The following is a 57,671-nucleotide window of genomic DNA, read 5'->3' on the forward strand; positions in this document are numbered from 1 at the left end:
CTCGTTCCAGGAATGGATCTTGTGACATTGCGGTTCCTCCGTTGTCATCAGCAGGAGGCTGAACAAAATTCATTCAACCAACAATAATTTATAAAGCGGTGGGTTTTCTTTGACCATATCAGCCAGCGTGTATTGATCCAGCTCTTGCAGGAAATTTTGTACCGCCTGTTGAAGCACCTGCTTCAAGCGGCAGGCTGGCGTAATGTGGCAAAAATCATGGCTACAGTTGACCAATGTGAGCGGCTCCAGTTCACGCACAACATCACCAATTCGGATGGTTTCTGCCGGTTTTCCAAGACGGATACCGCCATTCTTGCCGCGCACGGCCATCACCAACCCAGCACGACTAAGTTGATTGATAATTTTGACCATATGATTACGGGACACGCCATACACTTCCGTTACTTCCGAAATGCTGGTCATTTTCCCGCCCGGCAGCGATGCCATGTAAATCAGCGCCCGCAAACCATAATCCGTAAAACTTGTTAACTGCACATAAACCTCGGATACCTCTGGGTATCATTGACTGGCGTATTGAGTACGCCCCTGAAAAACCAACGCTATTAACAGATAATAAACCAGGCGTAAACGCTACGGCTAATTATTTATACCCTCATGTGTTAAGAGAAATATGTGTTGAGAGAAACCTTTGTTCTGAGAAGCCTGGGTTGCGGGAGGCTCTCAACGACATCCTTCTTGCCCAATCCCTTTTACGCCTGCCATATCTTTTTAATTTTATCTCACCACAACACAGATAACGTATTCTCTTGGATTGCACACACCACATCTAATGATGACTGGGTTATCACCCACGAAGGCGGCGTAAGGAAAAGGACACCATGAGGTTGAAAAATATTTCTATCCGTACCGGCTTATTAACGTTATTGCTGCTAACCACCCTGTTACTGCTTATCGTCAGCAGCATGGGCGTAGTCGCCATTAAGAAAGACAGGGAAACCCTGACAGCACAAAACCAGATTCAGGGCATTGAGCTGGGTAACCTGATGAGCGGCTATAACCAGACGCTCAGCGCGCGCGCCTCGGCAACGCTCGCCGTCAGGAAAATCGAAATCGGTCTGCTGGACGACGGTGCTAAGGAAACAGGGAGCGTAGAGAAGCATCTCCGCCAATCGCAGGAAGACATTGAACGCGTGATCAAATCGGCCAAGGCCGATCCCAAACAGCAGGCGCTGGCGCAAGACGTGTTGAAAACCTATCAGGCTTATTTTCAGCAGGGCATGACGCCGATGCTGAGCGCACTGCAAAAACAGTATACCGACGAATATTATGACGTTCTGGAAAAACAGCTCGGCCCACTGAGCGAAGCCTTTGATTTGTCGATCCAGAATTTCCGACAGTATGCTCAGCAACTTTCTGAACAGGGTCTGGCGCAGTCCGAACGTAATGAGAGCATGATGCTATTACTCATTGCCATCGCCTGCCTGCTGTCCATCACACTGGTTGCACTAGCTTGGGTCGCACTGCGGCACATGCTGCTCAAACCGCTGGACTATGCCATTGAGCAATTGGAACAGGTTGCCGCCGGTAACTTGACCCGTCGCCTGATTCAAGGCGGAAATAACGAACTGGGTCGGCTCAATGATGCCATCGGCCGTATGCAAGGGGCACTGCTGGAATCGGTTAGCCAGGTGCGCGATGCCAGCACGCAAATCGATCTCGGTAGCCGCGAACTGTTTGAAGAAAACGCCCAACTTTCCCAACGCACTGAAGAATCCGTTGCCGCACTGGAACAGACAGCCGCAAGCATGGAGCAATTGAGCGCAACAGTGAAACTCAATGCCGATCACGCGGAACTCGCACATCAGCTCGCCAATAATGTCTCAAACACCAGCAGCCGCAGCAACGAGTCCGTCTGTTACGTTATTGAAAAAATGCAGGAGATCGCCACCAGCGCCAAGCGCATCAATGACATTCTCAGCGTCATTGACGGCATCGCGTTCCAGACTAACATTCTGGCACTGAACGCCTCCGTCGAGTCCGCTCGCGCAGGCGAACAAGGCAGGGGCTTTGCCGTCGTCGCCGGAGAAGTCCGTAATCTCGCGCAGCATAGTGCACAGGCGGCGAAAGAGATCCGCTCGTTGATTGTAGATTCCCAGACGCGTGTGTCCGAAGGGCTTGAATTAGCCTCTAAAGCAGGCGAAACCATGGACGAAGTGACCGACGAAATCATCCGAATTACACAACTGATGCGAGACATTTCCACCGCCACGCAAGAACAGCATCGTGGTATTGAGCAGGTTAACGTCGCTTTCACACAGATCGACAAGGTCGCTCAGCACAACGCACAGCTCGTCAAAGCCTCATCTGCGACTACGCAGTCGTTGGAGCAGCAGTCCCAGCAGTTGATGCGATCTATGGCGCTGTTTCAGGTAGAACCTCGCCTTTCCTAATCTACAGAGGTATTACATCGCCTGTGGTCAGCCTCAGCGCTGGCCACAGGCATTCTCCCGCCAATCCCCCCATTTACGTCATCCTCTTTAAAAATCGAATAAATAATCGAACAAGGCAGGAACCCTCTTCACGCTTAACGCACTTATTTATAGGTATATACCCGTCATACTTCTAGCTGCATGTGCGTTGGCTACGTTCATTCACCCGAATCACTTACCTGAGTAAGCTCATCGGGATTCTCTCTCTTGCCGCCTTCCTGCAACTCGAATTATTTAGGGTATAGTTTCAGATAATTTGAGTATTATTTTTTTACCGCTATTCTCTGTTTTTGTACATAGGCGTATAAATAGAGTGACAGCATAAAAGCGGCAAGAATAGCCGCATAAATATATTGAATAAAAAGACAATAAAAACATCTTATTGGTGAATGAAATCATACACTTCAGGTCACTAATTACATATCAATATAATATCCATTAATCTAATTAATAGCAGGCTATTTTATTAATTCATTCCATTGATTTTCGCGTAAAAAAGGGGATTGCCGATCGCCCGATAACACCACAGACGGCATCACGATAAAATGACGCCTCTGACAATAGCGAATCAAGGATAAAGACAGAAAGAATATAGGCAGAGATAAACATGAATAATCAGTCAGTTGATTTGATTACCAGGTTTGACAGTGAAGCCAAACTACACGCGCTTGATTCCATTTATGCCATTGCCGAATTCGATCTGGCAGGAAAACTGGTTGAGGCCAATCCTCTTTTTTGCAAAATGCTGGGCTATAAAAAAGAAGATATTATTCAGAAAAATCATACATTTTTTCTGCCAGAAGCACAGCGCCAAAAACACGATCATTTCTGGCACGATGTGGTGAAAGGAAATATCAACGCAGGCGAATTCCAGCGCAAAACGCAAAAAGGAGAAATTATTTGGCTCCATGCTGCTTATACGCCAATTATCGATGACAAAGGCCGACGTATCGGCATCATAAAGCTGGCAACGGATATTACGCAGGAAAAACGTCTCGTGTCAGAGCATCGCGCACAGTTGGATGCGATTGAGAACGCGCAGGGCGTTATCGAGTTTGATAAAGACGGCTATATCACCCACATCAATAAACATTATCTGGTGCTGACAGGCTATGAGGAAAAGGAATTACTCGGTCAGCATCACAGGTTACTCTGCAACCCCGCAGATACCGAACAAGCAGACTACCAAACGTTTTGGGAAACCTTGCATCGCGGCCACCCGATCAGCGGGCGCTTCCACCGGCTGGGCAAAGACAGCCATTCATACTGGATACAAGCGACCTACAGCCCAATCATGGATAGTGACGGTAATGTAAGAAAAATCATTAAATATGCTCACAACATCACGCAAAACGTCGAAACCGAAAAGAAAGCCCATCAGCAAGGCATCATTCTCGATATCCTGCTGTCAGTCCACGACAGCTTTCTGCTCGACCACAATTTGCCTTCCGCCTGCGATAAAGTCTTTGAGCGGCTACTCAGCGTCACCAATAGCACCTTCGGCTTCATCGCCACATTGCAGGAAGATGAAGACGGCCAGTCGCTCTATCTTCCCGCGATATCCAATCTTGCCTGGGATGAAGAAACCCTGGCATGGTACAGAAACCAGCGTAAAACCCACGGTGGCCTGAGGCTCCGTAAACTGGATAACTTGTTTGGCCATGTGGTTACCCACAATACGGTGGTGTGCACCAATAATCTGCTGAGGCAAAAGGCTGGCCGGGATCTTCCCCCCATCCATCCCGCCCTGTATTCCCTGCTCGGGATTCCTATTACCCACAACGGCAAAGCGATCGGGATGATCGCGCTGGCTAACCGCCGTGAAGGTTACGACCAAACGATGATCGCGTTACTGGCACCGCTGGTGAAAACGCTCGGCATCATTATTCATGCGCGTTCACTTGAGGATGAACGCACACAAATAGAAGCCTCCCTGCGCTTTAACGCGGGACATGATTTTCTTACCGGACTACCGAATCGCAGTAGCTTCTTCGAGCAGGCTAGCGCCTTTTTTCTACTCAAGCAGCAAAGCCAGCACACGGACAAAGGCTGTCTGGTGATTATCGATATCGATTTATTCAAAAACATTAACGATCAATACGGCCATTTGGCTGGCGATGCCGTCCTGAAAGAGCTGGCCATGCTCATGCGCATGTCGCTGCGTCAGGAAGATCTGGTCGCCCGCCTTGGGGGTGAAGAATTCATTATTCTGTTAAAAGATGTCGCTTATCAAACGGCAGTGGTAACGATTGAGCGTATTCGACAAGCCATTGAGCAGCATAGTCTGGAATACGATTGCCAGAATCTGCATTTCACAATTAGCGCAGGCATTGCCGCCTATCGTTCCGGCCTTGCTTCGGTTGAAGACTGGATTCAGTTAGCCGATGAAAACCTCTATGCGGCTAAACGGCAAGGGCGCAACTGCGTGAAATAAGCCCATCCTGACAGCGCTGCTGGTAGCTTTGCTCAAACGTTTGCATTCCCGCAACGGCTCCCGTCTGAATCAGGCCGGGGAGCTGGTGCGTTTTCCCTTCCCGAATCAGGTTGCTGACTGCCGCAGTGGCGGTCAGTACTTCATAAAGCGCGATTCGTCCCCCTCGCGCGGCAGATAACAGTTTTTGCGTCACCACCGCCTGCAAACAGGTAGCTAACTGGCTGCGAACATAGGCTTTCTCTTCACCGGGAAAGACGTCAATTAGACGATCGACTGCCTGCGCCGCGCTACGTGTATGCAGCGTCGACAACACCAGATGGCCGGTTTCTGCCGCCGTCAGCGCCAGCCGAATTGTCTCCGTATCGCGCAGTTCTCCCAGCAGAATGACATCGGGATCTTCCCGCAATGCGGCTCGTAGTGCCTGCGCAAACGACACGCTGTGCGCACCGATCTCCCGCTGTTGAATCAAACAGCGTCGGCTGGCATGGAGAAACTCGCTCGGATCCTCCAGCGTAATCACATGGCGATCGCAGCTGTCGTTTAACGCCCCAAGCATTGCCGCCAGCGTCGTGGATTTGCCGCTCCCCGTCGCACCGGTAATCAGGATCAGTCCGTTCGGTTTTTCCAGCAGCGTAGAGAAAACGAGTGGCGCATGTAATGCATCCAATGACGGTTGAACGGACGGGATAACGCGCAGCGCCGCAGACAGCCCCTCACGCTGGCGAAACACATTCACCCGCAGGCGCTGTCCATCGGGCAACATTAATGCCCCATCCACCTGACCGGCTTGCCGAAGTTGTTCGCTCTGAGCCGGTTCGAGCCAGGCATCGCACCATTGCGCCACTTGATCTGGCGTTAAACGTGGTAAGGTATTTTCAGGCTGTAGCCGCCCATCCACGCGCAACACCGGCGGGTGGCCGCTACAAAGGTGCAGATCCGAGGCATTATGTTTTACACTACGCGCTATCCACTCATCCAATTCCATAGATTAACCTCCTGAACAACCATGATGACAATCCAGCAGAATCTACAGGACATCCGGCAGCAAATCGCCACCGCCGCTGCGCATTGCGCGCGAGCGCCAGAAGAAATTACGCTGCTTGCAGTCAGTAAAACCAAACCTGTGAGCGCGATCGAAGAAGCCATCGCGGCAGGGCAAAGAGCGTTTGGCGAGAACTATGTTCAGGAAGGCGTGGAGAAGATTCATTATTTCCAGGAAAACCATCCGACTACGCCACTGGAATGGCACTTTATCGGCCCGTTACAGTCAAACAAAAGTCGGCTGGTGGCTGAGCATTTTGACTGGTTTCACACCGTGGATCGCCTGCGTATCGCGCAGCGTCTGAGTGAACAGCGCCCAACCGCCTTGCCGCCGTTAAACGTTCTGTTGCAGATTAATATCAGCGGCGAAGCGAGCAAATCCGGCATTATGGTCGATGAACTCGCGGAGCTTGCCGCCAGCGTCGCCGCACTGCCCAACCTGCGACTGCGTGGGCTGATGGCGATTCCAGCACCGGAAACCGATTACGAGAAGCAGTTGGCTGTTTTCAAGCAAATGGCCGCGCTGTTCCAAACGTTGTCTGCAAACCATCCGCAAATTGATACACTTTCTATGGGGATGACGGACGACATGCGCGCGGCAATTACCGCGGGCAGCACGCTGGTGCGCATTGGTACGGCAATTTTTGGCGCGCGCGACTATTCAGCCAAAAGCGTATAACAGTCAGTAAAGGGCGCATAAACAGCAGAGTACGCGCTGAACGGCACGTCATCTTTGACAGAATACAAACGGAACAGGTGATCAGCGATAATGCAGATGCAACAACGTAAAATAGCGTTTATTGGTGCCGGAAATATGGCGCAGGCCATTATCGCCGGATTGGTCAATGGCGGTTATCCCGCTCAACACATCAGCGTCTGCGCGCCCTCGGGTAAAAACCGTGATGCGCTGGCCGCACAGTATGGCATCGTCAGCAGCGCGGACAATGCACGCTGCGCTCAGGAAGCAGACGTCATTGTGCTGGCCGTTAAACCGCAGATGATGGCAACGGTGTGCGAACCACTACGTGAACAGGTCAATTTCAGCGGTAAGCTGGTGCTTTCGATTGCGGCAGGTATCAACATCGCCCGTTTTCAGGCACTGCTGGGTGAACCACTGAATATCGTGCGAATTATGCCAAACACGCCGTCTCTGGTCGGCAAAGGTATGAGCGGGATGTATGCCCCCGCCGCCGTTAGTCAGGCAGATAAAGACTTCACCGCACAGCTGATGCAGAGCGTCGGTAAAATTTGCTGGGTGGATAGCGAACAAGGTATTAACGGCGTGATCGCCGCGGCAGGCAGCGCACCGGCCTATTTCTTCCTGTTTATGGAAGCGATGCAGCAGGAAGCCATCCGTCAGGGGTTCAGCCAGGCAACGGCTCGCCTACTGGTGCAACAGGCCGCGTCCGGCGCTGCCGCACTGGTTGAAGCCAATCCCGATACGCCGCTGTCGATCCTGCGGGAAAATGTCACTTCCAAGGGCGGCACCACGGCAGAAGCGTTGCGGGTATTTAACGAACAGCAGTTGACGCAAACGGTGGCTGAAGCCATGCAGGCGGCAATTGCTCGCGCACAGGAAATGGAATCGCTTTTTTAACCAACGCGAGTTCCCCGATTCTTTATCTTATTAAGGAAAAGACGTACTTATGCTCACCCTGACTTTTCTGGTCAAAACGCTGGTCGACCTCTATGTAATGGTCCTGCTGCTACGCATCTGGATGCAGTGGTCACGCAGCGATTTCTATAACCCGCTGTCGCAGTTTGTCGTCAAAATCACCCAGCCGATTGTCGGGCCGCTGCGCCGCATTCTGCCGTCATTAGGGCCGATTGACAGCGCGTCGCTGCTGCTGGCCTTTATTCTCACAACGATTAAATACCCGTTACTGTTGTTGATTCAGGTTGGCGCGATTTCCCTTAGCCCAATGAACCTGCTGGTCGGGCTCATTTCGCTGATTAAATCCGCGGGCTATCTGGTTTTCTGGGTCATCATCATCCGTTCGATTATGAGCTGGGTCAGCCAGGGTCGTAGCCCTATCGAATATCTGCTGCATCAGTTGACCGAACCGCTGATGGCACCGCTCCGCCGCATTATTCCGGTGATGGGCGGCATCGATTTCTCCGCGATGGCCGTGATTCTGATTCTGTATATGCTCAACTATCTGGGCATGGATCTCTTCCCTGGGCTGTGGTTCCTGCTGTGAGTGCCATTACCCGCCACGGCGATGCGCTGGTGATTCGGCTGTATATTCAGCCGAAAGCCAGCCGGGATCAGATCGTGGGTTTGCATGGCGACGAACTAAAAGTCGCCATCACCGCTCCGCCGGTTGATGGGCAAGCCAATGCCCATCTGACCAAATTCCTCGCCAAACAGTTTCGGGTCGCCAAGAGTCTGGTCGTGATTGAAAAAGGCGAACTCGGACGGCATAAACAGATTAGAATTACCCATCCGCAACACATCCCGGCTGACGTCGCGGGCTTCATTGAATAAACACGATTGAATAAATACGCAGGACAAGACGATGCAAAAAGTGGTTTTGGCTACCGGAAACCCCGGTAAAGTGCGCGAGCTCGCCAGCTTGCTGGCCGATTTCGGTCTCGATATTGTGGCTCAAACCGAACTGGGTGTGGATTCTGCCGAAGAAACTGGCCTGACCTTTATTGAAAACGCCATCCTGAAAGCACGCCATGCAGCACAAATCACAGGATTACCAGCGATTGCCGATGATTCCGGTCTGGCTGTCGATGCGCTGGGCGGTGCACCGGGCATTTACTCGGCACGCTACGCGGGTGTGGATGCCACTGACCAGCAAAATCTCGATAAGCTGCTGCTGACGCTAAAAGACGTACCGGATGAACAGCGCCGCGCCAGCTTTCACTGCGTGCTGGTTTATCTGCGCCACGCTGACGACCCAACGCCAATTGTCTGCCACGGTAGCTGGCAGGGTGTGCTGACGCATGAAGCGGCAGGCAGCGGTGGCTTCGGCTATGACCCGATCTTCTTCGTGCCAGAGCTGGGTAAAACGGCAGCGGAACTCACGCGTGAAGAGAAGAACGCACAGTCTCATCGCGGTCAGGCGTTGCGCCTGCTGCTGGATGCGCTACGCAATGCTTAAGCTTCCCCCGCTCAGCCTGTACATCCATATTCCGTGGTGCGTACAGAAATGCCCGTATTGCGACTTCAACTCTCACGCGCTGAAAGGCGACGTGCCGCATCAGGAATATGTCGATCATCTGCTGGCGGATCTGGATGCCGATTTGCCGCTAGCGAGCGGTCGTGAACTGCACTCGATCTTTATCGGCGGCGGCACGCCCAGCCTGCTGAGCGCGGAAGCGATGCAGGCGCTGCTCGACGGCGTTCGGGCGAGAATTCCGCTAACACCGGATGCCGAAATTACGATGGAAGCCAATCCCGGAACGGTTGAAGCCGACCGTTTCAGCGGCTATCAGCGCGCGGGTATTAACCGTATCTCCATCGGCGTGCAGAGTTTCGATCCGCAAAAGCTGACGCGCCTCGGGCGTATTCATGGCCCGGACGAAGCCAAACGCGCCGCGCACCTGGCAGCCGGTCTGGGATTACGCAGCTTTAATCTGGATCTGATGCACGGCTTACCGGATCAATCGCTGGACGAAGCGCTGGACGATCTGCGTCAGGCCATTGCGCTTAACCCGCCGCACTTATCGTGGTATCAGCTCACCATCGAACCGAATACGCTGTTTAGCTCACGTCCGCCGACACTGCCGGACGACGACGCGCTGTGGGACATCTACGAGCAGGGCCACGCGTTACTGAGTGCCGCGGGCTACCAGCAATATGAAACCTCCGCCTATGCCAAGCCGGGCTACCAGTGTCAGCACAACCTGAACTACTGGCGTTTCGGTGACTATTTGGGGATTGGCTGTGGGGCACACGGTAAGCTGACCTTCAGCGACGGCCGCATTCTGCGCACGGTAAAAGTCCGCCATCCTCGTGGCTATATGCAGGGCACGTATCTGGATAAACAACACGATGTTGCTAACGACGATCGGCCTTTCGAGTTTTTCATGAACCGCTTTCGCTTGCTGGAAGCCGCTCCACGCGAGGATTTCACGGCATATACCGGCCTGGAAGAACACAGCATCCGCCCGCAGTTGGATCAGGCGCTGGCGCAAGGCTACCTGACAGAAACCACCACGCACTGGCAAATCACCGAACACGGCAAACTGTTCCTGAACTCCCTGCTGGAGCTGTTTCTGGCGGAAGAAGAGTAATCATTCCGTGGGCAGGTTTTCTCTGACAAACCTGCCCACAGCTTCCCACCCTATTTCTTCTTTTGCAATGCTTACAAACCTTATTCCGAGCCGTCTCCCTTTTCCATCACGCGCCGCTTGTCCGCCGTGCGGAAATCCTTTTTCCTTGTGCTAGACGACGATGTCATCGTTAAGTACGCTATTCGCTTCTGATAAGAACAAATCTTACATCTGAGTACCGGAGGCATGATGGCCAGAACCATGACAATTGACCTTGGAGATGAACTTCGCCATTACGTGGAATCGCTGGTGGAATCAGGCGATTACCGCACGCAAAGTGAAGTCATTCGGGAAGCGCTGAGAATGCTACGGGAAAAACAGGCGGAGTCAGATCTGCAAACGCTGCGTCATTTACTCGCTGAAGGGATAAACAGCGGAGAGCCACAGGAGTGGAATAAAGATGAGTTCTTGCAAAAAATCAGAAGCAGGACGCGAACAGCCACCCGATAAAATCAAGCTAACACCGCTGGCGCAACGCGATCTGGAAGCGATTTATATCTACGGTTTACAGCATTTTAATGAGGAAAGCGCCAACACCTATCTGGAAACCATCGAACACGCGTTTTCCGCTATCAGGCACAATAAGATAGGGATTGAACGTAAGGAACTTGGGCTAGGCTTGTACTCATTTCCCGTCGCCAGACATACGCTATTTTTTCTGTACGAAACAGATAGCGTCATTGTTGTTCGAATATTTCATCAGTCGCAGGACATTGCGCGGCATCTTAAGTGGCTATGAAACGTTTTCAGCACCCATAAGTAGTATTAGCTTAGGTTTGAACTGATCGTTTTCGCGGACAGAACACTATTAAATCTGACAGGTTGTAATGAGCTAGGAGAAGACATTAACACCGCGCTTTGCAGAAAATTTGTCCGACAGCAGCGCTTTGTTAAATGCTTGATATCAGGAATTTGAGATCAAACCCATTAAACTTATGATTTGGCCAGTGCTCTACAATCAATGCTATTGTTTTACCCTCAACTTTCTCAGAATGTGAATTACAACCTGAAATAGCATGTTTCATCTCTTCAGATAAAGGCAGGCTTAAGCTTGAGATACTCAAAGCTTCTGCCATGGCTTCTAACTTTTCACATGCCTGATAGGTTCTGGAAGAATCATTCACGTTCACTTCAAGCTTCAGTACTTTTGCAACGTCTTCAGAACCTTTAACATAATAAGCGATATTGTCCGGGATAATACCATCGCTAAATTTTTCCATTGGGGATGATGCAAACCATTCTTCTTCGAAAGATCTATTGTAGAATCCAGTACTCAACCCTTCGTTTACGAGAAATTCTTTGGCTTTATAAGGACTCCAACCTTGATTTGGTGGCACTTCCTTTGGATTTTTCTCAGAATATCTCGCTTTAAATATATATTTAAAGGTATCAATCAGATCCGAGTATGATTCTATGTTTGTTTTGGCGACATGAAATGACCATCGCTCTAGCAGGCTGAGCCGGACATTAAACAATATAAACGCATAGAATTTAGCCAAATATCTATGGAACCGGTTCTTTATTGAAAATCTAAGGCGAACAGAGACCTGCTCATATGTTGAATAAACCAACATAAAGAAAACGAATGGTAAGTAACAGAGAGTCAGCAATGGGGGAACAAAGAAGTCGTATGCAGTTTTTTCTTTCCCAAACTCACCAAAATCGGTCATTAACATGTACAAAGTGTAAATGATTAAGACTACCCCGAATGAAGATAGGAAATATTCTAGAAGAATCTTTACCTGATGATTTTTTCTGTTGGTTTCAGCAATAGCTAGCATAGCTCCCAATAATGCTAAAACAGGGACTAATAGGGTTTCGACCCAAAGAGAGAAAGTATATACACCAACGACAAATTGAAGAATCGCTAATAGTTTCAAGTTATCTAAAACTGAGCACTTGAAAAAATCCTTATCTCTTTTAATTTTCTCAAGATTAAATAGCGACATAAAACCAACAGAAATGGACCAAAAAACAGTATTTTTTAGCTGTTCAAAATTCCATAATTTCAACTCATAAAGCCAGTAAATTACAATTGCCATGTAAGCAACCATCAAGCAAAAGACGGAAATTATTTGTCTAACAAATAAAGCCTCTAAGACGCCTTTGAAGGCACTTCTGGCCTCCGCCATTTTTGAGGAAAAAAAAATGTAAACCGAAATTGCTAGAATCCATAACGCAATTGCAATCTCTCGATCATTTAGAATATCCACGAGCTTCCTTGCGCATTTAACGCCTAATTTAGGGTTCGGCGCTGCTTAGCAGCAAAGGCACAGCATAATTGTGGGCGACTACAATTACTGCTATGCGTTTTTCAAAATAGGAATTCTTATTTTTATAAAACTCATACCACACAATCCCTCCAGTTTTCCTTCATGGTGAGTTTTGCATAATTGAACATATTCATTCGCATCAAAACTACACCTTTCTAATTCGCACTTTACCCTAGTTACAATTTCACTATAAGTTCTAGTTTTTCCTAAACACATAACAGTTATTAAGTAGGCATCTCCGTAATATCTGAGAAATCAACTAACAAATCATCATTTGACGTACCTATTTTAAACAACCTACTCACGTTTTTTTCAATAGGATACTTTCGCCGTCCCCCTCAGGGCCATTATGAAGCGGGTAGGCCGTTTCCGGCACTTTCTCTGTCCATATTGCCCAAAAAAGACCGTGATGACTTCTGCGCATCTATAATGGATATGCACGGGATGACTGGCGGGCATTTAGAATAAATATTAAAGCCAGCACAACGTTTTAAGCGCAAATTCAACATGCATTAGTTAACGGGAGATTGGTCGGCTTTTGGCACAAAACTGCCGTCAGATTAGATTTAGCCCCATGCCGTAACCGTACCAACTCAGGCCTGAGCGAATACACATCAGCAGCAACATAATCTCAAACAATATCAGCTGGTTCAGGGCTCTCGAGGATTGAATTTTGACCTGCGGTTATGACACAGTAGAGACCTATCACGCTCTGTATCAACAACCTGCGGGTAACGATGATGAAACGTATAACAACAATCGTAGTAGCGTTGCTGGTCACAGCAACATTGAGCGGCTGTAACACCACGCGTGGTTTTGGCCAAGATGTGCAGAAGCTGGGTAGTAAAATTTCGCACGCTGCTAGCTAACCCTCCGTCAGACAACAAAAAACCGGCAATACGTTAGCCGGTTTTTTCTTTACACCGCTGGCACGATATCCCTCAGAACACCGACAGCATATCAATATGCGGAATGCCGTCTTCGTCGTACTCCTCACCGGTCGCCACAAAGCCGAACGCGCCGTAGAACGCTTGCAGGTGAGCCTGCGCAGACAGGAACAGATGCTTTTGCGGCCAGTGGCGTGCGCAGGCAATCAGCGTGTGTTCCATCAATTGATGCCCCAGATGTTGCCCGCGGGCATGCGGCGCGACAATCACGCGCCCAATCGTCACCACATCGTTGTTCGGATGGGGCGCGAGCAATCGGGCGCATGCGGCCAGCTTGCCGTCACGGTACGCCGTAATATGGCGATTGCCGTCCACCAGATCGCGGCCATCAATATCCAGATAGGGGCAGGTTTGCTCAACCACGAATACCTGATTGCGCAGCGCCAATATGTCATGCAGTGAATACACGTTAAGGTCTGCCACATCCCAGTCATGCCATATCAGACTCATTCACCCATCCCTCTTACACAATACGTTTATTACACCAGACGTTTATTACACCAGACGTTTATTCTTTAGCTGCGCCGATGGAACGATCGCGGCGCTTAGCAAAAATCAGCCATATCCACAGCAACGCAATCGCCAGCGCAAACAATACGCCAAAGCCGATTCCGATGGCGATGACCGACACACCCAGTTTCACCACCAGAGAATAGAGCCCCAGCATTAACAGCATAGCGCCGTTCTCACCCAAATTCTGTACAGCGATCGCATTCCCCGCACCGACGCTGGCCTTACCACGTTCCTGTAACAGCGCATTTAGCGGGACGATAAAGAACCCACCCAGCGCCCCCAGCAGAATTAGCAGCGAGTAGGCGCTCATGAGGTTATGCTGAAGCGTGAAAATCACCACCACCACGCCGATCAGGAAGCCCGCAGGCAGGCAGCGCCGTACGCTATCGAGGGTCACCAGTTTCGCCGCCGCCCCGGCTCCCACCACGATGCCTACCGCGACCATCGCGTTAAGCAGCGTCGGCGTCGCATTGTCGGTAATACCGAGCGCATGCGGCACCCACAGCACCAGAAGAAAGCGCAGCGTGACGCCCGCCCCCCAGAACATACTGGTGCCAATCAGCGACAGCCTGGCATCACCATCGCGCCACAGCACCCGACAGGCAGAAAAGAAGCTGCTCGCCATCTGCACAGGGTGCCACGGCTGCCCTGGTCGTGCCGCGTTGAGACGAGGAATCAGCATATTCGCCCCCAGCGCCACGCCGTACGCCACCGCACAAACCGACAGCGCCCCGTAAATGTTCCAGTCCGCCAGCACGCCCCCTGCCACGGAACCGGTCAGGATCGCCGCAATCGTCGAGGCTTCCATCAGCCCATTGGCCTTGACCAACTGATCGCCGCGCGTGATCTCACCCAGAATGCCGTATTTCGCTGGTGAATAGGCGGCGGCACCGATCCCCACCAGCGTGTATCCCAGAAACGGATTCCCGCCCACGCAAATCAGCAGCGCCCCCGCCAGCTTCAGGGTATTGGCGAACATCATCACCTGCCCTTTGGAGAAGCTATCCGCAATTTGCCCGACAAACGGTGCCAGAATGATGTACGCAGCAACAAACCCCATCTGCAAAAACGGTTGGCTCCAGTCGGGATACACCAGCTGTTTGATCAGCGCTAGCGTGGCAAACAGCAGCGCATTATCGCCAAACGCGGAGAAGAACTGCGCGATAATCACCGCACTCATACTGCGCGACAGCAAAGGCGTCGCGGGTTCAGTCTGTTGACTCATGCATTGTGCTCCGACATGGTAGTTACGGACTCTTCGGCCATCTGGCGCAGCGTGACAAAGTCAGGCTTGCCGCTGCCGAGTAGCGGTAAAGCTTTCACATAGCGAATATCGCGCGGCACCGCCAGTTCCGGTACACCGCTGCTACGCGCCTGTGCCAATAGCACGTCACGAGTGATCTGGTTGTCCGTCGTAAACAGCACCAACGCTTCGCCTTTGCTGCTGTCACTTTTCGCACTGGCCGCATGCTGCGCTTCTGGCGACACCTTCACCGCCAGTTGTTCCACGCTTTCCAGCGAGACCATCTCCCCCGCCAGCTTGGCAAAGCGCTTCACGCGGCCGATGATGGTGCAGAAACCTCTTTCATCCAGCTCGACGATATCGCCCGTGTCATACCAGCCCTGCTGCAACTCGCCTTGTGCGTTTTCTGCCGCAGGCGCTTCGAGCACGCCGGGATTTTCCACCCGCAGATAGCCTTTCATGATATTCGGCCCGCGCAGTTGCAGACGGCCACCGCGCGTGATGCCCGGCACTGTAATCAAACGCGCTTCGATTTCCGGTAATAACAGGCCGACGGAATGGATTTTCGTCGCCATCGGTACGTTGATCGCCACTACTGGCGCGCATTCAGTCACGCCGTATCCTTCCAAAATGCGGATACCAAATTTATCCTGCCAAACCTGACGCGTGGTTTCAGACAGTTTTTCTGCCCCCGCAACCACATAGCGCAGACGAGCAAAATCATACGGATGAGCAAAGCGCGCGTAGTTGCCTAAGAACGTTGACGTCCCGAACAGCACGGTGCAGTTCTGGTCATAAACCAGCTCCGGCACAATGCGATAGTGCAACGGGCTGGGATAAAGGAACACGCGGGCGCCGGTCATTAGCGGCGTTAACAGCCCCACCGTCAGGCCAAACGCATGGAACAGCGGCAGCGCAGACATAAAGCGGTCGCGTGGGGTGAAATCCGCCACAGTGCGAATCTGCTCAACGTTCGCCAGCAGGCTGTCATGGGAATGCACAACGCCTTTCGGATTGCCCTCGGAACCGGAGGTAAACAGCACGATAGCCGCATCGTCAGGTTTCTGCGGCAGCATCGCGCGGGCAGGAAACAGCAGATGAAACAGGATCCATAGTTTATCGGTCAGCGTCACCGTGTCTTTCAAATCCTCCAGATAAACCCAGTTGGCCTCGCCGACCTGCTTTGGCAGATCCGTCAATTTGCCTTTTTCAAGAAACTGACGAGATGTGACGATCGTTTTGATCCCCGCCGCTTTCATCGCGCTTTGCAGCCCTTTGGCACCCGCGGTGTAATTCAGCATGGCAGGAATACGGTTGCGCAGCGATGCGCCCAGGATAGATGCGGCAGTGATCGTCGCATTGGGCAACAGCATGCCAACATGTTCATCGGCGCGGGTGAAGCGCTGCAAAATACGCGACACGCCCAGCGATTTTTTCAATAACCCCTGATAGCTATCTTCGTTGAAGGAGATGTCGGCAATGCTGGGGGTGCGCCGTCCGTAGCGGGTTCTCGCTGCCAGAAAGGCCTGATACAGCGTATGCTGCGGACGTGTTTCCATCCGCGCTTTCATCATAATCTGGTGCAAGTGCTCACCAGCCAATGCGCGGCGAGCTCTGGCGCTGCTGGCTTCCGGCATTGGCAACGTGGTCGGTGGCAAATACGTAATCGTAATCTGCGGGAGACAGCGGCGTTTAAATACACCTGCCAGCCGACCAAACGGCGTGAACTCTGCCCCATCAATCCGTACGGGGATAATCGTTGCACCGGATTTCGCCGCGACAAACGCCGCGCCACTGTAAATCTTCATCAGCGATCCGGTGATGCTGATACGCCCTTCCGGGAAAACCACGACGGGCTGACCGCGCTCGATCACCTTGATTAACCCTTTGATCGCCAGAGGCTTGGTGGGATCTAACGGCACAAAATCGATGTAAGGCTTCAGCCAGCGCATAAACCAGCGATCGGAGATGGAAGAGTACACGGCAAAAACGGGCTTTATCGGTAAGAATAACGCCAGCAAAACGCCATCAAGGAACGAAACGTGATTCGGGGTGATGAGCAATTTGGATTGCTGAAACTGGCTGCTGTCGCCCTCGATCCGGATGCGATACAGACGCTGGAATACCCAACGTAACAGAGTATGAATCATGCCTTCTCCCAATAGACAGATAAATGGATTGATCCTTCGGCCGATCTCTCGTGATATCCGTACATCGCGATCGGCACAGAACAAAGGGTATTATACTATTTCTTTGCATATCATAACCTGCATGTAAAAAATCATGACAATAAAGGTTATATACTCTGAATAAGCATAACCCTTCCCGTCTCATTCTTATTCTGGCTATCTCATTCCTCCACACGCCACATTGACTCGAACACTGAGCCTTCGTTTCACTACCGCACAAAAAGACGAAAAACAGCCTCTGTCTCACATTGACATAGGTTCCAAATGAAATTAAAACTATACCGTACGGTTTAATTTTAAAAACCTATTCGCCCATCATGTCAGGAGAAAAGAAGATGAAAATTCTATTTCTACTTAGCTGTGTCGCGTCGGCATTTATGCTAAGCGGCTGTGTTTCTTTGTTTTAGTTCAAGCATACAAGAGCGTTTATGTTACGTGGAGAAAGTATGAAAAACCTATTTCTTGCCAGTTGCATCGCCGCAACGTTCCTGCTGAGCGGTTGCCTTTCTATCGGTAGCCACCTCAACTAACCTTTCGCGCTATGGTACTCCCCATCATAGCGCGATATTCTTTCCTTTCCTCAGACCGATCTTTTACGTCATCAGCCACCAACGACAAATGACAGGCAAAAAAAAACCTACGCATCCGCGTAGGTTGGTGTAATCAAATGGTTTCAATGTACAGAGCACATCGATATATCACCAATCAATACCTCTGGGACTTGTTACTCTAAGGATCGCCACCCATCTTCACCAGCGATGAATCGAAAGAGTTATTCTATAAGTGCAACCAACTGTAAGATTCTGGCGAATCATGTAAGCCCGCCGCCTTTTAGCGCATTTTCTCGCTTGATAACGACTGGTGATACAGCCGCACAGCTTTGTCCGGGTAGTCCACCCCATCACCGATATAACGCCAGCCGTGTTTTTCGTAATAGCCGCTAAACGTGGCGTACAGATAGAGATCGTCAAAGCCCTGACGGCGGCAGAAATCCAGTACGTGCTGTTGCAACGTAATACCCAGCCCTTTGTCGCGCTGGTTTTCTTCCACGTACAGCGATGCCAGCCAGGGCGTCAGATCCTGTCGGCTGATTAAATCGCAGCGCCAGAGCCCCACCGTCCCGACTAAGCGTTCCCCCTCCAGCGCGATAAACGTCAGCGGCATCGACTTAGGGTTCAGGCTATTGCGCACCACGCTGGCAAAGAATTCACGGCTGTTCTGGCTGCCGAACGCCTGCCATATCCAGTCAATCACCTGTTCCTGATGCTGGGGATGATCCGCCAGATAACCAATCTTCACCCGAGTCATGCCCGCCATAACTACACCAGTTTTCCTTGAAAAATCGGTACAGAATCAAATAAATAGCCGTCAAACTCCGGCGCATCAGCGTCAGAGATTTCCATCAGCGTATTTTTAACATTTTCAAGGTGCTGCCACATGGCCTGATAAGAACCAGACACATCGCGACGCCGCAGCGCCGCCAGAATAGCCTGATGATCCGCCAGCCACTTCAGGCGATAGCCCTGCGTGCCAACGTGAGTGTAAAGCTGCTGCCAGAGCGCGTTATCGTCACGGCACGCCCAGATATTGCTGACCGTTTCCAGCAGCATTTGGTTTTGCGTCGCTCCCGCAATTTGCAGGTGAAACAGACGGTCGAAATCGCCACGGTAATCTTTTCCGGCAATCGCCGCCTGCTCTTGTTCCAGCGTCTTACGCAGGTTTTCGATATCCGCCCGCGTTGCCATACGTGCCGCAAATGCCGCGATGTTGCTTTCCAGCAACTGGCGAGCCTGTAGCATTTCAAACGCGCCGATATGGTTTTTAGTGCCGTCTGCCGCCTCATCTTCATCGGGAATGCGCAGGACATAAACCCCGGAGCCCTGACGAATATCGACCGTGCCTTCCAGTTCAAGCATCAGCAGCGCTTCACGCACTATCGTCCGGCTAACGCCATAGGTTTCCGCAATATTTCGTTCAGGAGGAAGGCGCGATCCGACGGGATAATCCCCTGACTGAATCTTCTGACGCAAATCACAGCCGATTTCCTGATATTGCTTCTTCTCTTGCAGAACCACATCCTTCGCCACGCTTTCACCCTACATGCACTGTCACCCTGAGTGCGGGCGTCAGGCCCGCTCTGATTTTTCCCGCCATACTTCGAGCTGCAACTCGAATATTTAGGGCACGTCTCCAGCCACGTACTGACATGGCAGTGGGGCATTAGTTTACCAAACTCAGCGCCTGATCCAGTACTTTTGCGCCATTTAATGTGCCGTAGGCGACAGGGTCGATCACCGCGATAGGAATCTGGTAGCTGTCCGTCAGCTTTTTATTTTCGTTAAGCTTGAAGCGCACCTGCGGCCCCAGCAGAACCGCAATAATGTCGCCGCCGAACTCCTGTAACTCATCCCGCAAGTTTTGCTCTGGGATGGCGTAAATTTTCAATTCCATTCCTCGCGTCTCCGCTTCCTTCTCCATTTTGGTGACCACCAGTGAGGTCGACATTCCTGCTGAGCAGGCCAGTACGATTCTTTTCATATTCCGTTCCTCATTTTGGTTATCTGCCCCTATTTCTCTTCATCATCCAGCGTCAATTCAAGCCGACGCGTGTCGTGCAGTTGGCGAAACCAGGCGGCAGATTTTTTCGGCCGCCGTTGCCGATCCTGTTCCAGATCGATTTCAATTAATCCGTAACGGTTTTTAAACGCGTTCATCGGCGAGACGTTGTCGGTAAACGCCCACAGCATGTAGCCGCGACAGTTTGCCCCCTCCTCCTTCGCCTTGAGCGTCCAGTAAAGGTGCTCGGCAATAAACGCGATGCGGTAATCGTCCTGAATCACGCCCGCGTCGTCTTTAAAACGCGCCTCGTTCTCGATTCCGATACCGTTTTCCGCCACAAACCACGGCGCGTTGCCGTAGTCGCGCTGGATGCGTTTTGCCATGTCGTAAATAATTTTGGGATTGATCTCCCAGCCACGCGAGGTGTTCATTCGACGCCCCGGTAGCTCAAAATGCTCGTAGTAATAGGCCGGGTGGAACGGTGTGTCCTTGTTCCATTCGCGGCTGGGCGCTTTTACCCGATGTGGGTAATACAGGTTGATCCCCACCTCATCGACCGTATTATCCCGAATGATCGCCAGCTCTTCTTCCGTGTAATCCCACTTCACCTGATGCTGTGCCAGTAGCGCCATCAGTTCTGCCGGATATTCACCTTTTAACGCCGGATCGAGAAAAACCCGGTTATAGAACAAATCGTAAAGGTGTGCCGCTTTCACATCATGCGCCGCACGGGATCGCGGATACGTGACTTCAGGATTGAGGATCACACCGATCGAGCCGCCCTCCTGGTGATAGCCCTGCTGCCTAAACCGCTGCACCACTTTTGCCGTCGCCAGATTCTTATGGTGATTCCACTGCATCCAGGTGTGCGTGTTCTGCTCATAAGGGTAGCGTAGCGCGTCCAGATAAACGCGCGTCTGCACCACAATCGGTTCATTGAAGGTAAACCAGCGCTTCACTTTCCCGGCATAGCGGGCGAAAACCGCATCGGCGTACAGCACAAACCACTCCACCACCTGCTTGGATGACCAGCCCTGGTACTTATCCAACAGGCAGGCGGGCAGCTCATAATGTTCAAGGCAGATCATTGGTTCGATCCCCTGCCGGTGCATTTCATCCAGCAGGTTATCGATATAGGCTGCATACTCCTCATCGACGATGCCTTGCTCATAGTCCAGCATAAAGCGTGACCAGTTGATCGACGTGCGATAGTTCGTCAGCCCCGCCAGTTTCATCAGCGCCACGTCTTCCCGATAGCGATTAAAAAAGTCCGTCGCTTTTGCCGGGCCATAGCCGTTGTGCCAGACCTGACGATCCTGCTTGTACCAGAGATCCAAATAGGAATCCTGCCCTGCCTTTTTGCCGCTCCATCCTTCCGTTTGCCACGCTGATGCCGCCGCGCCCAGAATAAAATCCGGTGGAATAGTCAGTGCAACCTTACTCATGCGTTACCTCTCTTCTCGTCCGTTTCAGGCTTTTTCCGCTGCGGCCTGCTTTTCTGCTTCCAACTGCGCCAGTTCAGCACGACGGGACGCCACTTTGACAAACGGCAGATAGATCAGCATCGCGACGATGATGCATACGATCTGTGTAGCAACCGCTCCCATCGACCCCGCCGTCGACAGCCAGGCGTTAATGATCGGCGGTGTCGTCCACGGCACCATCACCACGGCTTTGCCCGCAAATCCCATGCTGGTGGCGAAATAACCAATCGTGCCCGTCACTAACGGTGTGATAATGAAGGGAATCGCCAGAATCGGGTTGAGCATAATCGGCATACCAAAAATTACCGGCTCATTAATATTGAACACGCTAGGGCCGAAAGAAATTTTGGCGATCTCTTTCATCTCTTTGCGCTTGGAAGCAATCATCACCGCCAGCAGCAGGCCAATCGTCAGGCCGGAACCCCCGATGCTCATGTACACATCCCAGAACGGCATAGTGATAATGTTCGGTATTTCCTGCCCTTGTTCGAACGCGGTCATGTTGACGGCAATCGCCCCCAGCAGCAGCGGTTCACGAATTGGCTTAATCATCTGGTTGCCGTGAATCCCGATCACCCAGAACAACTGAGCGACAAACATCAGCACCAGTAAACCGGGCAGGCTTTGCACCACAGATTCCAGCGGCTGCTGCACGACTTTATAGACGGCGTCATACAGATACATGCCCGTCACGCGGTGGAACACAAACCCAAAGGTGGCAATCGCAACGACCGTGATAATGGAGGGAAACAGCGCCGAAAAAGAGGCCGCGACGTTGGGCGGCACGCTGTCTGGCATTTTAATCTGCAACCGATCGACATTTTGCAGCTTGGTATACATCTCGACAGACAGGATGGCGATGAACATCCCCAGAAACAGGCTTTTGGTATCAGAGAACTGTTTCGCCAGCACGTCTTTTACCACCATCATCTGCCCGTTGACGGCCATTTCGATGGTGGTTGGCGTAACGGCAATAAAGCAAATCACCGCCAGCAGGCCGGGAAACAGCCCGCGTGAACCGTTAATCTTCCCAAGCTCGATACCAATCAGGAAGACGGCACCGATCGTCAGAAAGCTGAGCGTAGCGTAGTTAATGCCGCTCATAATCGGTTTAAGTTCCGCCAGGAACGAAAACATAGAAAAACTGGCCAGACCATTTTTGGGGTCCATCACCATGTTGGAAATCAGAACGGAAAACGCCCCGACGATAATGACTGGCATCAGCGTAATAAAGGATGCCTTAATCGCCATAATGTAACGCAGACTGTTAAATTTATTGGCAAAGGAGCCCAATGAATCAATCAGTTGGTCCTTAAATGACATAACACCACCTCTTTCATCATCATATTGTTATATCGCGTGTGACACGCGGGATGGCCGTTACGCGCAGGGTAAATGCAGGTACCGCGCTTTCGCGTTTGGCATACCAAAAATCAACCATAATGAATTATTTTTCTGTGACATGATTCTCACAAGGCGATATTGGAATTCCAATATGATGAAAATGTGATTTTTGGCATACCATAAGTTGTCAGCCGACTTAGGCTGCGTTCCTGACCGCGATAAGGACACCTACGATGAAAGATACAGAAAACGTTCCTGCATTCGATATGGAACAAACCGTGATGGAACTGCTGATTAATGCAGGTGAAGCGCGCTCAAACGCCATGATGGCCATTCAGGCCGCGCGTCAACGGGAGTGGCAACAGGCTGACGAGCTGCTCGCTGCGTCACAGGAGGCGGCACGCGCGGCTCACCGCGTTCAAACTCAGCTGATCGGTCTGGACGAAGGGCAAGGAAAGGTGCCCGTCAACCTGATCATGGTGCATGCACAAGATCATCTGATGACCGCCATGCTATGCCGGGATTTGGCGGAAGAGATTGTCTTGCTACGCCGAGAAATGGCTGCATCACAAAACTGACAAAAATCTGATTGAGAAACGAACATCAGGCGTTAAACCCAGCAATATGCCTATGGTAATATATTATATACTCTTAATAATTCGAGTTTCAGGAAGGCGGCAAGAGAAGGACAAATTCGTTGGGAACGAATTTGACCAGCCAAAGGCTGTCCTCTGGTGAGAGACAGGATGTCTCTCATTTAATCCCGATGAGCTTTTTTAAGTAAGTGATTCGGGTGACAAATCTGCCTGGAGCAGATTTGAACGCTGCTTGCAGCGGCCCCAACGGGGCGAGGCTCATGGATGAGCCGAGTAACGAACGCTGCCAACGCACATGCAACTTGAAGTATGACGAGTGTAGGGTGTTCGTAACAGGGATGGATAGGCGTTTAGCCCGTCATCATACTCAATTAAGGTGCAGCGATGAAAACCATGCTTGAGGTGGCAAGACGTGCAGGAGTGTCTAAAGCGACCGTTTCCAGAGTGCTAAACGGCACGGGTCAGGTCAAACAGGCAACACGCGACGCGGTATTTCGGGCAATGGATGAGCTAGGCTACCGTCCTAATTTTCTGGCACGTTCGCTGGCTCGCCGTACATCAAACAGCATTGGTCTCGTTATTTCCAATTTTGACGGCCCCTACTTTGGCCGCCTGTTGCGCCGTGCTACGGATATCGCGGAAAGCCACGGTAAACACCTGATCGTGACCGACGGACACGATACGCCGGAAGACGAACAGCGTGCGGTGCAGCTTCTGTCTGACAGGCAGTGCGACGCCATCATTCTCTATACCCGCTATATGTCCGAAACGGACCTCATGGCACTGCTCAACACGCTGACTATTCCGATGATCGTGATGAATCGCGATCTGCCGCAGGCGCGAGAGCGCTGTATTTTCTTCCGCCAGCAGCAGGCCGCGTTTGACGTGGTGAATTACCTGATCGAACAGGGTCATCGCGAGATTGCCTGCATCACCGCGCCGATGCAGACGCCGACGGCACAGGCACGGCTCGCGGGCTATCAGCAGGCATTAACTACCCATCAGATTGCGCTTGAACCGCGCCGGGTAGCGCACGGAACCAGTATGGTAGCCAGCGGCTATCAGGCCACACGCCAGTTGCTGAATAGCGGCATCAGCTTTAGCGCACTGTTTGCCAGTAACGATCATATGGCAATTGGCGCGATGAAAGCGCTGTATGAAGCGGGGAAAAAATTACCGCAGGATGTCTCCGTCTTCGGCTTTGACGACGAACCCTGCGCGACCTATCTGCACCCTTCGCTTTCCACCGTCTACATGCCGATTGAAGAGATGGCCGCCACCGCGATTACGCAAGTGCTGGATTTAATCGCAGGCAAAGAGGTCCAGACGCTGCAACCTTTTACCGGCGAACTTAAACTGCGCGAGTCGGTTCAAGAAGGGCCGTATTACACGACGTAAAACTCACTCCGTGCAAACAGCCTGCACGGGGTCATCTCTTTAGCCATGTTCAATCAACATCACCGCGCTCGTATCCGCTTCCAGTGCGTCAAACAGATGCGGGACATCCGCCGAATAGCTGATGTAATCCCCTGCGCTCAGTTCAACGGGCTGTGCGACAGGCCCGATCCTGGCACGACCGCGACTCAGAATCACATGTTCTATCGTTCCCGGCATATGTGGTTGCGAGATTCTGGCCTCGCCCGGCTGCACCTTAAGCCGATAGATATCACGCTGTACGCCTGCCGGACACGCTGCCAGCAGCGTCGCGGCATAGTTTGCCTGCTCCGAATAGGTGGCCGCGCCTTCATTAGCCCGAATAACCTGTACATGCTGACGAGACTGACCAATTAACTGGCTGACCTGCACATCAAGCGCCATCGCCAGCGCCCAGAGCGTTTCCAGGCTCGGGTTACCGATCCCAGTCTCCAACTGTGAAAGCGTTGATTTAGCCAGCCCCGCACGCTTTGCCAGCTCGGTCACTGACAGATTTAGCCGCTCACGCTCGCGCCGAATAGAGACAGCCAGCCGTGCGATAGGCGTAGCAACCTGCATCCCCTCTTGTGCGCCATTTCCCTGATTATCGTTCTTCATATTGTTCACCATAACAATCAATCGTTCGACTTGACGAACAATCGATTCATGTTCATTATTTCGCTCTATTGTTCATTATAAAAAATATTGTTCGATATAAAAGTACGTTCACACAGATTTTTTCACACTGACAGGCAGGAAAAAGATGACACCCCAGACGCGCGGCACGATAGAAATGGCTATCGCGATGATCATTTCCGGTACGGTTGGCTGGTTCGTCCTGACGACAGAGCAATCCCCTATGACGGTAGTTTTCTGGCGTTGCGCGTTCGGCGCATTGACGATGCTGATCGTCTGCGGGCTATTGGGCTTGCTGCGACACGGCATCATGAACAGGAAGCAGGTTGGCATTGCCATACTCGGCGGTCTGGCGCTGGTGCTCAACTGGACGCTGCTGTTCGGCGCTTACTCGCACGCCTCTATTGCCGTCGCCACCGTGGTTTATCACACGCAGCCCTTTATGCTCGTGGGGCTAGGCGCGCTCTTTTTCAGGGAAGTGCTGACCTTCAACAAAGTCTGCTGGTTACTGTGTGCCTTTAGCGGCATCGTCCTGATCGTCAGTGCTCAAACAGGAACCGCCAGCGATAGTAACGGCTACCTCTCTGGCGTACTGATGGCGTTGGGTGCTGCATTCTTTTATGCCGTGGCGGCCGCGATAACGAAAAAGCTGTCAGGAATTCCGCCGCATCTACTCGTGCTGATACAGCTACTCGTTGGTGTCGTGGTTCTTGCGCCCTTTGCGGCAATCCCCGCTTCTCCTACGGCTTCACAGTGGGGAATGCTTATAGCGATTGGTGTGATCCATACCGGCCTGATGTCGACGCTATTGTACAGCGCAATCCAGAAAATCCCGACCACACTGGTTGGCGCACTGTCGTTCATCTATCCCGTCATCGCGGCGCTGGTAGACTGGGCGGCTTTTGGGCATGGGTTGGATGCCATGCAGCTTGCCGGGGCGGTGGCGATTCTGCTGTCTGCCGCCGGAATGACGTTCGGCTGGCGCATCACGCTCAGGGGAAAAGCAGAGCGCATCTCCCCTGATACCACCGAATAAAACCGATTAAAGCGCTTCCAGCGTCAGCAGCTCGTCCAGCGTCTGGCGACGGCGAATCAGGCGCGGTTCGCCGTTTTCAAACAGCACTTCCGGCAGCAGCGGGCGGCTGTTGTAGTTCGAGGACATGGATGCACCGTACGCACCGGTGTCATGGAATACCAGATAGTCGCCAACCTGCGCCTCCGGCAGCGCGAACGTTTCCACGCCGCCGCCCGCCTGTTGGGTAAACACATCGCCGGATTCACACAGCGGCCCGGCAATCACGCTGTCGCGCAGCATGGACTGGCTGATATCACGGCCATCGCCCGACAGCAGAGAAACATGGTGATAGCTGCCGTACATCGCCGGACGCATCAGATCGTTAAATCCGGCATCAACCAGCACAAAGTGACGGCTTCCCATCGATTTTATCGCCCGCACTTCCGCTACCAGCACGCCGGATTCTGCGACCAGAAAACGTCCCGGCTCGATTTCCAACGTCACCGGATGGCCGAGGTGCGCAGCAATTTTCTCGCGCGCCGCGTTCCACAGCCCGTAGTAGTGTTCAGTATCAATCGCTTCTTCGCCGTGGCGATACGGAATCGACAGCCCGCCGCCCGCTGAAATCGCCTCGATATCCTGACCCAGCTCAACGACCTGCTGCACCATCGCCTCGCACACCTGTTCCAGATGGCCGTAATCGACGCCGGAACCAATGTGCATGTGGATCCCCACCAGCTTCAACTGATAACGCTGAATGTGGGCCAGCGCCAGCGGCAAATCGCCGTACCAGATACCGTGCTTGCTGTTCTCGCCGCCGGTGTTAGTTTTCTGGCTGTGACCATGACCAAAACCTGGATTCACACGCAGCCACACCGGATGCCCCGGAGACTGCCGCCCGAGCTGTTCCAACATATCGACTGAACCGGCGTTCACCGGAATGTTCAGTTCGGAAACGCGTTGCAGCGTCGGGCGATCCAGCAAATCGGCAGTAAACACGATCTCATGCGCATCAGTACCCGGTACAAATCCAGCAATCAGCGCACGCTCGATCTCACCCAGCGAGACCGAATCCACTTTCACCCCTTGCTCACGCATCAGGCGCAAAATATGCGTGTTGGAACACGCCTTCTGCGCGAAGCGAATGGTGTCGAACTGGCGCAGTTGGGCGATGCGGTTAACGATGGTCTGTGCATCATAGGCCCAAACCGGGCAACCAAAGCGGGCAGGCAGTTCACGCAGGCTTTGGGCATTTAGAGCATGGGTTACATCATTCAGGTCGTGTGGCATAAAAAGTTACCGATTTACAGGTTAAACGGAATTGAGAAACACTATAAAAATCCCCCAACGGGTAAACAAATATCGTTTTAAGCATACTCTATTCATTTCTGATATGGTTTATGAACATAAATGAAGGAGGCGACATGGCGGCAATATCTTTGCGGCACATAGAGATTTTCCATGCGGTCATGACCACCGGGAATCTGACGGAGGCGGCGGATCTGCTGAACACCTCGCAGCCGACCGTCAGCCGCGAGCTGGCACGTTTTGAGAAACTGATTCAGATGACGCTGTTCGAGCGGCTGCGCGGCAGGCTTTACCCCACCGCACAGGGGCTACAGCTGTTTGAAGAAGTGCAGCGCTCTTACTATGGACTGGATCGGATTATCAACGCCGCCAGCGATATTCGCCGTTTCCAGCAGGCGCAGCTTTCTATTACCTGTCTGCCCGTGTTCTCACAGTCGCTGCTGCCCGACGTCTGCAAGCCGCTGCTGACGCGTTATCCGCTGCTGAACCTGCACATCATTCCGCAAGAATCGCCGCTGCTGGAAGAGTGGCTGTCTGCCCAGCGCCACGATTTGGGTCTAACGGAAAATAGCCTCACGCCAGCCGGAACCGAGCGGCAAACGCTGATGTTACTCAATGAAGTGTGCGTGCTGCCTGCCGGGCATCCGCTGGCGCAAAAAACGGTGCTCACACCGCAGGATTTTGCCGATGAGCCCTTTATCAGCCTGTCGAGCGCCGACAGCTATCGCCAGTTGCTGGACAAACTGTTTCAGGAACAGAGCGTGTCGCGCAGGATGGTGCTGGAAACCCACAGCGCGGCGTCGGTGTGTACGATGGTCAGGGCGGGCGTAGGGTTGTCCATCGTCAACCCGCTCACTGCGTTGGATTATGCCGCCTCCGGCGTGGTCGTGCGGCCTTTCAGCATAGACGTCCCCTTTACGGTCAGCCTGATTCGTCCGCTGCACCGCCCTGCTTCGGCGCTGGTCGATACCGTAATTGATCAACTCAAGCAGTACGCCGCCGGCGTACCTTCACGTCTGGAGCAGGTCTTGCAGCGCTCATAACGTCATTCGCTGGTGATTAGCGCCGTCACTGCGCAGAGGGTTGTGTCAGCGCCCGCCAGCGAGGATCGTGAGCAAACCAGTCCACCAGAAAATCCAGCAGGGTACGCAGCGCAGCGGGCATCTGGCGACGCGAGGTGTAAATACCATAAATCCCCATCGCCTGCGGACGGTATTCTGGCAACAGCGCGACCAGCTGTCCGTTAGCGAGATAAGGTGCAACAGAATAGCGCGGTTGCAGCGAGATACCAGCCCCTTCCAGCGCGCCGGCCAGCAGCACCAGCGACTCATTGCCGCTCAGGTTACCGCTAACGGGAATCGTAAACTTTTCACCATCGCGGGAAAAATGCCACAGGCTTTTGCCAAAATAGGTGTAGGTGAGGCAATTATGAATCGAGAGATCGGTTAGCTGTCGCGGAATTCCGTGCTCATTCAGATAAGAAGGCGACGCACACAACACTGACTCACAGCTCGCCAGTGGACGCGCGATCAGATTAGGATCCAGCTCATTGGTAATGCGCAGCGCCAGATCGATACGTTCCTCAACCAGATTCACCGTCCGGTTATTCATTTGCAGATCGATAGCGACCCGAGGATGCCGCCGCAGGAAGGCCGTTATCGCCATTCCGAGCGCCCCCTGTGCCAGCGACTGTGAACAGCTAAGGCGCAGCAGGCCACTTAACGTGGCATCGTCAGTATCGGCCTCGACGCGCATATCCGCCGTCAGAGCCAGCATCTCCCGACAGCGCGCCAGCGTTTTTTCTCCCGCATCCGTCAGGCTCAGCTTGCGCGTGGTGCGGTGCAATAACCGCGCCCCCGCCCACGTTTCCATCTCCGCCAGATAGCGCGTCACCATCGCACGGGACATATCCAGCGTATCCGCCGCCGCGATCATGCTACCGCGGTCTATAATCGTCACAAATACTTCGGCTGCCGTAATACGATCCATAAATTAGTCCGTTTTATGCAACAAACAATTGCCCGTTTTGCGGTTTTTCGTACGATTAATGCAACATAACATGAACCCACTTTCTGTCATACCTGTGGAGTATCACCATGTCTAAATCTATCGCTTTTACCGTCTCTTTACTCGCGGCATCGCTAGGCCTGGCTTCTGCTGCTAACGCCGCCGAGTTAAAAATCGATGTGTTTAATCCAGGTGAAGCCAGTGTATTCCCGGTTTCCTCTGAAATTATCAGCGGCGATAAAGAAGTCGCCCTGATCGATGCACAGTTCCAGCGTAACGATGCTCAAACGCTGGTTGATCGCATCAAAGCCACCGGAAAAAAACTGACCACCGTTTATATCAGCCACTCCGATCCTGACTACTATTTCGGTCTGGACGTGATTAAAGCCGCGTTCCCAGACGCTAAAATCGTTGCGACCCAAGCCACCATCGATGCGATTAACGCCAGCAAAGACGGCAAAGTGGCACACTGGGGCCCGGTTCTGAAAGAAAATGCACCGAAAGAAATCGTCGTTCCTCAAGCGCTGGAAGGTGATAGCTTTACCGTTGACGGCAAAAAACTGGAAGTGAAAGGTCTGAAAGGGCCAACGCCGGATCGCACGTACGTCTGGATCCCTTCGCTGAAAGCCGTGGTCGGCGGTATTCCGGTGTCTGCCAACATTCACGTCTGGCTTGCCGATACCCAAACGCCAGAATCTCGCGTTCACTGGCGTGAAACGCTGAAATCCATTGAAGCGCTGAAGCCAACCACCGTCGTGCCGGGTCACTTTATCGCACCAACGGATTACACCTTGAAAAACGTGACCTTTACCCTGCAATATCTGGAAACGGTGGAAAAAGAGCTGGCAAAAGCGAAAGATTCTGCCGCATTGATCGCAGCAATGAAAAAACACTACCCGACGCTGAAAGAAGAGTCAGGTCTTGAATTGAGCGCCAAAGTCCTGAAAGGTGAAATGAAGTGGCCACAGTAAGACTGCATTACATTTACGATCCGTTGTGCGGCTGGTGCTACGGCGCCGCCCCACTCGCACTGGCCGCGCAGGAGATTGACGGGCTGGATCTGATCCTCCACGGCGGCGGTATGATGACCGGCAGCAATAGCCGTACCATCACCTCAGAGTGGCACGATTATGTGATCCCCCACGATCGCCGTATTGCGCAAATGACCGGGCAAACTTTCGGAGAAGCGTATTACGAAGGGCTGCTGCGCGACACCAGCGTCGTGCTGGATTCCGCGCCGCCGACGGCTGCCGTACTCGCTGCGGAAACAATGGATGACAAAGGCATGGTGATGTTGCACCAAATCGAGCGTGCGCATTACGTTTCCGGGCTCAAAATCGCCGACGTCGCCGTGCTACGTCAGTGTGCGGAAGCAATCGGGCTGGATGGCGACGCCTTCAGCACCGAGTTCGCCTTTATTCAGGCAGAAACGCTGTCAAAACACATCAGCGCTAGCCGGGAATTACTGGCGAAAGTGCGTGGACAAGGCTTCCCCACGTTTGCGCTGGAAGACGCCAACGGGAATTTCCAGCAAATCCCGGCGGCAAACTACCTCGGTCAGGTAGACGCATGGCGCAAAGTGCTGACACAGATGGTCAGCCGCGCAGCAGCATAATCGTCCTCATCAACCTTCATCAAGGAGCAGAGCAAACAGCCTGCTCCTTTTTTCGTTCCCGATGCCGTTTGTATCTCATCCCCTTAAACCGCTACAGTATCGCCAACGAACGAGTTACAGAGTCAAAGCTAACAATAATGTGGGAGATTGGCGATGAAGTTAAGCCATAGCTTTAGCAGTGCATTAAGAACCTTTGCCTATTTCATGGCCAGCGGCACCCAAAATACGCTTAAAGGCATTGATTACCTTTCATTGTACGGTGAAGAGCCCAGCGCGTTTGAACAGGTTTTTGCTATTTACGCCAATGTGCTAGAACTGGATGAAGACGGCAACGTATTGAACGCCAAATATGCCGAAAAACGCGCTACAGACTATTTACGACACTACTGCGACCCCAGTTTCACCGTCGAACCGCCTTATGAAGACTGGGAAGTTGAGCTGCATTAATTTCCCGAGATAATTCAACATGCTCAAATGAAAATAGCTGTTGACCACTGGCAGAATAAGCAGTTTGATACATTATTTTAAATTTCAATGTCACCCTTTCTCATTTGAGATAATTTATATGAATATAATTTACCCTAGTGATTACTTTGATGATTCCAAAGTGGATGAGATTTTTGAAGCGGAATACCACTCCGCGCAAGAAAGTGGTTTATCGTGCCTATTACTCTCGACACAGCATGCATCCAGTGGGAAATACAGGTTTTCAGGAAAGTTTGAATCTGGTATGCCTGTCATTTGGCGAGGCTGGATGCTCAAATATGATGAATATAAAAAATTGAGCAATGCCGTGACTCAGAATAGCAGTAACATGCTCGTTTCTTTAGAGGATTATATCTCAAGCCATCATATTACGGGATGGTATAACTCATGCGAGAAATACACGCCAGAGACCGTTTTCTTAAAAGAAGATGATGATATCGATCAGATTACTTGCCAGCTAAAATGGCCCGCCTATTTTGTTAAAGACTATGTGAAGTCGCTTACCACATCCAGAGGTTCTATCGCTACAAATGCTGAAGAGATCCGAGAAATAATAGCCTCTATTAAGCAATTTCGTGGCGACATTGAAGGCGGAATTAGTCTGAGAAAAGTTGAAGAGATTATAAAAACCAGCGAAAGGCGCTATTTTTCCTTTAGAAATAACGTTTACTCTTCTGACGGTATTCTTCCAGAACGTGTTATTGAAATAGCACAACATATCCGCTCACCCTTTTTCTCGATTGATATGGCTGAAAACACTTCTGGTGAACTTCGCCTGATAGAAATTGGTGATGGACAAGTCTCTGATACAAAAGAATGGAATGTCGACAAGTTTGTTCAAATATTTATTAATACACAGTAGCTCAGATTTGGGCTGCCGCTTTTGTGAGCCAAAGCAATACTTACTCTGACGGACGGCTACCGGAGCAGCTTCTTAAGGCATACTCCGGTATATTTCACGAATTTAGCGTGTATCTTTCTTTCATGCAAGAAGCATCAAAGAAGCTTGAAGTTTTTCAATGTGGTTTTTACTTCTTCTCTCAGACCAATTTCGTCAAATTCGTAATTTTCACGATCCGGTTCTGGATTATAGCAATCGGCCAAGCAAAAAATACCAGATGATGCTTCGTCTACTTCTTTTCCATCGATTGACAGCCTATTGCTATCTCTCTCCTCTTTCCACATGAGAATGTATGAGTCTGAAAATTTATCAGCATTAATTTTAGATTCAACAAAACTTCTCGCAAAATCAATAAGTTTATTGCTCATCTTAAAACCCCATTATTAACGTAATTTTTATACTGCTGAGAACCAACGTCCAACTTCCACCCAGAAATAAATTTGTTATTTTCACTCATGACAACAACATTCTTCGTATTCGGGTTAAAAAAAACCTTTTAACCTTTAATAAGTAGATACGTTCCTTTTTCAAAAGTTTCTTTTTCCTCTAAGTGTAGAATAACTGCATCTCTGAATTTAGTCAGTGTTTCACTATTTTTTTAGTATCAGTGACACCAAAATCCTTGGCATGCTTAAGATACTTTTTGTCCAATTGTTTACGAGTAAACCGCTCTGAGTCCAGAGGTTCATTAAACACCACATAAATCGGTTCAACCCCGGTGCCATTAGCCGCTGGCATCTTGGTCGAGTCGCTTAAAATAATACGGACAATGTAGATTTATTATTATATAAAAGTAAAAAGCCCGTTATTTAAGACGAGGCCTAGTATTTTGAAGTGCAATAATTACTTCACGTGAATAAAAATTAATCATTAGCCTACTTTAAATCCAAACTTGCCATTTTTAGCGCGCCACTCCTTAATCTCTTTGATAATGGCTTCAGGACTTCCATTATTATTGTCTTCTGGATAATAAATTAGATCTGAACCACTAGGATGCTCAGTAACACTGACAAAGTGCTCAAGATTATTATCCTGAACTTTCTCATCACCTTCACAATTGATGATCGCCTCAATAATTTTTTTGAATTCGGCTTCAGTGTAATCACTAATACTTCTTTTCAGTTCCATTACTATTTACCTCTGTGAATATCAATATGGCGCTTAGGTGTAGTCACACGAACATTGTCCATATCATAGACTCCACCGTCCTGACTGATTAGTTTGTCATGATGAAGCTCGAATGAACGGCGTCCCCCACAATATCTTTATTACTAGCCCGCGGAGCCAATCCTTGACTCAAGCGTTTTTTATTAGCCTGAATGAATTGTCTACTCAGTTCAGGATCTTTACTCACTTCCAACTAAAACGCCTTACGAAACGCATCAAAGTTCGCAAACTCTCAACAATAATAGGCCCCCCAGTAAACAAACGAATGGGTTTGTTATTTTTATTTCCGCCATTATCTGAAGTCCCTCTATCTCCACCATTTCCACCGCCACTCCATGCGGAACCGCGATCAACATCACCACTAAATCCACCACCGCCACTAACTGTCATGGTATCTCCGTCATTAGGAGAAAATAAAACATATTTCATTATTTCCTTTAAGCATTCACTCAAAACAAAGCGAATGTAAAAAGTATTAATATTGATAATGAATAAATGTTAAAGCTAATTAAAAACATGGCACAAAACGCACTTAATCCCCCCGAGCTAAAACCTATATTCCCAGATGCAGGGTAAGATAACTATCCGTCACGACCCGTTCCCTGTGCTATAGTCGCCCCGCAAAAGTAACCTCAGACCACACCGCCAGACACACGAAACGATAACTGACAAACCATGACCGACGTAAAATCAGGTACACACCACACGGTATCAGCCGACTCTCGCGCTTCTCGCCTTAACCGCTTCTCCATCGCGCCAATGCTCGACTGGACCGATCGTCATTGCCGTTACTTTCTTCGCCAGTTAAGCAGCCAGACGCTGCTGTATACCGAAATGGTAACGACAGGTGCAATTCTTCACGGTAAAGGCGACTATCTCGCTTATAGCGAAGAAGAACATCCGCTGGCGCTACAGCTCGGCGGTAGCGATCCGCAAGCGCTGGCGCAGTGTGCCAAACTGGCAGAACAGCGCGGCTATGATGAAGTCAACCTGAACGTCGGCTGCCCGTCTGACCGCGTGCAGAATGGCCGTTTCGGTGCCTGCCTGATGGGAGAAGCCGCGCTGGTAGCAGACTGCATTAAAGCGATGAAAGACAGCACTTCCATTCCGATTACGGTGAAAACTCGCATCGGTATTGACGATCAAGACAGCTATGAATTCCTGTGCGAATTTATTCAAACCGTCGCTGAACGCGGAGAGTGCGATACCTTTATCGTTCACGCGCGCAAAGCCTGGCTTTCGGGTCTTAGCCCGAAAGAGAATCGGGAGATTCCACCGCTAGATTATCCGCGCGTTTACCAGCTCAAACGTGATTTCCCAATGCTCACCCTCGCCATCAACGGCGGCGTCAAAACGCTGGAAGAAGCCAAAACGCATTTACAGCATCTGGACGGCGTGATGATGGGTCGTGAGGCTTACCAGAATCCCGGTATTCTGGCGCAGGTTGACCGTGAACTATTTGGTATCGACGCCGCCACGCCGGATTTGGCTGGCGTGGTACGAACCATGTATCCCTATATCGAGCGCGAACTCTCTGGCGGCGCGTCTTTAGGCCACATTACGCGCCACATGCTCGGCATGTTTCAGGGCATCCCCGGTGCACGTCAGTGGCGACGCTATCTGAGTGAAAACGCCCACAAACCCGGTGCCGATGCTGCGGTGGTAGAGCGTGCGCTAGCGCTGGTTAACTTGGTTTAAAAAACACTAATAGTTAGTGTTTTTCATCAACACTCTTTCATGTCTCATCCTCGTGCCGCTGGTAAATCAATCACTTACCAGCGGCACATCTTGGCACGATTCTTGTTATAGCTTATGTATACCCTAAATAATTCGAGTTTCAGGACAAAACGAGAACGTTTTGAATAACGCGAAGCGTTAGCCCTTTAGGGCGATGCTCAATCATGAGCATCGTAACGCGGCAAGAGAGCGAATCTCGATGAGCTTACTCAGGTAAGTGATTCGGGTGACAAATCTGCCTGGAGCAGATTTGAACGCTGCTTGCAGCGGCCCCAACGGGGCGAGGCTCATGGATGAGCCGAGTAACGAACGCAGCCAACGCACATGCAACTTGAAGTATGACGGGTGTAGCATGCAGAACTTTTTTCTGCGGTTTAACCGCTACAGGAGCGCACCATGTTGGAAATTTTCTTCGTTATTGGCTTTTTTATCATGCTGATGTTAACGGGCGTGTCACTGCTGGGCGTGATTGCAGCACTGTTTGTGGCGTCCCTTTTTATGTTGATTGGTGGGCTGTTTAGCCTCGCGATTAAGGTGCTGCCATGGCTGATTTTAGCTGTTGTGGCGGTGTGGCTGTGGCGCAAATTTAGCGGGCGACCCGTCTACAACTCGCACCGTTATACCTATCGGAAATACACTTATCGTCAGCGCAATGGGAATGAGTGGTAATGTCACGACAATAACGGGCAAGGCCGTATTTAACACCGACTTATTTAATACGGCCTATTTTAGTACGGTCTGTTTTAGTACAAAAATGTGCGCCAGCAGATATTTTTTCCCTGATGTGGCTGCTAGGATGACGCCACAGTTTGACACCTGATTGTCGTTTAAAAGGCGAGCAAACTAAACCAGGTAAACAAAATAGGGTGGCGAAGAAGCCACACGATTTCATCGTCGTCAGGGAAATAATAGCCGCACAGTGGCACTTTCGTGACGATCACCACGCTGTACCCTACATACAGTCTGATGAAATTAGCGTAACGGCCAAGGCCTCCTAATCGGAGGCCTTCTGCTTTTCAGAAACAGGGATTAGGGAATCAATAGGCAGGAGCCTTGCGTACTGCGGCTTTCCAGCGATCGATGAGCAGCTTGCGCATCCGCCAGCGCAAATTTTTGGTGCTGCGGTACATCTACCGTAATCGCCCCGCTGGCGATCAATGAAAAGAGTTCATTGCTGGCCTGTTCCAGTTCGGCACGATTGGTCACGTAACCAAACAGCGACGGACGCGTGACGTACAGTGAGCCTTTCTGGTTCAGAATCCCCAGATTGACGCCAGTGACCGGCCCAGACGCATTGCCGAAGCTGACCATCAATCCGCGGCGACGCAGGCTATCGAGCGAGGCTTCCCAGGTGTCTTTCCCAACCGAGTCATACACGACATCCACCTTCTGACCCTCAGTCAGTTCCGCGACGCGCTGCGCAATATTCTCAGTACGGTAATTAATCGTCGCCCAGGCACCCGCCTGTTTTGCCCGCTCCGCTTTCTCATCAGAACCCACCGTTCCGATCAGCTTCGCCCCCAGCGCCTTTGCCCACTGGCAGGCAATCAAACCAACGCCCCCCGCCGCCGCATGGAACAGGAAGACTTCACTGGGCTTGATCTCGTACGTCTGGCGCAGCAGGTAGTAAACCGTCAGCCCTTTCAGGAAAGAGGCCGCCGCCTGCTCAAAGCTGATAGCGTCCGGCAGCAGCGCCACCTTCTCCGCGACCACGTTATGTACCTCGCTATACGCGCCCAGCCCGGACTGCGCATACACCACGCGATCGCCAACTTTCAGCGCGCTAACCCCTGCCCCGACTTTCGTTACAACGCCCGCCGCTTCGGTTCCCAGACCAGATGGCAGATCGGGCACCGGATACAGGCCGCTGCGAATATAGGTATCGATAAAATTAATGCCGATGGCGCGGTTCTCAACCTGAACCTCTCCCGCAGCGGGATCGGCAGGCGTGAAATCCACATATTGCAGAACTTCTGGGCCACCATAAGCCCGGAACTGAACGCGTTTTGCCATGTTATCTCCTTAATCGTGACAGGTTCGTTGTTTCTCTATAATACGTATACCCTAAATAATTCGAGTTTCAGGCTGGCGGCAAGCGAAGGAGTCCGATGAGCTTACTTGAGTAAGTGATTCGGGTGACAAATCTGCCTGGAGCAGATTTGAACGCTGCTTGCAGCGGCCCCAACGGGGCGAGGCTCATGGATGAGCCGAGTAACGAACGTAGCCAACGCACATGCAACTTGAAGTATGACGGGTATATTGTGTTATTTCGGACGTGTGGCATATACAATGCCCCCTAATCCAATGGCAAATCAACCGGTAAAGAACCCGTTTCATGGCAGAGAAAAGACCCACCAATAAATCGAATGAACCCCGTGACCGCCAGATGGAAGGTCTAAAACTTCCGCCACATTCGCTGGAAGCGGAGCAATCGGTATTGGGTGGCCTGATGCTCGACAATGAACGCTGGGATAATGTCGCCGAGCGTGTTGTCGCGAACGACTTCTATAATCGCGCCCATCGCCTGATCTTCACCGAGATGCAGCGCCTGCTCGAAATGAGCAAACCGATCGACCTGATTACACTGTCCGAATCGCTTGAACTGCAAGGTTCATTAGAATCCGCCGGTGGCTTCGCCTATCTGGCCGAAATGGCAAAGAATACCCCCAGTGCGGCTAACATCGGTGCCTACGCCGACATCGTGCGCGAACGCGCAGTGGTACGTGAGATGATCTCTGTCGCCAATGAGATCGCCGACGCGGGCTACGATCCGCAGGGGCGCAGCAGCGAGGATCTACTCGATCTGGCGGAATCCCGCGTCTTCCAGATCGCCGAAAACCGCGCCAGCAAAGATGAAGGCCCGAAAAGCATCGACCGCATTCTGGAAGACACCGTTTCCCGTATTGAGCAGCTGTATCAGCGCCCGCACGACGGCGTAACCGGCGTCTCTACCGGCTATCAGGATCTGGATAAAAAGACCGCGGGCTTGCAGAAATCTGACCTGATCATCGTCGCGGCGCGTCCATCGATGGGTAAAACCACTTTCGCCATGAACCTGTGTGAAAACGCCGCAATGATGCAGGACAAACCGGTCTTGATCTTTAGTCTGGAGATGCCCGGTGAACAGATCATGATGCGTATGCTTGCGTCTCTATCCCGCGTGGATCAGACCCGCATTCGTACCGGACAGTTAGACGATGAAGACTGGGCGCGCATATCCAGCACCATGGGGATCCTGCTGGAAAAGCGCAACATGTACATCGATGATTCCTCTGGCCTGACGCCAACCGAAGTGCGATCCCGCGCCCGTCGCGTGTTCCGTGAACATGACGGCCTGAGCCTGATCATGATCGACTACCTGCAATTGATGCGCGTGCCGTCGTTATCAGACAACCGTACGCTGGAAATTGCGGAAATCTCCCGCTCGCTCAAAGCATTGGCAAAAGAATTGCAGGTTCCGGTTGTCGCCCTGTCGCAGCTTAACCGTAGTCTGGAACAACGCGCCGATAAGCGCCCGGTTAACTCGGATCTGCGTGAATCCGGCTCCATCGAGCAGGATGCCGACCTGATTATGTTTATCTATCGTGATGAGGTTTATCACGAAAACAGCGATCTGAAAGGTATCGCTGAAATCATTTTGGGGAAACAGCGTAACGGCCCGATAGGTTCCGTTCGTTTGACCTTTAACGGGCAGTGGTCGCGCTTTGATAACTATGCCGGCCCACAATATGACGATGAATAACGCAGCGCTCAGCAATGACAACACTGCACTAAGGAACAAGAATGAAAACGGCAACGGCCGTCATTAACCGGCGTGCTTTGCGCCACAACCTGCAACGTATCCGTCAGTTAGCGCCTGGCTGTCAGGTCGTTGCCGTCGTGAAAGCCAATGCCTACGGCCACGGCATGATCGAAGCTGCCCATACCTTTTGCGACGCTGACTGCTACGGCGTCGCGCGGATCGAAGAAGCGCTGGCCCTGCGCGCCGCGGGCATCACCAAGCCCATCATCCTGCTGGAAGGCTTTTTCTCCGCCGACGACCTCCCGCTTTTGGTAGAGCACCAGTTAGAAACCGCCGTTCACAGCCCTGAACAGCTTGCCGCACTGGAACAGGCCACGCTGCCACAGCCGATCCCCGTGTGGATGAAGCTGGATAGCGGCATGCACCGCCTTGGCATTCTGCCGGAACACGCCGACGCGTTTTGGCAACGCCTGACCGAATGCCGCAATGTGGTGCAACCCGTCAATATGATGAGCCACTTTTGCCGCGCGGATGAACCCGAAGCGGGAACCACCGAACGCCAGTTGGCCTGCTTCGATGCCTTTACGCAAGGTAAGCCCGGCGCACAATCCATCGCGGCCTCTGGCGGCATTCTGCTATGGCCACAAGCACACCGCGATCGCGTCCGTCCCGGCATCATTCTCTATGGCGTGTCGCCGCTGGATAACGAAGACGCCGCACATTTCGGCTTCCAGCCAGCCATGACCTTTACCTCTCACCTGATCGCCGTTCGCGAACACAAAGCGGGCGAAGCCGTCGGTTACGGCGGAACCTGGACGAGCCCGCGCGATACACGGCTGGGTGTTGTGGCCGTTGGCTACGGCGATGGCTACCCGCGCTGCGCACCAGCCGGTACCCCCGTGCTCGTCAACGGCCGCGAAGTGCCGCTTTCCGGCCGCGTATCGATGGATATGATTACGGTAGATTTAGGGCCAGATGCACAGGATAAGGTCGGCGATGAGGTGATTCTCTGGGGGGCAACGCTACCGGTTGAACGCATTGCTGCACATACAGGTGCCAGTGCCTACGAGCTGATTACCCGATTAACACAGCGCACCGCGTTGGAATACGTCGACGGTGAGTAAAAACGGACTGGATGGTTTTTATCGGCAGGCTCACAGCCTGCCAGCTTTCAGGCGCGTTATCTACTATACGGCAAGCTGGCTTGCCGTATCCGCCATCCTGATGCTATTTGCCCTCGTTAATTTCTATACCCTGAAACCGACGGATGTCGGCGGCACGCTGTTTGGCGGCATGTTTAGCGCGATGTTCGATCTGATTTACTGGTCTTGCTCGGCATCGGGATTCTGCTTTCTGGCGCTCTTTCGGCTCTCAGGATGGCGTGTTGCCTGGATACTCGCGGGGCTGGTGCAAATCGGCATCAGCGCCCTGTGGCGCATTCAATATTGGCAGGCGTATGAAAGCGAGGAGCTAATACTCTCCCCCATGCCTGGTGAATTGTACGTTTCCATGCTGGTGGGCGCAGGCATGGCCGCTATTGGCATCGTGAAATATCGACACGCTCGGCTCAACCCTGTCGCTCAACGACCAACCTATGCGAAAGCCGTCGCTGCATTGCTGTTGATTGCGCTGTATCTCGCGCTCCCGCTGCATCTCTACCTGCGTGAACCTCTCCCTTACTGCGCTTTTAGCCCTGACGGACAGCAGTTAAGTGTCTGTCTGGGAGACAATGACGAGCGGATTATTGTTGCTGAATAAGCCTAATGCCGAGCATTTAGCGCGGCATTAGGTGCCAGCATTCACTGCCGCCGTTTGCTGGCGAGATATCGCCTCTTACGGTGCCACCGCCAACCACTCACCGACGATCTTTTGATATTCTCCCGTCGCTTTAGTCAGATGTAGCCACTGATCGACATAAGATTTCCAGCTCATATCATCACGTGGCAACATGTAGGCTTTTTCACCGTATTGCAGCGGCTGGGTAGGGTTAACCGCACACAGTTCAGGATGCTGCTTCTGCTGAAATAAAGCCTCGGATGCCTCTGTGATCATCACATCCGCTTTTTTATCCACCAGTTGCTGAAAAATCGTCACGTTGTCATGCAGTGTTAATGTGGCTTGCGGTAAAAAGGCATGGGCAAAAGCTTCATTAGTGCCACCTGCGGGTTCGATTAATCGCACCGTCTGGCGATTGAGCTGCTCGATAGTTTGGTAACGATCCTTGTTCTCACAGCGAACCAGCGGTATCTTGCCGTCCACGTCTAGCGGCTGGGTAAAGAACACATTTTTTTGTCGCGCTAAGGTAACGGAAATCCCCCCCATCGCGATGTCACATTTCCCCGCCTGAAAGTCCGTCATCAGCGTTTTCCAGGTGGTTTGTACCCAGTTAAGTTTTACGCCCAGACTTTTTGCCAGTGACTCTGCCATGGAGATATCAATACCTTCATAGCCACCGTCTGAGCGTAAGAACGAATAGGGTTTGTAATCCCCTGTCGTACAGACAGTTAACACCCCTTGCTGCTGAACGGAATCCAAATGCGACTGAGCACTCGCTCCCCCAGCGACCAGTAGTAACGCCAACCAACACTTTTTCATTACTTTCCCCTGTCAATGTATACCGATAAAACACCTGATATTAGGTATCTGCTTTTATTAGCGGTGAATTCGACGCACTGCCTTTCTTTTTCATTCTATAACTCACGCCCAGCGCCAACAGCCAAAAGGGGATCAACAGCACCGAGATCTGGATGCCGGGCGTCATCGCCATGATGACCAAAATCCCCGCCAGAAACAGCAGGCAAATAACGTTTGTCACAGGGTAGCCGAGGCTTTTAAAACGCGTTTCCTGCTGTGCCTGCTTTTTCGCTGCACGGAATTTCAGGTGGGTAATACAAATCATCGCCCAGTTGATGACCAATGCAGACACCACCAGCGCCATCAGTAGTTCAAAGGCTTTTCCCGGCATCAGATAGTTGATCACGACACACCCTGCCGTCGCTAAAGCCGAAACGCCAAGTGCCGCCAGCGGGATACCGCGCTGATTCACCTTCAGCAGCGCACGCGGGGCATTTCCTTGCTTCGCCAACCCGAACAGCATCCTGCTGTTGCAATAAACACAACTGTTATAAACAGATAACGCGGCAGACAGCACCACCAAATTCAGCACGGTCGCGACAGCGTTGCTATCCAACGCGTGAAAAATCATGACGAATGGGCTACCGCCCTCTACCACTTTCCCCCATGGGTACAGCGATAACAGCACCGCCAGCGCCCCCACATAAAACAGCAGAATGCGATAAATAACCTGATTCGTCGCACGCGGAATGCTGTTTTGCGGGTCATCAGCTTCGGCTGCCGTGATCCCTACCAGTTCCAGTCCGCCGAAAGAGAACATGATCACCGCCATCGCCATGACCATGCCGCTCACGCCGTTCGGGAAGAAACCACCGTGCTGCCACAGATTCGCTACGCTGGCTTCCGGACCGCCCGCCCCGCTGAACAGCAAATAGCATCCAAAAACGATCATACCCATGATCGCCGCCACTTTTATGATCGAAAACCAGAATTCCATTTCACCATACACCTTGACGCTAGTCAGATTGATAGCGTTGATCAGCACGAAGAATAGTCCCGCAGAGACCCAGGTTGGCACATCCGGCCACCAATATTGAATGTAAATCCCGACGGCAGTTAATTCAGCCATACTCACCAAAACATACAGTACCCAGTAATTCCAGCCAGACATAAACCCAGCAAAACTGCCCCAGTATTTGTGCGCAAAGTGGCTAAATGAGCCAGCTACAGGCTCTTCCACCACCATTTCACCCAGTTGACGCATAATAAAGAACGCGATCACGCCCGCAATGGCATAGCCGAGCAGCACTGACGGCCCAGCCATTTTGATAGTCTGCGCAATCCCTAAAAACAGCCCGGTTCCGACTGCGCCACCCAGTGCTATCAGTTGAATATGACGATTCTTCAATCCTCTTTTCAACTGCCCTTCTACCTGTTCTGTATCCATGATTTTCCCCGTCAGTAATAAAATTCGAACCGACAGGATTTAGCAACTATCAGGCCAGATAATCGTATGCAATCAGGAGAAGTCCCCACCATTGCTGGTAACACAATGAAAATTTTCATAATTTATTTACGGTGAAAATTTCACACATCACGCACAAAACCTCAATCAACCCACACTTAGTGCATAAACAAGGAAATAATGCACACAATGACGGCATGCTTCCCTGTTCCATGCATGAATGTGACCTATCGTGGTGCACATTGCGGAAGCCGCTCCTGGCTACGATAAAAAACTCATAGGCAACGCAGCCTAAAAAGCTGGTAGTCTGTTTGGCTCACTGCCTGACACTGCTTAGGAAACGCGATGTACACCATTGATGATTTCGATCTGAAAATCCTGACGCTACTACAGACTAACGGCCGCCTGACCAATCAGGAATTGAGCGATCTGGTTGGGCTTTCCGCTTCACAGTGTTCCCGGCGTCGCATTGCGCTGGAACAGGCACAGTTAATTCTCGGGTATCATGCTCGCCTGTCACCGAACGCGGTCGGGCTGGAATGCCTGGGGTTGATTGAAGTGCGGTTGATCAACCACACCAATGAATATGTTGAACGCTTTCATCAGATGCTGGGAGAAGTGGACGCCATCATTGACGCCTATAAAACCACGGGCGATGCGGATTATCTATTGAAAGTCGCCGTAGCGGATCTGCCCGGTCTCAGCGCGCTGATTAGTCAGATTCTGTCGCAGAACAAGAGCGTTGCACACCTGAAAACGTCCGTGGTATTGAACCGCCTCAAAGAAAACGGTTTGATGACGCCAGAGCCACCTGCATTGCCCTAAATTGGGGCAGTCTCCTTTATTTGGTGCAGAACAATAATCAAATCACGCAAAAAAAATAAAAAAAACGCACAAACCAACCGAATTAATAATAATTAACGCACAAATTGCGCATAATTTTTCATTCATATAATTCAATACGTTGCTATGATTATTGCTGATCTTTCGCGCAAACTTGCCGCTGCGTGGTACTATCTGGTGCGATTCTTGCTTTGGTAAGCACATGTTTTTCCGATAATCCGTTGAGTGCTCACCATGGATAACGTTATTCCCACACAAAAAATATCACACACGCTGCTGGAAGATATTCTGGCGATCCTGATCGGCACGCTGATGGTGTCATTTGGCATCATTTTGCTGCGTCAGGCTGGCGCACTCACCGGTGGCACCGCAGGCATCGCTTTCCTTATCCACTATCTGACCAACGTCTCATTTGGCGTCGCGTTCTTTCTGCTAAATTTGCCTTTCTATTATCTGGCGGTACGGCGCATGGGGTGGGAATTCACCATAAAAACCTTCAGCGCGGTCGGGCTGGTTTCCCTGTTTTCCGACCTGCACCCGATGTTCGTTCATTTCGATCAGCTCAATCCGTTCTACGCCACGCTGTTCGGCAATATCATCACCGGAATCGGCTTCGTTGTGCTGTTCCGTCATAAGGCCAGCCTCGGCGGAATGAATATTCTGGCACTGTATCTTCAGGATAAATACGGCCTGCGGGCAGGAAAACTCCAGATGGGCGTTGACGTTGTGATTGTGCTGACTTCCCTGTTCGTGGTAAGCATACCGATGTTGATTGCTTCGATTCTGGGGGCAACCATTCTGAACCTGATTATCGCGATGAACCATCGCCCCGGCCGTTACGCGGCCTGATTGTCCCCCACCATCGTCGGGGTTGCGGTACCCATAAAATGACACACTCAGGAGAGCTACACTGTGTTTCAAAACGTTGATACCTATGCCGGAGATCCTATCCTGTCTCTGATGGAAAAATTCAAACAGGATCCAAGAGCGGATAAGATCAATTTGAGTATCGGGCTCTACTACAACGAGCAAAATATTATCCCGCAGTTGCGCTCCGTCAGCGCAGCAGAAAGCAGCCTGAAACAGCCAGCACAGAGCGCAAGCTCTTATCTGCCGATGGAAGGGTTACAGCCTTACCGTACCGCGATCCAACACTTGCTGTTTGGTGCAAACCACGCGGCGCTGGAAGCCGGTCGCATCGCGACTATCCAGACGCTAGGCGGTTCCGGTGCGCTGAAAGTGGGTGCGGATTTCCTGAAGCGCTACTTCCCGAACTCAGAAGTGTGGGTCAGCGATCCAACATGGGAAAACCATATTGCAATCTTTGAGGGCGCGGGCTTTAACGTTCACACCTACCCGTATTTCGATGGCGAAAGCCTGGGCGTGAAATTTGACGCCATGCTTGCCACCCTGCAAACGTTGCCAGCGCGCAGCATCGTGCTGCTACACCCGTGCTGCCACAACCCGACCGGTTCCGACCTCACCACCGAACAGTGGGATCGCGTTATTGAAGTTATCATTCAGCGTGAGCTCATTCCGTTTATGGATATCGCCTATCAGGGCTTTGGCCTCGGGATTGAGCAGGATGCCTACGCGATTCGCGCCGTTGCCAGCGCGGGCGTTCCGGCACTCATCGCCAACTCGTTCTCCAAAATTTTCTCACTGTATAGCGAGCGCGTTGGCGGCCTTTCCGTGGTGTGTGACGATGCCGACAGCGCACAACGCGTGCTGGGCCAGTTAAAAGCAACCGTCCGCCGCAACTACTCTTCCCCACCGAATTTCGGCGCACAGGTCGTTTCTAAGGTTCTGAATGACGCGCAGTTGAACGCCGACTGGAAAGCGGAAGTCGAAGAGATGCGCACCCGCATTTTGAGCATGCGTCAGGAGCTGGTTTCCGCATTGAAAAACGCGCTGCCGAACCGCAACGTTGACTACCTGCTCACTCAGCGTGGCATGTTCAGCTATACCGGTTTCAGCCCGGAGCAGGTTGATCGTCTGCGTGAAGAATTCGGCGTCTACCTGATCGCCAGCGGCCGTATGTGTATGGCGGGACTGAACCACAGCAACGTCCAGCGCGTCGCCGCCGCTTTCGCCGCGATCCAGTAAATCGTAAAATGACAACGCCACTGATTTAACCGATGCGATAGTGTACAACTCGGTTAAATTGGTGGCCTGTGTGATAAAAATTCCATGACCCAACTACGCTATCTGAACGGCTATCCTCCAGCGATTGTTGCACAAGTACAAACTCTCCTCGATCAAGGCAAACTTGGCTTGTGGCTGGAAAAAAAATACCCTGACCGCCATCCGATCCAGAGTGACAAGTCGCTCTATCAATTTGTCGCCGAGCTGAAACAGCGTTATCTAAAAAACGCCCCCGCAATATCAAAGGTGCTCTACGACAACAAACAGAATCCGATAAAAGGAACGCTGGGAACCAATACCTTTGTGGCACGCGTGCAGGGGGGAAAATTAAAGTCCAATAACGAAATCCGAATAGCGACGCTATTCCGTGACGGGCCGGAAGATTTCCTACGGATGATCGTGATACACGAACTCGCCCATCTCAAAGAAAAAGACCACAACAAGGCCTTCTACCAACTTTGTTGTCATATGGATCCTGATTATCACCAGTTGGAATTTGATATGCGAATCTGGCTGAACTGGCGAGAACAACATCTTTGTGAGTAAACATCGCAATTATCGCTGTTTACCTTCCCCGTAAGCGCCAGATTAACCAGACCATACCGGCTAATACACCGCTACCACTGATAACTGGCAGAAGAGGAATCCCAGCTAAATGGAGATCGGTCAGGATCATCCACGCTCCCAGTACTAACGCTAAAACAGCGGTAATAATCGCAATCGCCAGCGTAACCGCCGCCCTTTCCAAGGCCACACCTAGCTTATCCAAATTCGTAAGCGAGATATCGGCTTTTACCCGACCATGCTGCAAACGTTTTAGAACCAAATGTAGAGTTTGTGGTAGGTCTGAAGCTGAATGCCCCAATTGATGACCGAGTTTGATCAAACTGCGTTGACTGAAAAATGTCTTTCCCCTTTTAAACATATGCTTGCGCAGCATTGGGCGCAACGTTCTTATAATGTCAAACTCGGGGTCCAGCCGCTGTAATACGCCATCTGCCGTTATCAAGGCCTTAAATAACAAGACGAGGTCTGGCGGTAAGGTTAACTGGAATTCGCGTGCGGTTGTGAATATATCCGTCAGTGCTTTTCCCAACTGCAATGGGAAACATCCTTGGCGATCGAGGAAAAACGCCGCCGCAAGTTCTAATTCCTCAATATCTAATTCTGATGCATGACTCCAACCAATTAGCGCATCAACAATACCACGACTGTCGCTTTCACTGATGGCATAGAGAAATGAGAGCAATTCATCACGGCGAGCTTCACTGAGTCGCCCCACCATACCAAAATCAATAAAACCGACTTTATTCTCCGGCAAAATCATGACATTTCCAGGATGAGGGTCCGCATGATAAAAACGGTACTCAAATACCATTTTCATAAATGCTTTTGCCCCAATCTGTGCCAAATGAGGGCCATCGTACTCATTTGACCTAGCAGCCACCGCGAGCGTCGGAGACACGCCCTCCAGAAAATCCTGGATCAACAATGTTGAAGAACTCCAGTCTTTATAAACCATGGGAATCACAACATCAGGATCAGTCTTGAACTGGGCTATGGCCGTTTCGTAGTTCGCCGCTTCATAGCAAAAATCAAGCTCTTGCGTGAGGGCAGTATCGAGAAATAACACAAGCTGTACCGGACGAAAACGCGCTAACCGATGATTCTGTTCTTCAATCGATTCCGCCAGGAAACGTAATAACCGAAGATCCGCCCGTAATTTTTCGTCCAAACCGGGCCGTTGCACTTTGACCACAACCTCTTTACCATTTTTGAGTCGGGCGCGATGAACCTGCCCTATCGAAGCGGCTGCAAGTGGCGTGGTGTCCCACCAAGAAAAAACATGCTCAAGTTCGGTACCCAGAGAATCCTGCATAATACGTTCAACGACATCCCAGGGAAGCGCGGTCGCACTGCTGTGTAATTTGCTCAGTGCCTTTGTCCATTCAGGCCCAAGCAAATCACTGCGTGAAGCTAATATCTGGCCTAATTTCACAAACGTAGGCCCTAATTCTTCAAGCGCGGCACATAAACGCTCTGGCAGGGGAATATCGGAGCAAAAGGATGGTGATGAAGGCTTCACCACCAGTTCAGATAAGCCAAGAAAACGGATAATGTCCTGCGAACCATGACGAACCAAAATAGACGATATTTCAGTAAGACGTTTTCTATCTCTGGCCGTGACAAAAATAAGTTTTAGCATGCGCTTCTCTTTCCTTTCTTCCTCTACCTTCTGCAAGTATGGTGGAAATTTTTATTTTAGGAATAAGAAACAGAAGAAATTGATTAACAAGAGGTTCAGTCGAACAAGCGTGTTATTCAAAGCCAGCATCTGAACTGCCTGTGCGCAGTAAACCTAGCGGCCAACATGACACCGTAGTCAAGATACCTCTCGATATAGCGAATGAATCCATACTTTTTCGAGAGATGTCACAAGAGATCACTTTACTTTGATATTCCGTCCCTCGTATTATTTCCACTCGAATAATTGATATAAATCATCCCCGTTATTAGGAATGGCAATCTCTTATAATGGAAAGGTCGATGTGACATTTTATTTTTACCGCGTCAATTCTGCTGGGCAGTTAGAGCTTTATTATGAAGTCACCTTAACAGATGCGAGCATTGTCGATGTCTCCTGTGTCTATCCACACGTCATCGATAACAACGACATCATGCCGTATGAAAAGTCCAGCTAAAATATAAAACTATAGCATGGAACCATAAGATCGCAGGCACCTCGGGTTACAGTATTTGGGAGGAAATGAGTCTCTAAGATTTATGACCTTTGATAACAAGCGCATCTTATCAGGTGTGCTTGTTACTCACTACTCATCACAAAGAACGATATTTTTCACATATTTATTAGGAGCCATCCAGGAGTTCTTAGGACAGGTTTCATAGCCTTGGTGGCTAAGGCTATGTGACATATATATCGACAAGAACAAGCTCAGCACTGCGCCAATTATAGCGATTACTGCTAGTCTATCCGCTAACTTATTATTCATTCTTGGCAGTTCATTTTTCATTGCTGAATAAAATGCCAAATATGAAAAGTAGAATAATAGCGGCGCTGCAAATACTAGAACACCAACTTTCCAGGAGAACGTGATTACATCACTTAATGTAAATAAAGCTAAATACCCACTTAAAGAAAACCAACATCCCCAGCAGGAAATAATAGAAATGAACACTGCAAAAGCGCCAACTAATGGCCTATTTATCTTAACCACGACTGGCTATCCCCCTATGCATGAACAAGCATTACCTCATACCATTTTTAGTCTTTACAAAGAGAAATGTCTTTCACATACTTATTGGGATCCATCCAAGATATTTTAGGGCATATTTCATAACCATAATCTCTAAAATTATAAGACATGTAGAAAGATGAGAATGAGCTAATTACAGCACCAACGATCATTATTATAAACAACCTCCCTCCAAATTTATTATTAATTTTAGCCACTTTATTATTTATTGCGGAATAAAAAAATAAATATGAAAAATAGAATAGCAAAGGAGAACCAAATACCATCAACCCAACTTTCCATGAAAACACTATCACATCATTTAACTGTAAAATATCCAAATATGAATTAAAAGAAAACCAACCAGTAAAGCATGTCAATAGAAAAATAAAAACTGCAAATGCGCCAGCTAATGGTCTATTTACCTTAACCACGACTGTACCTCCCCCAGGCATGAAAGAATTGATCGGGATGATATGGCGTATACTGTTTTTTATGTGATTTTAAATTTTTTATTATCGTCTCACTTATTTTATATTTATTATCTAGCCAAAGTAATGAAAAACTGACAATAACCCCAAGTAAAAATATACCACCAGCAATAATAATAACACTACCTCCTGTGGCCACCATTACCGAGGTAGCTGCCATTTTCGCCCCCCATGCAATCCCAACCGATACAGCCAGTTTTGCCGCATCCATCGTTAAATTAACAAAGAAATCGGTTAGTGCGTATTCGTCTTTCACCATCAACTCAATGGCTCGATAAGCGCCTGAAAATACAATACAGAACCTTGCTCCAGTCGCAATACCACTTTCAATGCCTTTTGTACCTATCCCTATGTCGAGTATTTTTTGATTACCGACTAAATATCGGGTGCCATCTAAATACTTTCTTACTCCCGGATAGCCAGACAGTTTTATGTATTTGCTACCATTTTTCCCGACATATTCCGTTGCCGTGACGCCGAACCCTTTCATCTCCATCACGATTCTGCTCACAGACACCGCTTCTGCAATATTTCCGGCAAACGACGAGATGGGATCGGTACAGGAAAAAATGGCCGTTTTCCACGACTCATTAGGGTTTGGTGTACATAACGTCTTTAGAAAATACGTCGCTTCCTGCGCAGTCAATATGGCATGAATATTATCGTTATTGATTTCATTTAGTTGAGCATGTAATTTCTGATAGTTAATATCTGCATGCTGCTTTTTAAAATCAAGATGATCCTCTAACCGATAGTCATCATCCACAAGCGTTTTTAAAACGGGATCGTATTTCACAGTCACTCACTCCCTTGAATTTGACTTAAGTCAACGTACTATTTCCCTGTAAGAACACTTTAACGGAAAAATTATGGTTTTTAAATGTGAATAACGCTTAATACGCAATTTTTAATTCCCCGAAAAATAACACATTAATTAAAAACGTTACGGAAGAAGGGCATCAACATGTGTTATTTAAGGGTTAAACGTATTCAGTACTTGGTGCAGCGCGACCTCGATAATAGCCAGACAGCAGCGCTTAAGGTCGTAGGTGAACTGCCGTATAGGCAGTGAAATCGCAGTGGGATAACTTTCTAAGCTGCCTATACGGCAGTGAACTTTGCCGAGCTGGATTACACGCGAGGGCTTGATTTCTAAGCTGCCTATACGGCAGTGAACCAAGTAAATGGGGGAAACGGGAGTTTGAAGTTTTTCTAAGCTGCCTATACGGCAGTGAACTAATGCACGGTCCATACGACTCGGATTCGGCCTTTCTAAGCTGCCTATACGGCAGTGAACAGTATGAGCCAACAGCAGTCCCAGCCTTCACATTTCTAAGCTGCCTATACGGCAGTGAACGATCTGACGGTTACGCTGTACGTGAACAATCTTTTCTAAGCTGCCTATACGGCAGTGAACCGCCACGTTGACGTGATGCCGGAATCTATCCCTTTCTAAGCTGCCTATACGGCAGTGAACCCCTCACTGAACAGACTGAGCCTTGCGTTCGCTTTCTAAGCTGCCTATACGGCAGTGAACAACGCGCACAGCGAATTCGCGGCCTTCTTCCATTTCTAAGCTGCCTATACGGCAGTGAACTTCTGGTAGAGGATGATGAGCGGATTATTCCATTTCTAAGCTGCCTATACGGCAGTGAACCTGGCAACGCCTTTTCGCGCTGTAAATGTGTTTTTCTAAGCTGCCTATACGGCAGTGAACGCCATTGCCCGAGCCATATCCGCATCGTCATATTTCTAAGCTGCCTATACGGCAGTGAACTCATCCGTGATACCCGTTCATCAATTATCACCTTTCTAAGCTGCCTATACGGCAGTGAACATTTTCATGCTGCACCATCCTTACCGGACAACTTTTCTAAGCTGCCTATACGGCAGTGAACGGTTTGATCGAATCACCCGCATGATGCATTACTTTCTAAGCTGCCTATACGGCAGTGAACGCAGTCGCTGCCGTGTCGAAAGACAACTGTGGTTTCTAAGCTGCCTATACGGCAGTGAACACTGTCTGCTGTGTAGTTACGACGCAGTACCGTTTCTAAGCTGCCTATACGGCAGTGAACCGCATCATCGAACTCGAGTCAATTCTGTTGGTTTTCTAAGCTGCCTATACGGCAGTGAACAGCGAGCTTGTTACCGTGGTCATCACGGTGCTTTTCTAAGCTGCCTATACGGCAGTGAACTTTCCTGCTATGAGTTGATTTATTAGCTGATTTTTCTAAGCTGCCTATACGGCAGTGAACCTTCGGTTGCCGTCCCGATGGCGAAAATGTTTTTTCTAAGCTGCCTATACGGCAGTGAACATGCGGCGTAGAGCGGCGTGATCTGATACTCATTTCTAAGCTGCCTATACGGCAGTGAACCCTCGTTTCGTGCCGCGATAGCTTCTGGTGTTTTTCTAAGCTGCCTATACGGCAGTGAACCCTGAAAGTGCCTCGTTTCGTGCCGCGATGTTTTTCTAAGCTGCCTATACGGCAGTGAACATGGATGCACCAAAGTGGGTGAAATGGCTGTTCTTTCTAAGCTGCCTATACGGCAGTGAACTAATTCGCGGGGTTGGCTGGCGGTGTTGGACTTTTCTAAGCTGCCTATACGGCAGTGAACCTGGTCATGCAATATCACCCGGTCGGCAGGATTTTCTAAGCTGCCTATACGGCAGTGAACTTTTTCGCCTTTAGCGCGTTGTATGCGCTGGTTTTCTAAGCTGCCTATACGGCAGTGAACGCGGTACTGCTAACCCGCAGGATGCGCGAGTGTTTCTAAGCTGCCTATACGGCAGTGAACAATTGCCTAAGCAGATTTACCAGGCTCCACGCTTTCTAAGCTGCCTATACGGCAGTGAACTGTCCCGAATAGCTGGAGTTACACCTCAGGCGTTTCTAAGCTGCCTATACGGCAGTGAACGTAAAATTGGCCGTATCGCTGACCGGCAGATATTTCTAAGCTGCCTATACGGCAGTGAACATAGCTAATGAGAAACCGATCACCAAATTGTCTTTCTAAGCTGCCTATACGGCAGTGAACCAGGCCAGAAAGTTGCGAGCGCTGGGATATAATTTCTAAGCTGCCTATACGGCAGTGAACTTGAGCGCCGTTCCCGCATCGCTGAACGTGCGCTTTCTAAGCTGCCTATACGGCAGTGAACAATGAACGCGGCCGGGAAGTCGCGATTGTTAGTTTCTAAGCTGCCTATACGGCAGTGAACTGTAGCCCGCTCACTCTAACGATTTGTTTTATTAGCAGCAATTGCCGTTTTCGCCGCAAAAACCCTTTTTTTCAGCTCAGCTGTAACTTATTGATTTTTAATCCTGTGAAATAGGCCAAATAAAAAGGGTCTGCGTCTGGGTAATATTTTTTGCAGCCACCATTTTCCCAGAATATTTGTGATAGTCTGATTTTCGTTAGTTTTCTGAGGATTATATTTCTTCTTATCAAATAGTTAGCCTGCGATTTATTCGCTGGTATCACAGCTATTATCGATTGCGGCAGAAAATACATTATGGATAACACCTTTAGCCCTTCGGACTTAAAAACCATTCTGCATTCCAAACGCGCCAATGTTTATTACCTCCAGCATTGCCGCATTCTCGTTAACGGTGGCCGTGTCGAATATGTCACGGAAGAAGGAAACCAGTCTCTGTACTGGAATATCCCCATCGCCAATACCAGCGTTGTGATGCTGGGGACCGGCACCTCCGTCACGCAGGCGGCGATGCGGGAGTTCGCCAGAGCCGGTGTCATGGTCGGCTTTTGTGGCGGCGGCGGTACACCGCTGTTTGCGGCCAACGAGGCGGAAGTGGCGGTATCCTGGCTATCGCCGCAGAGCGAATATCGACCAACCGAGTATTTGCAGGACTGGGTCAGTTTTTGGTTCGATGATGAGAAAAGGCTGGCCGCCGCCATTGCTTTCCAACAGGTGCGGATAATGCAAATTCGTCAGCACTGGCTGGGCTCGCGCCTATCCCGCGAATCCCGCTTTACCTTTAAGGCCGACCATCTTCAGGCGCTTCTTGATCGCTATGAAAAAGGGCTAGCCTACTGCCAAACCAGCAATGACGTGCTGGTGCAGGAAGCGATGATGACCAAAGCCCTATACAAACTGGCCGCCACTGCCGTGAGCTATGGCGACTTTACCCGCGCCAAACGAGGCGGCGGCACCGATCTGGCTAACCGCTTTCTCGATCACGGTAATTATCTGGCTTACGGGCTGGCCGCCGTCTCGACGTGGGTGCTGGGTCTACCCCACGGGTTAGCCGTGTTGCATGGTAAAACTCGCCGTGGCGGACTGGTATTCGACGTTGCCGATTTAATTAAAGATGCACTTGTGCTGCCGCAGGCATTTATTGCCGCAATGGAAGGCGAAGATGAGCAAGAATTTCGTCAGCGCTGCCTGACCGCATTTCAACAATCCGAGGCGCTGGATGTGATGATCGGCAGCTTACAGGATGTCGCTAGCACGCTGAGTCGGGTGGGTCGATGAACATTCTGCTGATTTCAGAATGCAATAAGCGCGCGCTGGTTGAAACCCGCCGGATACTGGATCAGTTTGCCGAACGCAAGGGCGAGCGCACGTGGCAAACCGCTATTACGCAGGAAGGGTTGAACACGCTACGCAAGCTGCTGCGCAAAACGGCACGTCGCAATACGGCCGTCGCCTGTCACTGGGTTCGTAGTGCGAATCATACGGAACTGCTGTGGATCGTCGGTAATTTACGGCGTTTTAATGCACAGGGGAGCGTACCGACCAACACCACCAGCCGCGATATTCTGCGCGCGCAAGATGAAAACCCGTGGCACAGCGCCGAGGTGTTTAGCCTGCTTGCGGCCATTGCTGGGTTATTTCACGATGTCGGTAAGGCCAATGCGCTATTTCAGGCGGGGTTGAGCAGCACAGGTCCACGCAGCCAACCGTATCGGCATGAATGGGTGTCGCTGCGGCTGTTTCAGGCATTCGTAGGGGAGCAAGATGACAAAGGCTGGCTAACCGCGCTCAGTAGCATCACTTCGGAAGCCGAAGTCGATTTGCTCGCCAGCCTAAAGCAAGATACGCCAGCAGTTAACGACACGCCATTTCTGACCCTGCCGCCGCTAGCGCAAGTTATCGCCTGGCTGATTGTGTCGCACCATCGGCTGCCGGTGTTTAACGTCCCTAAAACACCCGACCCAAACAGCAACGCGCCAGATTTGGGACATTCGGATACCTGGTTGACCGAACACCTTTCCCCACGCTGGAACGCGCTTAACCATCGCAAGACTGATGTCACACCGTCCGATCTTGAGCGAAACTGGCAGTTTCCGCATGGCACACCGCTACGCAGCAGCGTCTGGCGTGAGAAGGCGCGCAAGTTTGCGGGTCGAGCGCTAAAACTCCCCTCGTTCATGCATTTCGCTCAGTTAGATCAACGGTTGACCGTGCATCTGGCGCGTCTCGCACTCATGCTGGCTGACCACCACTATTCGGCTGGTGCGGCAACGGTTGGCTGGCAGGACATGGCTTATTCCGTCTGGGCTAACACCGATCGTAAAACGAGGGAATATAAACAGAAGCTGGACGAGCACTGCGTCGGCGTCGGGCAAAACGCGCTGCTTCTAGGGCGCAGCCTGCCACACCTGCGCGACACGCTACCCGCGATTACTCGCCACAAAGGATTCCGTCAACGCAGCACGCACCCGCGCTTTCGCTGGCAGGATCGCGCATTCGATCTCGCCGGTTCCATTCGTGAATCCAGCAAGCAGCATGGGTTTTTCGGCGTCAATATGGCCTCTACAGGCCGGGGGAAAACCTTCGCCAACGCCCGAATTATGTATGGCTTGTCGGACGAATCACTCGGCTGTCGTTTCTCTGTCGCGCTGGGGTTGCGCACGCTGACGCTACAAACGGGTGATGCACTACGGCAGCGCTTAACGCTGGATGAAGACGACTTAGCGGTGCTGATTGGCTCACAGGCCGTGCAAGATCTCCATGAAATGCAGTTGGAAAATGAAGCGCGCCAGCAGAACACGCCGCAGACGGGTAGTGAATCCGCCGATCCGCTGTTCTCTGAACATCAGTATGTTCGTTACGATGGCTCGCTGGACGATGGCAGGTTAAAGACGTGGCTGGAACGTAGCCCCACCCTGCATCAATTATTGAGTGCACCAGTGCTGATCACCACCATCGATCACCTGATGCCCGCAACGGAAAGTCTGCGCGGCGGCCACCAAATTGCCCCGATGCTACGGCTATTGACCTCCGATCTGGTGCTAGATGAACCGGATGATTTTGGGCTGGAAGATCTTCCCGCGCTCTGCCGACTGGTGAACTGGGCAGGAATGCTGGGATCGCGTGTTCTACTTTCCTCGGCCACGTTGCCACCCGCGTTAATTCGCGCGTTGTTCGGTGCCTATCTTGATGGCCGTGCTGCCTGGCAACAGGCTTACGGCACACCGAATACGCCGCTTAACGTGTGCTGCGGCTGGTTTGATGAATTTGATTGTCAGCATGAGCAGTACGGCGACGTGAAAGGCTTTATGACCCAGCATGATGCGTTCGTTCAGCAGCGGCTGAAGAATCTGACCAAAGAGGAGCTTCCGCTCCGGCTGGCTTCTATTGTGCCCGTCAGTAGCCCCAGTAAAAATAAAGATGATGTTCATCTGGCCGTCGCGCAGGCGATCCACCCACTGCTGCGCGATTTACACTTACAGCACCATCAGAAACACAAGAACGGCAAAGCCGTTTCCCTGGGGCTGGTCAGAATGGCGAATATCAATCCGCTGGTTGCCGTCGCCCATCAGCTACTTGCTATGCCCTCGCCGCAGGACACCTGTATTCATTACTGCATTTATCACAGCCAACACCCACTGGCGATGCGTTCCTATATTGAGCAGCGGCTCGATGCCGCACTGATACGTCACGACGCCGATACGCTGTGGCAGGTGGCGGAGATTCGTCAGGCGATAGAAAACGCGCCGCAACAGCATCATATCTTCGTCGTATTAGCGACCTCGGTCGCCGAAGTCGGTAGAGACCATGATTACGATTGGGCGATTGTCGAACCCAGCTCAATGCGTTCGTTTATTCAGCTTGCCGGACGAATATTACGTCATCGGCAGGATGAACAACATGTGCCTAAAACGCCGAATATCACCCTACTTAGCCACAATATTCGTGCGCTGAGAGATAAAGACGTCGCGTACTGTAAACCTGGGTTTGAATCTGACGATGAGCCGCTAACCACACATGATCTTCGTCAGCTATTGCAGGAGGAGGACTACCGTCATCTCAACGCCGCACCGCGCATTGTGCAACCGGCGCCTCTCAACAAGCCGTTTTCACTGGTGGCGTTAGAACATGCTGTTTTAGGAAAAACGCTGCTTGGCCTCAAAAATCAAAAGCTCGATGACCTGAAACGCCCACCCGCTGCGTTTTGGTGGCGCGCACATCCGCACTGGAACGGTGAATTACAGCGGCGCACGCCGTTTCGTCAATCGACAAAAGATGAACCGTACATCCTGTGG

At 51.0% G+C, this 57,671-nt stretch carries 55 protein-coding genes, 2 pseudogenes and 1 CRISPR repeat array (2 of these 58 running past the window's edge); of the genes and pseudogenes, 31 read left to right on the forward strand and 26 right to left on the reverse strand.

Going from position 1 to position 57,671, the window contains the following annotated elements; genetic code table 11:
* Together rnr and nsrR are read right to left on the reverse strand one after the other, a co-directional pair.
* On the reverse strand, nt 1–28 hold the beginning of the coding sequence (gene rnr / locus KKH3_RS15885; RefSeq protein ID WP_039361341.1) for a ribonuclease R. 2,429 nt of this gene lie to the left of the window's left edge; the window shows 28 of its 2,457 coding nt (coding positions 1–28); it begins with the start codon at nt 26–28; its stop codon lies beyond the left edge, outside the window.
* Between the two features lie 41 nt (nt 29–69).
* The gene (nsrR, locus tag KKH3_RS15890) at nt 70–495 is read right to left on the reverse strand and encodes a nitric oxide-sensing transcriptional repressor NsrR (RefSeq protein WP_039361343.1); all 426 of its coding nucleotides are present in this window, start codon (nt 493–495) and stop codon (nt 70–72) included.
* A 344-nt stretch (nt 496–839) separates the two neighbouring features.
* Here nsrR and KKH3_RS15895 point away from each other — a divergent pair, with 344 nt between their 5' ends.
* On the forward strand, nt 840–2,411 hold the full coding sequence (locus tag KKH3_RS15895) for a methyl-accepting chemotaxis protein (protein WP_039361345.1): 1,572 nt from the start codon (nt 840–842) through the stop codon (nt 2,409–2,411).
* A gap of 646 nt (nt 2,412–3,057) precedes the next feature.
* Entirely contained in the window at nt 3,058–4,884 is a 1,827-nt protein-coding gene (locus KKH3_RS15900; protein ID WP_039361347.1) for a sensor domain-containing diguanylate cyclase, read from the forward strand.
* Here the strand turns inward: KKH3_RS15900 and KKH3_RS15905 are convergent.
* Nucleotides 4,853–5,869 carry a type IV pilus twitching motility protein PilT gene (locus tag KKH3_RS15905; protein WP_039361349.1) on the reverse strand — a complete coding sequence of 339 codons (1,017 nt, stop codon included), beginning with the start codon at nt 5,867–5,869 and terminating at the stop codon, nt 4,853–4,855. The genes KKH3_RS15900 and KKH3_RS15905 overlap by 32 nt on opposite strands.
* Before the next feature lie 21 nt (nt 5,870–5,890).
* Between KKH3_RS15905 and KKH3_RS15910 the strand changes: the two genes are divergently transcribed.
* The 8 genes from KKH3_RS15910 (at nt 5,891) to KKH3_RS15940 (ending at nt 10,951) form a co-directional block, all read left to right on the forward strand.
* On the forward strand, nt 5,891–6,604 hold the full coding sequence (locus KKH3_RS15910) for a YggS family pyridoxal phosphate-dependent enzyme (protein ID WP_039361351.1): 714 nt from the start codon (nt 5,891–5,893) through the stop codon (nt 6,602–6,604).
* A gap of 96 nt (nt 6,605–6,700) precedes the next feature.
* Nucleotides 6,701–7,522, forward strand: a complete 822-nt coding sequence (proC, locus tag KKH3_RS15915) for a pyrroline-5-carboxylate reductase (protein WP_039362521.1) — start codon at nt 6,701–6,703, stop codon at nt 7,520–7,522.
* 49 nt (nt 7,523–7,571) lie between these two features.
* On the forward strand, nt 7,572–8,126 hold the full coding sequence (locus KKH3_RS15920; protein WP_010295003.1) for a YggT family protein: 555 nt from the start codon (nt 7,572–7,574) through the stop codon (nt 8,124–8,126).
* Complete coding sequence (yggU, locus tag KKH3_RS15925) at nt 8,123–8,413, forward strand: DUF167 family protein YggU (protein WP_010295005.1); 291 nt, start codon at nt 8,123–8,125, stop codon at nt 8,411–8,413. Before KKH3_RS15920 ends, yggU begins: the two co-directional genes overlap by 4 nt.
* A 31-nt stretch (nt 8,414–8,444) precedes the next feature.
* The gene (locus KKH3_RS15930) at nt 8,445–9,038 is read left to right on the forward strand and encodes an XTP/dITP diphosphatase (protein WP_039361368.1); all 594 of its coding nucleotides are present in this window, start codon (nt 8,445–8,447) and stop codon (nt 9,036–9,038) included.
* On the forward strand, nt 9,031–10,173 hold the full coding sequence (gene hemW / locus KKH3_RS15935) for a radical SAM family heme chaperone HemW (RefSeq protein ID WP_039361375.1): 1,143 nt from the start codon (nt 9,031–9,033) through the stop codon (nt 10,171–10,173). The genes KKH3_RS15930 and hemW overlap by 8 nt, the downstream gene beginning before the upstream one ends.
* Before the next feature lie 225 nt (nt 10,174–10,398).
* The gene (locus KKH3_RS21895; RefSeq protein WP_226293727.1) at nt 10,399–10,662 is read left to right on the forward strand and encodes a type II toxin-antitoxin system ParD family antitoxin; all 264 of its coding nucleotides are present in this window, start codon (nt 10,399–10,401) and stop codon (nt 10,660–10,662) included.
* A complete protein-coding gene (locus KKH3_RS15940) occupies nt 10,613–10,951 on the forward strand; it encodes a type II toxin-antitoxin system RelE/ParE family toxin (RefSeq protein ID WP_052201355.1) in 339 nt (112 codons plus the stop codon). The genes KKH3_RS21895 and KKH3_RS15940 overlap by 50 nt, the downstream gene beginning before the upstream one ends.
* Nucleotides 10,952–11,102: 151 nt before the next feature.
* Here the strand turns inward: KKH3_RS15940 and KKH3_RS15945 are convergent, their stop codons facing one another.
* Nucleotides 11,103–12,425, reverse strand: a complete 1,323-nt coding sequence (locus KKH3_RS15945; protein ID WP_039361376.1) for a hypothetical protein — start codon at nt 12,423–12,425, stop codon at nt 11,103–11,105.
* Between the two features lie 800 nt (nt 12,426–13,225).
* Between KKH3_RS15945 and KKH3_RS21900 the strand changes: the two genes are divergently transcribed.
* Nucleotides 13,226–13,354, forward strand: coding sequence for an entericidin A/B family lipoprotein (locus KKH3_RS21900; RefSeq protein WP_039347108.1), 129 nt, complete (start codon nt 13,226–13,228; stop codon nt 13,352–13,354).
* Nucleotides 13,355–13,426: 72 nt separating this feature from the next.
* Here KKH3_RS21900 and KKH3_RS15950 read toward each other — a convergent pair whose 3' ends face one another.
* The 8 genes from KKH3_RS15950 to KKH3_RS15985 all read right to left on the reverse strand — a co-directional run bounded on the left by KKH3_RS15950 (nt 13,427) and on the right by KKH3_RS15985 (nt 22,743).
* A complete protein-coding gene (locus tag KKH3_RS15950) occupies nt 13,427–13,882 on the reverse strand; it encodes a GNAT family N-acetyltransferase (RefSeq protein ID WP_039361377.1) in 456 nt (151 codons plus the stop codon).
* Between the two features lie 58 nt (nt 13,883–13,940).
* A complete protein-coding gene (lplT, locus tag KKH3_RS15955) occupies nt 13,941–15,170 on the reverse strand; it encodes a lysophospholipid transporter LplT (RefSeq protein WP_039361378.1) in 1,230 nt (409 codons plus the stop codon).
* Nucleotides 15,167–17,338, reverse strand: a complete 2,172-nt coding sequence (aas, locus tag KKH3_RS15960; RefSeq protein WP_039361379.1) for a bifunctional acyl-ACP--phospholipid O-acyltransferase/long-chain-fatty-acid--ACP ligase — start codon at nt 17,336–17,338, stop codon at nt 15,167–15,169. The genes lplT and aas overlap by 4 nt, the downstream gene beginning before the upstream one ends.
* Before the next feature lie 870 nt (nt 17,339–18,208).
* Nucleotides 18,209–18,694, reverse strand: a complete 486-nt coding sequence (locus KKH3_RS15965) for a GNAT family N-acetyltransferase (protein ID WP_039361382.1) — start codon at nt 18,692–18,694, stop codon at nt 18,209–18,211.
* 2 nt (nt 18,695–18,696) lie between these two features.
* The gene (locus KKH3_RS15970; RefSeq protein WP_039361384.1) at nt 18,697–19,464 is read right to left on the reverse strand and encodes an FCD domain-containing protein; all 768 of its coding nucleotides are present in this window, start codon (nt 19,462–19,464) and stop codon (nt 18,697–18,699) included.
* A gap of 133 nt (nt 19,465–19,597) precedes the next feature.
* Nucleotides 19,598–19,915 carry a PTS sugar transporter subunit IIB gene (locus KKH3_RS15975; protein WP_010279152.1) on the reverse strand — a complete coding sequence of 106 codons (318 nt, stop codon included), beginning with the start codon at nt 19,913–19,915 and terminating at the stop codon, nt 19,598–19,600.
* A 29-nt stretch (nt 19,916–19,944) separates the two neighbouring features.
* Nucleotides 19,945–21,381, reverse strand: a complete 1,437-nt coding sequence (locus tag KKH3_RS15980; RefSeq protein WP_039361385.1) for a glycoside hydrolase family 1 protein — start codon at nt 21,379–21,381, stop codon at nt 19,945–19,947.
* A 24-nt stretch (nt 21,382–21,405) separates the two neighbouring features.
* Entirely contained in the window at nt 21,406–22,743 is a 1,338-nt protein-coding gene (locus KKH3_RS15985; RefSeq protein WP_039361387.1) for a PTS sugar transporter subunit IIC, read from the reverse strand.
* A 254-nt stretch (nt 22,744–22,997) separates the two neighbouring features.
* On the opposite strand from KKH3_RS15985, the gene KKH3_RS15990 reads away from it, so the two are divergent.
* Together KKH3_RS15990 and KKH3_RS15995 are read left to right on the forward strand one after the other, a co-directional pair.
* Nucleotides 22,998–23,342 carry a PTS lactose/cellobiose transporter subunit IIA gene (locus KKH3_RS15990; protein WP_039361389.1) on the forward strand — a complete coding sequence of 115 codons (345 nt, stop codon included), beginning with the start codon at nt 22,998–23,000 and terminating at the stop codon, nt 23,340–23,342.
* A 402-nt stretch (nt 23,343–23,744) separates the two neighbouring features.
* The gene (locus tag KKH3_RS15995) at nt 23,745–24,758 is read left to right on the forward strand and encodes a LacI family DNA-binding transcriptional regulator (protein WP_039361391.1); all 1,014 of its coding nucleotides are present in this window, start codon (nt 23,745–23,747) and stop codon (nt 24,756–24,758) included.
* A 39-nt stretch (nt 24,759–24,797) separates the two neighbouring features.
* Here the strand turns inward: KKH3_RS15995 and KKH3_RS16000 are convergent, their stop codons facing one another.
* Complete coding sequence (locus KKH3_RS16000; protein WP_234991519.1) at nt 24,798–25,391, reverse strand: helix-turn-helix domain-containing protein; 594 nt, start codon at nt 25,389–25,391, stop codon at nt 24,798–24,800.
* Nucleotides 25,392–25,536: 145 nt separating this feature from the next.
* On the opposite strand from KKH3_RS16000, the gene KKH3_RS16005 reads away from it, so the two are divergent.
* A complete protein-coding gene (locus KKH3_RS16005; RefSeq protein WP_039361393.1) occupies nt 25,537–26,445 on the forward strand; it encodes a DMT family transporter in 909 nt (302 codons plus the stop codon).
* A 6-nt stretch (nt 26,446–26,451) separates the two neighbouring features.
* On the opposite strand, the gene lysA is transcribed toward KKH3_RS16005, so the two are convergent.
* Entirely contained in the window at nt 26,452–27,714 is a 1,263-nt protein-coding gene (lysA, locus tag KKH3_RS16010; RefSeq protein WP_039361395.1) for a diaminopimelate decarboxylase, read from the reverse strand.
* 134 nt (nt 27,715–27,848) lie between these two features.
* Between lysA and KKH3_RS16015 the strand changes: the two genes are divergently transcribed.
* A complete protein-coding gene (locus tag KKH3_RS16015; protein WP_039361397.1) occupies nt 27,849–28,775 on the forward strand; it encodes a LysR family transcriptional regulator in 927 nt (308 codons plus the stop codon).
* A 25-nt stretch (nt 28,776–28,800) separates the two neighbouring features.
* Here the strand turns inward: KKH3_RS16015 and KKH3_RS16020 are convergent, their stop codons facing one another.
* Nucleotides 28,801–29,721, reverse strand: coding sequence for a LysR family transcriptional regulator (locus KKH3_RS16020; RefSeq protein ID WP_039361399.1), 921 nt, complete (start codon nt 29,719–29,721; stop codon nt 28,801–28,803).
* A 107-nt stretch (nt 29,722–29,828) separates the two neighbouring features.
* Here KKH3_RS16020 and KKH3_RS16025 point away from each other — a divergent pair, with 107 nt between their 5' ends.
* The 4 genes from KKH3_RS16025 (at nt 29,829) to KKH3_RS16040 (ending at nt 32,702) form a co-directional block, all read left to right on the forward strand.
* Nucleotides 29,829–30,710 carry an MBL fold metallo-hydrolase gene (locus tag KKH3_RS16025; protein WP_039361401.1) on the forward strand — a complete coding sequence of 294 codons (882 nt, stop codon included), beginning with the start codon at nt 29,829–29,831 and terminating at the stop codon, nt 30,708–30,710.
* Nucleotides 30,698–31,354, forward strand: coding sequence for a DsbA family protein (locus tag KKH3_RS16030; RefSeq protein WP_039361402.1), 657 nt, complete (start codon nt 30,698–30,700; stop codon nt 31,352–31,354). Before KKH3_RS16025 ends, KKH3_RS16030 begins: the two co-directional genes overlap by 13 nt.
* 153 nt (nt 31,355–31,507) lie before the next feature.
* Nucleotides 31,508–31,801, forward strand: a complete 294-nt coding sequence (locus tag KKH3_RS16035) for a DUF7677 family protein (protein WP_039361404.1) — start codon at nt 31,508–31,510, stop codon at nt 31,799–31,801.
* A gap of 118 nt (nt 31,802–31,919) precedes the next feature.
* On the forward strand, nt 31,920–32,702 hold the full coding sequence (locus KKH3_RS16040; protein WP_039361405.1) for an ATP-grasp domain-containing protein: 783 nt from the start codon (nt 31,920–31,922) through the stop codon (nt 32,700–32,702).
* A 134-nt stretch (nt 32,703–32,836) separates the two neighbouring features.
* On the opposite strand, the gene KKH3_RS16045 is transcribed toward KKH3_RS16040, so the two are convergent.
* The 4 genes and pseudogenes from KKH3_RS16045 to KKH3_RS22330 all read right to left on the reverse strand — a co-directional run bounded on the left by KKH3_RS16045 (nt 32,837) and on the right by KKH3_RS22330 (nt 34,337).
* On the reverse strand, nt 32,837–33,109 hold the full coding sequence (locus tag KKH3_RS16045) for a colicin immunity domain-containing protein (RefSeq protein WP_039361407.1): 273 nt from the start codon (nt 33,107–33,109) through the stop codon (nt 32,837–32,839).
* A gap of 502 nt (nt 33,110–33,611) precedes the next feature.
* Nucleotides 33,612–33,869 (reverse strand): bacteriocin immunity protein, encoded by a 258-nt coding sequence (locus KKH3_RS16050; RefSeq protein WP_039361409.1) that lies wholly within the window; start codon nt 33,867–33,869, stop codon nt 33,612–33,614.
* Nucleotides 33,870–33,871: 2 nt separating this feature from the next.
* A pseudogene (locus tag KKH3_RS22615) lies at nt 33,872–34,095 on the reverse strand (HNH endonuclease signature motif containing protein).
* Nucleotides 34,092–34,337, reverse strand: a complete 246-nt coding sequence (locus KKH3_RS22330; RefSeq protein WP_159440276.1) for a hypothetical protein — start codon at nt 34,335–34,337, stop codon at nt 34,092–34,094. The pseudogene KKH3_RS22615 and the gene KKH3_RS22330 overlap by 4 nt, the downstream one beginning before the upstream one ends.
* Before the next feature lie 246 nt (nt 34,338–34,583).
* Between KKH3_RS22330 and dusA the strand changes: the two genes are divergently transcribed.
* Both dusA and pspG read left to right on the forward strand, forming a co-directional pair.
* Nucleotides 34,584–35,606 (forward strand): tRNA dihydrouridine(20/20a) synthase DusA, encoded by a 1,023-nt coding sequence (gene dusA / locus KKH3_RS16055; protein WP_039361411.1) that lies wholly within the window; start codon nt 34,584–34,586, stop codon nt 35,604–35,606.
* A gap of 435 nt (nt 35,607–36,041) precedes the next feature.
* The gene (gene pspG, locus KKH3_RS16060) at nt 36,042–36,314 is read left to right on the forward strand and encodes an envelope stress response protein PspG (RefSeq protein ID WP_039361413.1); all 273 of its coding nucleotides are present in this window, start codon (nt 36,042–36,044) and stop codon (nt 36,312–36,314) included.
* Between the two features lie 360 nt (nt 36,315–36,674).
* Here pspG and KKH3_RS16065 read toward each other — a convergent pair whose 3' ends face one another.
* Complete coding sequence (locus tag KKH3_RS16065) at nt 36,675–37,658, reverse strand: quinone oxidoreductase (protein WP_039361414.1); 984 nt, start codon at nt 37,656–37,658, stop codon at nt 36,675–36,677.
* A 322-nt stretch (nt 37,659–37,980) separates the two neighbouring features.
* Between KKH3_RS16065 and dnaB the strand changes: the two genes are divergently transcribed.
* The 3 genes from dnaB to KKH3_RS16080 are packed head-to-tail and all read left to right on the forward strand — an operon-like array spanning nt 37,981 to nt 41,145.
* The gene (dnaB, locus tag KKH3_RS16070; RefSeq protein ID WP_039361416.1) at nt 37,981–39,387 is read left to right on the forward strand and encodes a replicative DNA helicase; all 1,407 of its coding nucleotides are present in this window, start codon (nt 37,981–37,983) and stop codon (nt 39,385–39,387) included.
* 41 nt (nt 39,388–39,428) lie between these two features.
* Nucleotides 39,429–40,511: an alanine racemase gene (gene alr, locus KKH3_RS16075; protein ID WP_039361418.1), complete on the forward strand. Its 1,083-nt coding sequence runs from the start codon at nt 39,429–39,431 to the stop codon at nt 40,509–40,511.
* The gene (locus tag KKH3_RS16080) at nt 40,504–41,145 is read left to right on the forward strand and encodes a hypothetical protein (protein WP_039361420.1); all 642 of its coding nucleotides are present in this window, start codon (nt 40,504–40,506) and stop codon (nt 41,143–41,145) included. The genes alr and KKH3_RS16080 overlap by 8 nt, the downstream gene beginning before the upstream one ends.
* Nucleotides 41,146–41,220: 75 nt before the next feature.
* Here the strand turns inward: KKH3_RS16080 and KKH3_RS16085 are convergent, their stop codons facing one another.
* Entirely contained in the window at nt 41,221–41,982 is a 762-nt protein-coding gene (locus tag KKH3_RS16085; protein ID WP_039361422.1) for a transporter substrate-binding domain-containing protein, read from the reverse strand.
* Between the two features lie 40 nt (nt 41,983–42,022).
* The gene (locus KKH3_RS16090) at nt 42,023–43,408 is read right to left on the reverse strand and encodes an amino acid permease (protein ID WP_039361424.1); all 1,386 of its coding nucleotides are present in this window, start codon (nt 43,406–43,408) and stop codon (nt 42,023–42,025) included.
* A gap of 363 nt (nt 43,409–43,771) precedes the next feature.
* Here KKH3_RS16090 and KKH3_RS16095 point away from each other — a divergent pair, with 363 nt between their 5' ends.
* The 4 genes from KKH3_RS16095 (at nt 43,772) to KKH3_RS16115 (ending at nt 46,960) form a co-directional block, all read left to right on the forward strand.
* Entirely contained in the window at nt 43,772–44,251 is a 480-nt protein-coding gene (locus KKH3_RS16095; RefSeq protein WP_039361427.1) for an Lrp/AsnC family transcriptional regulator, read from the forward strand.
* Nucleotides 44,252–44,503: 252 nt separating this feature from the next.
* Nucleotides 44,504–45,118, forward strand: coding sequence for a YitT family protein (locus KKH3_RS16105; protein ID WP_039361431.1), 615 nt, complete (start codon nt 44,504–44,506; stop codon nt 45,116–45,118).
* A gap of 63 nt (nt 45,119–45,181) precedes the next feature.
* Nucleotides 45,182–46,375 (forward strand): amino acid aminotransferase, encoded by a 1,194-nt coding sequence (locus tag KKH3_RS16110; RefSeq protein ID WP_039361433.1) that lies wholly within the window; start codon nt 45,182–45,184, stop codon nt 46,373–46,375.
* A gap of 84 nt (nt 46,376–46,459) precedes the next feature.
* The gene (locus KKH3_RS16115) at nt 46,460–46,960 is read left to right on the forward strand and encodes a M48 family metallopeptidase (protein ID WP_039361435.1); all 501 of its coding nucleotides are present in this window, start codon (nt 46,460–46,462) and stop codon (nt 46,958–46,960) included.
* Nucleotides 46,961–46,979: 19 nt separating this feature from the next.
* On the opposite strand, the gene KKH3_RS16120 is transcribed toward KKH3_RS16115, so the two are convergent.
* Nucleotides 46,980–48,620, reverse strand: a complete 1,641-nt coding sequence (locus KKH3_RS16120; protein WP_039361437.1) for an ABC1 kinase family protein — start codon at nt 48,618–48,620, stop codon at nt 46,980–46,982.
* Nucleotides 48,621–48,912: 292 nt separating this feature from the next.
* Between KKH3_RS16120 and tssD the strand changes: the two are divergent.
* Nucleotides 48,913–49,286 (forward strand): annotated as a pseudogene (gene tssD / locus KKH3_RS16125) (type VI secretion system tube protein TssD); the annotation flags it as partial.
* On the opposite strand, the gene KKH3_RS21925 reads toward tssD, so the two are convergent.
* From KKH3_RS21925 to KKH3_RS21935, 3 genes are read right to left on the reverse strand one after another with little or no spacing between them, the layout of a single operon-like run.
* Entirely contained in the window at nt 49,246–49,650 is a 405-nt protein-coding gene (locus KKH3_RS21925; RefSeq protein ID WP_072034544.1) for a DUF1240 domain-containing protein, read from the reverse strand. The pseudogene tssD and the gene KKH3_RS21925 sit on opposite strands and share 41 nt — an antisense overlap.
* Before the next feature lie 47 nt (nt 49,651–49,697).
* Nucleotides 49,698–50,102 carry a DUF1240 domain-containing protein gene (locus tag KKH3_RS21930; RefSeq protein ID WP_072034545.1) on the reverse strand — a complete coding sequence of 135 codons (405 nt, stop codon included), beginning with the start codon at nt 50,100–50,102 and terminating at the stop codon, nt 49,698–49,700.
* A complete protein-coding gene (locus tag KKH3_RS21935; protein WP_076995008.1) occupies nt 50,095–50,955 on the reverse strand; it encodes a hypothetical protein in 861 nt (286 codons plus the stop codon). Before KKH3_RS21935 ends, KKH3_RS21930 begins: the two co-directional genes overlap by 8 nt.
* A 293-nt stretch (nt 50,956–51,248) precedes the next feature.
* A CRISPR array of direct repeats spans nt 51,249–53,379; the repeat unit is 28 nt; unit sequence TTTCTAAGCTGCCTATACGGCAGTGAAC.
* Nucleotides 53,380–53,673: 294 nt separating this feature from the next.
* Here KKH3_RS21935 and cas1f point away from each other — a divergent pair.
* Both cas1f and cas3f read left to right on the forward strand, forming a co-directional pair.
* Nucleotides 53,674–54,654, forward strand: coding sequence for a type I-F CRISPR-associated endonuclease Cas1f (gene cas1f, locus KKH3_RS16140; protein ID WP_039361441.1), 981 nt, complete (start codon nt 53,674–53,676; stop codon nt 54,652–54,654).
* Nucleotides 54,651–57,671: the 5' portion of a type I-F CRISPR-associated helicase Cas3f gene (gene cas3f, locus KKH3_RS16145; RefSeq protein ID WP_039361443.1), read on the forward strand. The gene runs 276 nt beyond the window's last position; 3,021 of the gene's 3,297 nt are visible here — the first part of the coding sequence; its start codon is at nt 54,651–54,653; its stop codon lies off the right edge, out of view. The genes cas1f and cas3f overlap by 4 nt, the downstream gene beginning before the upstream one ends.

The sequence above is a fragment of the Pectobacterium actinidiae genome, from assembly GCF_000803315.1.
GTDB lineage: Bacteria > Pseudomonadota > Gammaproteobacteria > Enterobacterales > Enterobacteriaceae > Pectobacterium > Pectobacterium actinidiae.

Bases quoted from the DNA above. Each gene is read 5' to 3' on its own strand.
- KKH3_RS15895 (WP_039361345.1), top strand. From the start codon at position 840: ATGAGGTTGAAAAATATTTCTATCCGTACCGGCTTATTAACGTTATTG.
- KKH3_RS15900 (WP_039361347.1), top strand. From the start codon at position 3,058: ATGAATAATCAGTCAGTTGATTTGATTACCAGGTTTGACAGTGAAGCC.
- KKH3_RS15905 (WP_039361349.1), bottom strand. From the start codon at position 5,869: ATGGAATTGGATGAGTGGATAGCGCGTAGTGTAAAACATAATGCCTCG.
- KKH3_RS15910 (WP_039361351.1), top strand. From the start codon at position 5,891: ATGATGACAATCCAGCAGAATCTACAGGACATCCGGCAGCAAATCGCC.
- proC (WP_039362521.1), top strand. From the start codon at position 6,701: ATGCAACAACGTAAAATAGCGTTTATTGGTGCCGGAAATATGGCGCAG.
- KKH3_RS15920 (WP_010295003.1), top strand. From the start codon at position 7,572: ATGCTCACCCTGACTTTTCTGGTCAAAACGCTGGTCGACCTCTATGTA.
- KKH3_RS15930 (WP_039361368.1), top strand. From the start codon at position 8,445: ATGCAAAAAGTGGTTTTGGCTACCGGAAACCCCGGTAAAGTGCGCGAG.
- hemW (WP_039361375.1), top strand. From the start codon at position 9,031: ATGCTTAAGCTTCCCCCGCTCAGCCTGTACATCCATATTCCGTGGTGC.
- KKH3_RS21895 (WP_226293727.1), top strand. From the start codon at position 10,399: ATGATGGCCAGAACCATGACAATTGACCTTGGAGATGAACTTCGCCAT.
- KKH3_RS15940 (WP_052201355.1), top strand. From the start codon at position 10,613: ATGAGTTCTTGCAAAAAATCAGAAGCAGGACGCGAACAGCCACCCGAT.
- KKH3_RS21900 (WP_039347108.1), top strand. From the start codon at position 13,226: ATGAAACGTATAACAACAATCGTAGTAGCGTTGCTGGTCACAGCAACA.
- KKH3_RS15950 (WP_039361377.1), bottom strand. From the start codon at position 13,882: ATGAGTCTGATATGGCATGACTGGGATGTGGCAGACCTTAACGTGTAT.
- lplT (WP_039361378.1), bottom strand. From the start codon at position 15,170: ATGAGTCAACAGACTGAACCCGCGACGCCTTTGCTGTCGCGCAGTATG.
- aas (WP_039361379.1), bottom strand. From the start codon at position 17,338: ATGATTCATACTCTGTTACGTTGGGTATTCCAGCGTCTGTATCGCATC.
- KKH3_RS15965 (WP_039361382.1), bottom strand. From the start codon at position 18,694: ATGGCGGGCATGACTCGGGTGAAGATTGGTTATCTGGCGGATCATCCC.
- KKH3_RS15975 (WP_010279152.1), bottom strand. From the start codon at position 19,915: ATGAAAAGAATCGTACTGGCCTGCTCAGCAGGAATGTCGACCTCACTG.
- KKH3_RS15980 (WP_039361385.1), bottom strand. From the start codon at position 21,381: ATGAGTAAGGTTGCACTGACTATTCCACCGGATTTTATTCTGGGCGCG.
- KKH3_RS15985 (WP_039361387.1), bottom strand. From the start codon at position 22,743: ATGTCATTTAAGGACCAACTGATTGATTCATTGGGCTCCTTTGCCAAT.
- KKH3_RS15990 (WP_039361389.1), top strand. From the start codon at position 22,998: ATGAAAGATACAGAAAACGTTCCTGCATTCGATATGGAACAAACCGTG.
- KKH3_RS15995 (WP_039361391.1), top strand. From the start codon at position 23,745: ATGAAAACCATGCTTGAGGTGGCAAGACGTGCAGGAGTGTCTAAAGCG.
- KKH3_RS16000 (WP_234991519.1), bottom strand. From the start codon at position 25,391: ATGAAGAACGATAATCAGGGAAATGGCGCACAAGAGGGGATGCAGGTT.
- KKH3_RS16005 (WP_039361393.1), top strand. From the start codon at position 25,537: ATGACACCCCAGACGCGCGGCACGATAGAAATGGCTATCGCGATGATC.
- lysA (WP_039361395.1), bottom strand. From the start codon at position 27,714: ATGCCACACGACCTGAATGATGTAACCCATGCTCTAAATGCCCAAAGC.
- KKH3_RS16015 (WP_039361397.1), top strand. From the start codon at position 27,849: ATGGCGGCAATATCTTTGCGGCACATAGAGATTTTCCATGCGGTCATG.
- KKH3_RS16020 (WP_039361399.1), bottom strand. From the start codon at position 29,721: ATGGATCGTATTACGGCAGCCGAAGTATTTGTGACGATTATAGACCGC.
- KKH3_RS16025 (WP_039361401.1), top strand. From the start codon at position 29,829: ATGTCTAAATCTATCGCTTTTACCGTCTCTTTACTCGCGGCATCGCTA.
- KKH3_RS16035 (WP_039361404.1), top strand. From the start codon at position 31,508: ATGAAGTTAAGCCATAGCTTTAGCAGTGCATTAAGAACCTTTGCCTAT.
- KKH3_RS16040 (WP_039361405.1), top strand. From the start codon at position 31,920: ATGAATATAATTTACCCTAGTGATTACTTTGATGATTCCAAAGTGGAT.
- KKH3_RS16045 (WP_039361407.1), bottom strand. From the start codon at position 33,109: ATGAGCAATAAACTTATTGATTTTGCGAGAAGTTTTGTTGAATCTAAA.
- KKH3_RS16050 (WP_039361409.1), bottom strand. From the start codon at position 33,869: ATGGAACTGAAAAGAAGTATTAGTGATTACACTGAAGCCGAATTCAAA.
- KKH3_RS22330 (WP_159440276.1), bottom strand. From the start codon at position 34,337: ATGAAATATGTTTTATTTTCTCCTAATGACGGAGATACCATGACAGTT.
- dusA (WP_039361411.1), top strand. From the start codon at position 34,584: ATGACCGACGTAAAATCAGGTACACACCACACGGTATCAGCCGACTCT.
- pspG (WP_039361413.1), top strand. From the start codon at position 36,042: ATGTTGGAAATTTTCTTCGTTATTGGCTTTTTTATCATGCTGATGTTA.
- KKH3_RS16065 (WP_039361414.1), bottom strand. From the start codon at position 37,658: ATGGCAAAACGCGTTCAGTTCCGGGCTTATGGTGGCCCAGAAGTTCTG.
- dnaB (WP_039361416.1), top strand. From the start codon at position 37,981: ATGGCAGAGAAAAGACCCACCAATAAATCGAATGAACCCCGTGACCGC.
- alr (WP_039361418.1), top strand. From the start codon at position 39,429: ATGAAAACGGCAACGGCCGTCATTAACCGGCGTGCTTTGCGCCACAAC.
- KKH3_RS16085 (WP_039361422.1), bottom strand. From the start codon at position 41,982: ATGAAAAAGTGTTGGTTGGCGTTACTACTGGTCGCTGGGGGAGCGAGT.
- KKH3_RS16090 (WP_039361424.1), bottom strand. From the start codon at position 43,408: ATGGATACAGAACAGGTAGAAGGGCAGTTGAAAAGAGGATTGAAGAAT.
- KKH3_RS16095 (WP_039361427.1), top strand. From the start codon at position 43,772: ATGTACACCATTGATGATTTCGATCTGAAAATCCTGACGCTACTACAG.
- KKH3_RS16105 (WP_039361431.1), top strand. From the start codon at position 44,504: ATGGATAACGTTATTCCCACACAAAAAATATCACACACGCTGCTGGAA.
- KKH3_RS16115 (WP_039361435.1), top strand. From the start codon at position 46,460: ATGACCCAACTACGCTATCTGAACGGCTATCCTCCAGCGATTGTTGCA.
- KKH3_RS16120 (WP_039361437.1), bottom strand. From the start codon at position 48,620: ATGCTAAAACTTATTTTTGTCACGGCCAGAGATAGAAAACGTCTTACT.
- cas1f (WP_039361441.1), top strand. From the start codon at position 53,674: ATGGATAACACCTTTAGCCCTTCGGACTTAAAAACCATTCTGCATTCC.